A 56,771-nucleotide genomic window follows, 5' to 3' on the forward strand; every position below is an offset into this window, starting at 1 on the left:
TCCCGGCATCGCCATACCAATGCGAATGTTCGTGCTGCTTCCCGGTGTTGCCAGTACAGGAGGCCATTCCGAGCCCTTATTGCCATTCCGGCGCTTGCTTTCGCCGGCGGCATCCCTATTTCGCTCGGTCTGGTATGTCTTACGCCATGGCCGTATGAACACGGACGTGCCGATTGCGAGAAGCGGTGATGGTGGTGCCGGTGCCTTGCGGGTGTGCGGTCTCTAGGTTTGGATGCCCATGCTGCCCTTCATCGTCGAGCCCCTTTTTCGCCCTGAATTCAGCGCTGCACTACTGTCGGAAGGGCGAGCGAGCTCGTCGACGTTGGGTCCCGGAGGCTAAGGAAGGGCAGGCTGTCGCTTTCCGCTGCGCCGACTATTCAGACGGTCACCAACCTCAAAGAATCGCGCGTAAGGTCCGCCTGCGAAGTGACGCCGCAACTCTCCGAAATTCTCTATCGTTTGGTCCAGGGGGCGCGCTTCCTGCCGCTTAAGAATAGTGGCACCAGAGAGCCGAACCGCTGGAATCCCCAGGAACTCCCAAATTTTTGCCAAGCACGCAGAGGGTTCGCCAAGAAGGCTCTCGTACTCGACCACATGCAAGTCGGTGGACGCGAAGGAGCGCGCGACGAGATTGTGGAATTCATCGGCGGTCTTGAAATAAGCCTCGCAGCAGGCGACTGTCAGTTTGACGCATGGATTCGCGTCGTTGCCCGAAATGTACTTAAGCCATTGGCGGGTTTGCCTCGCCTGTGTCAGCGATCGCAGCGATTCCAATGTGTTTCTGCGAACTAGAAGGATGACCTTCAGGCATGGCCAACGAGCGAGCTCAGCAAAAAAGCCCGGACGCTCGCGAAACTGAGGTTCGTTGATCTTGCAACCAACGCGCGTCACCTTCTTGTCGGTTGCGTTGGGATAACGCAAGTAGGCAAGCTCGAGGAGCTCGCGATCGCTGCCTAGCAAGCGGTCCTTATCGAGCCAGTTAGTATCATAGCGGTTGAGCAACTCACCATTGCTCAGTACGCTCGCATGGTCGTTCAGCAGTTCTTCCAAGTAATGCGTACCCGCCCTCGGCATCGCAAGGATCACAAATGGGCTAGGTGAAGGCATTGGATGGGTCATGCAAGTGTTTCCGTTCTAAGGTTTGTTCGGCTGGGGTTGACCTACGATGTCAGCCCTGGATGAAACGGCGCAGCAACTCTATGTAAGCCGCCTTCCTAAAAATGGCTTTTTGAAAGAATTCGGCGAATTCGACGTTGTCTGCAAGTCCCAGCTCATTTCCCGCATAGTCTCCCGGCGTACTTTGGAAGCGCATGGAATAGCTTCCTCTTGCCGTTTCCTGGGTTACGCGTCACGCGATCCGATCTCGACCAGTCTGGAAAGCGTACGGAGCTTTTGCCGGTGGTATGCCTCCAAGCGGCCTTGGGGCTTGGTTGCGTCAGCCGGATCGATGGAGCTTGCGCAACGTCCGAAGAACATATTCGAGCGAGCATGGCCTCGTTTGATGCTAGACGTCTACTTCAGAAATGCAGCACTCCATAAACGTCGCAAAATCGATTGTTCGGATACTTCACATCCATGCCGTGGATGAATCGACCGTGCGCTTCAAGGGCCTTGATGTGAATGCTCCACCCGCTAAAGCCGGTGCGCGACTTTTCCGCGACGAGCTATTTATCATCAGAGGCCGTGAACTTGTCCCAACACGCCGTGCGGAAGGGCTCGCCCCCGCGGTCCGCGAGGCTCTGCTGCACATCCAGCTCTCTATCATTCCCTGGGATAATTCAACCCAACCCAATCGGCGCACCGCTTCAGGATCGGCACTTCCGATTTCATGACGGTCTTCAAGCGGTCGTGGAGCGTGTCGCCCGGGAAGCACCCGCCACCGGCTTTGAATTGCTGCCTCTCGAGGACGACCTGCGTGAGGGGCGTTTGCGTTCCCAGCTTCATGTAGTGCCCGCAATCAGTCGGGGCGAGACGATTATCAGGTGCCGATTTCATCCCGGTACAGGGAAATGGGTTGTTGTTGCCGGGCGATCGCCGTGGTGACGAGGTCGACCTCCCATCCGACAGCCTGTCGGCACACTGGCCCAGTAGCGATCTGGATGATGGAGGGTCGGGCGGCGGCGATGAGGGTGAAGGAGACACCGCACCTCCTGTGCGAACTCCACCTTCAGCTATCTGAGCTTGCGGCGTGATCACCTACATCGCGAAGGAGACGTACAAGACGGCGCGCATCGTCGTTCCGGAGAAACGAAATACCTTCGCTACCGTGTGGATGTGCGATCGTTGTTGCAAGCCGTCATGTCCTCGCTCAGGCGGCGCAGCGGGCTCAACTCGGCCATTTCAAACTCTGTTCCAGAATGCGCTTCAACGTCCAATCCTATGCCAACTCACAAAGGTGTCATCGCCCAATGTCTTGGCCCCCGACATTGACGAAGCGAACTCGCTCGCGAGAGGTGCCGCATGTCTAGGGTCACAACGGCCGGGGGCGACTTCGCGACCTGACATCATCCAGGCGTTTAGAACTTCTTCACCTCAATTCCGTGCCGGCGCAGAGCATAGCCGACTTGCAGCGGCGTGGGGCCGAGGATACGAGCCGCCCTAGCCTGGACCAGTTGGCCTTCTCCATCGCGTCGATCAGCCGCGTTCCGTCAGCCGCGAGGCCCACATTGGGAGCAATTGGGCTCCTTCGGATCGGCGCCCCTGACGGTCCGTTCGGTCGCCCACCTCGTGTGCCGGCTGTGCCGGATGCGGCTGACCATGGAACGGCAAGCGTGCAACCACGGAACCGGCTGGGCGCTGCGCGGGTCGAAAATCGCGGCGGTCCTCTCTCGTTCCAAGACAGAGCAATCCTGACCGATCGCTCAGTAGAGGGGCGGCCCTGCCATAATCAGCACCGAAAGCCGATTGACCGGCCCAGATACCTCGTCGTCCGCACTAGGAACACAGACGCCTGAAAGAGCAGAGCACGCCTTCGCCTATACAAGGGGAGGAAGGCGTCATGCTCTTGCGGCGATCGACGATTCCGCGCAGCCGCGACCGCTCACATCGAACCACACTCGCCAGCCTGCTAGGCCGGCACGCGGACGATGCCACTGTGACTGGGGTTCACCGCCTCAGCATGGCCGCAATGCCATAACGGACAAAGGGAAGATGTTGTCCGAGGCGCAGCCCCACATGCCTTGCAAGCCGTGCTGCCGGATGCTCGCTTGAGTAGAGACCGACGAGAATATTCGTAGCATGGTAGAGCGGCGCGGCCGACAGGCGCAGTCGGCTTTCATATCTGTGGAGCATGTCGGGATCGGCAATGTCGCGACGGTCGCGCCATGCTGTCTGAATACCACGGGCGAGCTGCTTCTGGCCGCCGAGGCCGATGTTGAAGCCATGCGCGGTCACCGGGTGCATGCCGATGGCAGCGTCGCCGATCAATGCGGCGCTCGGCGCCCGGAACCTGTGCGCCCAGGTCGTGACCAACGGATAGATATGGCGTTGGCTTGCCAGGCTCATGTTGCCGAGGCGGCCTCGACAGCGTTTCGTCAACTCCATCAGGAACAACTCGTCATCAAGGGCAAGCAGTTCTTCGGCCTCGTTTGAGGGCAAAGTCAAAAGCAGCGACGACACGCCCTTGGCGAGGGGCAACATCGCTATCGTCTGATGATGATCGAACCATTCGATCGCGATCTGATGGTGGGGGCGCTCGTGCCTCACCCGGCAAATCAGCATCGAGTTGCCAAGCCGGTTGATATCGGCGCCGATGCCGAGCAGATTGCGGGTGGCGGACAAACGCGAATCGGCGGCAACGAGAAGCCGAGCGGTCAGCTGCCTGCCATTGGAGAGCGTTATAACTGCTCGCTGACGGCTGTTTGTTGCACGCACGACCGAGTGGCCGCACAGCAGCCGAACATGGCCCTGGGAGCGGATGATCTTGAAAAGGGCATCGCGGATCCGGCAATTCGGGACCAGAACGCCCAGTGGTTCTGCGGATCGGCCCGGTGAATCGAAACACAGCGCAAAGGGACTCGATCCGTTGAGGACGCGTGCGCCTTGAAGCGGTGACTTGTCCGAAGCACGGATAACATCCCAGGCGCCGAGCTCGCGAAGGATGCCAATCGAGGCGTGGGTGAGCGCGATCTCGCGACCGTCGAAAGCCGGACTTGCCAGTCTATCCAGGGACTGTCCTTCGACAACCGCCAGTTTGAGCTCGCTGTGGGCAAGCGATGCGGCGAAGGAAAGACCGACCGGCCCGGCGCCAACGACAATGATGTCGAAGCTGTGGTCAAGGCCGGGCATCAGCGTGCCGCCTGCGCGTCGGCTCTCTTCGCGAAACGCTGCTGGATTCGAGCCGTATGTCGCACATCGGTCGCGCTGCGATCCATGGCCCGCCGCATCGCCTCAGGCGCGTTTCTCGCGTCGGTTCCTGGCTGGTGAAGCGTCATTTGCGCGCCGTATGGTCCGGATTGTAAAGATGATGGGAGCGACGATCAGGCTGTCGGTCAGCACATGCGTTTCCCCTGAAGAACTGGCCGATCAGACCACGCCGACTAGAACATGGCCTTGATCTGGGTCAGTCGAGGCCCAACCGGGGTCGGATGACCTCGATCCAGTGTGCCAGCTGATCCCATGACGACGCCATGGCACCAGCTAGCCCAAGGGAGAACCAGGCGTGTGATCTGGGGAAAGCTGTTTTCAGCACTTTGCGAGATCAGCGAATGACCGGCTCGCCATGGAAGCGCCGGCGCGAGGGCGGCGACACGCCGAAGCCGACTTCCATCATCAATCGTGGCGTGCGCGAAGGCACGGTGCCCATATGGAAGCCAAACGGATCCTCGACAAAGCCGAAGCCGGCTTCGCCGGTCAGCGTGACGGGGCTGTCATCGCCATAGACGTTGAGAACCTCATGCGCGGGATGGCCGACGAGCAGCGTCAGTTGATGCTTGAGGATGCGCCGCTTGTGGCTGCCCCGGACATAGACATGCGGGCCGGTGCCCTCGTCGACCGGCGCCAGATAGAAGAAGAATTTCAGCATCCGCCAGTCATCGAGATCGAAATGATACTTCCCCAGCGAGGCACGGTTCTTGTCGGCGTCGGAAGCCTGGCCGGTGGGAAAGCTCCACCACACGCGTGTGGTGATCAGTTTCGCCTGAGCGCCCAGATAATGCGCGGCGATGTCGAGCAGCAGCGGATCGTTCTGGAGGGCGACCGCTGCCTCGCAGCCGAGGATGCGTTCGAAATAGTGGCCGCTGAGCAAGGAGCGGCCGAAACGCTTTTCGGCCTCGGCATGGTCCTCAGGCATGAATTCGAGACGGCGATCGAAATTGCCGAAACAAGGCGTGCACCGGGCGAAGGCGGCGATCTCCTCATGGATGAAAGTCGGAAGGACGAGCCCGCAAAACAGCCCGTCCGACCGCAGCGCCTCGACAACGTCCTGGCGATTGACGCCGGCAAACATCGTGTCGTGGGCCTTTTGGGACACGCAAACCGGCTTTGCCCCACGCCAGTGCATCCTGCGGGCCGGCATGGTGCGGGCCAGCACGAACATCGGCAGCCATGCCGGGTTCTCCCGAATGTCCGAAAGATAGGTGGGAATGCGCAAGGCGATGCGGCGCAGCACGCCGCCGTTTCGCGCGATGGCCTCGAGACTGGGGGCGCCGGATTGGTCAGGGCTAGAAAGGGTCATGAAGGTCCTCAGCTATGAATGCGATATCGACGAAGCCTCGGTTCTCGCTGCCCCGCCGCTGGGTTCCAACCCCGATTCCCGCAGCGGAAGGACGTCTAGCCGCGGGTCGGATTTTGTGCAATGCACAATAGCCCTTGCGGCGGGGCAAATGCTGTTAGGATCAATGTCCGAAGTTCGTCTGACAGAAGACCCGGCCGAGCCTTCGATCGAGAACAGCCGTATTTTGAGATCGGGCCCCTATAAACGCCCCCCTGAATGGCAACTCTGTTTCTGGGGAAGCTGGGGTGGCGCCCGCCGAGTGCACCAACTCGCCAAATCGCGGTGGCATCGCGTTGAACGCCAATATGTGCGGTGACTTTTTTGTCCTCGCCGTAAACTTGGGACTCCAAAATCTCCGATTCGGATTTCGCAGATATACTGCGCATCGACCGGCCCACGACCGACTCCAATGCATTGTCTGGTCGATCGGACGTCGGCTATCTTCGCGAGGCACACGCATGAAGGGCATAGAGGTGCCATGCGCCGAAGGAACTGAGTTCCAAATTGTCCTTATTGAACGGGGACGTGCGACGGCTTAGGTAATGGACCGAATAGCTCTTTTAACCAGCATTTCGGCCAGATGGGAGCATCTTCACCGTTGATGCCAGTAATCAACGCAATCTTCTCGCTTAAGCTCGGCACGCCATTAGCTTAACGAGGAAAGGGAAACCTCAACGAAGTTACCTTCTGATCACGACCTGTAGACGTCGGACCGTCAGGTGCGACCGTATACGTCCTCAAACCGCACAATGTCATCTTCGCCCAGATATTCGCCGCTTTGGACCTCAATCATAACCAGGACGATATTGCCGGGGTTCTCGAGCCGGTGTTTGTGGCCGCACGGGATATAGGTGGACTGATTGGTGGTCAGGAGTAGCTCCTGGTCGCCGTTGACTATTTTCGCAGTGCCGCTGACCACGACCCAGTGCTCGGAGCGGTGATGGTGCATCTGCAGGCTCAAGCGCCCGCCCGGGTTAACCTCGATACGCTTGATCTTGAAGCGCTCGCTTTCCTCCAGAACCGTGTAGGTGCCCCAGGGCCGGTGCACGGTACCGTGAAGCAAGTGCGCTTCGTGTCCCGCAGCCTTGAGCCCCTCGAACAGTTTCTTGACGTCCTGGACGCGATCGCGGGATGCAACGAGCAGCGCATCGGGGGAATCGACAATCACCAGGTCGCTGACGCCCACCGTCCCTATGACTCGTTTGTCCGAGCTTATGTAGGTGTCGACGGTGTCCACTAGATGGACATCGCCGCGGATCCTGTTGCCGCTCTCGTCGGGAGGGATCAGTTCGGCCATTGCGTTCCAGGAACCGATGTCGTTCCACCCCATCTCGCAAGGGACAACGGCGAGATTGTGCGCCTTTTCCATCACCGCCCGGTCGAGCGGGATGCGCGGAGCCACGGCGAGATGCTTGGCCGAGAGCTCGATGCTGGCGAAGCGCCCGCCGTCAATGATTGCGGCGTTCTCGTAGCTGCCCAGAACGGCATCGACCACCTCCTTGCAATGCAGGGCCATCTCATCGAGCATGACTTGCGCTTTGAAGCAGAAGATGCCGGCGTTCCAGAAGAAACGTTTGGAGGCGACATAGGATTTGGCGGTCTCGACGTCCGGCTTCTCGACGAAACGGACGACTTTTTCGCCATCGGCCTCGATGTAGCCGAATGCCGTGTCCGGCCTGTCTGGATTGATGCCCAAGGTTGCAATGCGCCCCTGCCCCGCATGCTCGATCGCCCGACTGATGGCGCTTCCAAAGGCCGCCAGGTCGCCGATCATCTGGTCCGCGGGAAAAATGCACAGGATTGCATCCGGCCCCTGTGTCGCCTTGGCGTGGATGGTCGCCGCGGCGATAGCGGCGGCCGTGTCCCGGCCCTCCGGCTCGAGCAGGAAGGTGCGCGGGAGCACGACGGAATCCAGCTCGTCAAAATGGTCTTTCGTGAGGAAGAGATGGTCCTTGGAGGTCACGGTGACGAGCTCGGCCGCCCCCACTATGGAAGCGGCGCGCAAGACGCTGTGCTGAATGAGCGAATACCCGTCCGCCATCTTGAGGAAAGGCTTGGGGTGCGATTGCCTGGAGGCGGGCCATAACCGCGAGCCGGCTCCGCCGCTGATGATGACAGGAACCACTTTCATCAAATGCCCTCTAACGTCTGCGACGCGAATGCCTGCGCTCTTTTCAGCACCGAGGCGACGATCGTCGTGGCTCTGCTCTCGCTCGAAGCTTCCGAATAGCAGCGCAGTTCCGGTGCATTGCCGGAGGGCCGCAGGTGTATGATCTCGCCTGTGCGCATACGCACCCTGAAGCCGTCGGTTTTGTCGACTTCGGCTACGGTCCCGAACGGGGCGAGAAATTGATGGAGTGCGTCTAGGTTTGCGAGGCGATCCATCAATCTGCTTGAACTTTCGGCGGAGAAATCCTGCAGCCGGTCGCTCGCGCATACCGGAAGCTTCCAGAGCTCGCGCAGTTGCGACAGCTTCTTCTTTGTCGATGCCATGGTACCGAGAACAGCCAGGATGGGGAGAACCGAGTCCCGCGTCGGCAGGGCGGTCAAAGTCTTCCCGTTCGCCGTGTAATCCGACCCCAGGAGAACGCCACCATTGGCCTCGAAGCCGACAACGATGCTGCCGGCACGATGTGACGCCTCCATGGCTTCGATGACAAAGGGGGACCCGACCTTTGTCCTCAGGACGTCGAAGCCGAAAGCTTTCGAAATGCCGGAATTGGAGGTCACAGGCGTCACGACGGTATCCGCCTTCAGGAAGAGAGCCGTGGCGAGCCCAACCAGATCGCCGCGAAACAGATCGCCATTTTCATCGGCAATGAGTGGCCGATCAGCGTCTGCATCGGTCGACACGATGGCATCGAGATTGAATTCGCGGACCCATTCTTTCAATTTTGCAATCGTGGCTGCATCCACGGCTTCGGTATCGACAGGCACGAAAGTTTCGGTTTTCCCGACGGCGACCACGCCGGCGCCGAGCGATTGAAGAATTTCCACCAAAAGCATTGCTGCTACCGAACTGTGCCGGTAGACTCCAAGTCTCAGGCCGGAAAGGGAGCCCGGCTCCAGCGTGTCATTGGCGCGCTCTCGATAAGAGGCCATCGCTTGTTCGTGGCGGATAGGCCACGTCGTTCCCAGAGGAGCGGGTGGCAAGCAATATGCATTTGATCTTTCGGCCACAAAGCGCGTAATCGCGGCCTCATCCGCCTTGCTGATCTCACCATTCGGGCCGTAGAATTTGATGCCGTTGCGATCGGCTGGAATGTGCGACCCAGTGACCATAAGAGCAGCCGCGCCGTGTCTGCGTGCATACAGTGCCAGGGCAGGCGTCGGTATGGCGCCGCAATCGATCGGCTGGAAACCATTTGCGGCCAACGCCGCCATGCAATTGTTGACTATCGCTTGGCTGCTGTCACGCAGGTCGCGGCCTACGAAGACCGAACTATTCGGCTGAACCTGGCTCGAACTCAAACGCCAGGCGAAAGCTTCGGTATAAAGCCCGCTGGCCTTGCCGAGCAATTCCGAATCCAAACCTCGAACGCCGCTTGACCCGAACTTCATGACTTCGCTTTGCTGGTGGACAGGTAAGGTGGTATATTGCAGTGGGCTAGTGCTTCTATTGAAAGCGCCATCGGTCTATCCAGATGTAATTCTCTTCAGCATGGTAACGGCCGATCAAATTTGCAGAACGACCCAGACAGGAGCTCAGAACGGAAGTTAGGGCCTCCACTGGAAGTCAGGGGCAACCATAGCTCTCCTTCTATTGAAATCTCTTGGCGCGCTCATCTAACGATCAAGGCAGGGAGTGATCGGTCGGTGCCCGCCGGTACTTCGCTATGCAGCATCATGACGTATCGGTAAACTTGGTTGTTTGGATGGCATGCATCCATGGCATGGATAGGGAAGCCTTCTGGATCAGCGCCGTAGAACCCTGCGGTTTTAGCCAATGTATTAAGGTCGGCTCGATGTGGAGCTTCAACAGGTTGTGGCTTGAGGCTGCCATGCGGTCGATGAGTTTTATCGGTGAGGCCAGGCTGGAAACTCGGCTGCGTGGAAGTCTGAGGTCCGATAGGCGACGGCATAGGCCCGCGGTTTGTATCAAGTGGTCGGCCTATAAGGCTTTATGCGGATGTGCTTGAGCCCGAGCTTGCGGAAAGCCTTGGCAAAGGCAAAGACCTTGCACCTCGCTCGACGGCATCCCGAGACCGGAATAGAAGGCGAAAGCAAACCTTGAGGAAGGCAATGGCGCGCTTTCCTCCTTCTCGTCGGGCGAGATTTGCGAGGAGGCCACACGCGAAGCGTCATCGGTGCAGAATGGACAAACTCCCATCCGATGCCGCGGCTGTTGGATTGTCCCTTTCGATCGCCGGTAATGCGGTGGCCGAGACGATCGAAGCGACCGAGCTTCTTGATGTCGATGTGGATCATCTCGACTGGCATGTCGCGCTCATCGCGGCGAACAGGCTCGGCCGGTTCCATATCCCTAAGCCGTGACAGGCCGGCGACGCTTGGGCGCCCTGCTCACAGTCGTTGGCGAAACACCTGTACGCTTGGCGATGTCCTTGCCCGCCAGCCGTTGACGGCGCAGGGCCAAATCTGGTCGACCGCTTTCGGCGTCGATGAGCGGTCGCACATGCTGGCGCAGCCCTCAGCCGCGTATCGCTCGACCTAGCGCGCGACCACCTTCGGCGTCACACCGTAGGTTCTTGCCGCTTGAGCTTTAGAGAAGCTGCGTTCAACGACGGCGCGGGCCATCTCCTCTCGACGCCGCGGTGTCACCCTCAAACCTGCCGAACAGCCGCTTGTTGCGGCGATTGTATATTTGACAGATCCACGCTTTCAAATTGACTCGTTTCTGACTTTTTCTGGGTGTATCTTCTTCCCGTCGTCCGTCTGGAGAGACGAGTATGTCGGCATACGGTGTGGCGGATTCCCAACTCGCAATTCTTACGAAAGGCCAGAACGACTATTGTACCAAGCACCTGGCTGCAGGGAAGGATGAGCGCGAGCGCATAGCGCTTAAAGTCCTGGCGCTTTTCGGGCGAGGTTTGATTGATCCTGACCAGCTATCGACAGAGCTTGAACGGGTTGCCCGGTGATCCAAGAGATGCATCCATGGGGAACAGAACAGCGGCTTGTCGATAGCGCGCGCCGCTTGATTGGCCGCTCCCGCGCCGGAGTGGAAGATGCTAGATTGAAGGTCGAGCAATCACGACTTGCCCTTGAACAGTCCCTCAAGCGCCTCCAACATTCACACCTTCTTGAGACACAGAAAAGCCCCAGCGCGGAGGGTGATCGGCGCTAGGGCTTCAGGCATGTACGCGGTACCAGCATGACCTTACGTTAGCTTGCGCTCATATAGTGAACGAAAAGTGAATCGCTCAGCCATGCGGATGCTTCTTGGACGGCTTCGTACGGCCACCCTTCAAGGGAGTAGTGCTTTGCCATAGAGCCGCAGTGGTGGCAAACCGGACCCTGCGGCCACAACATGCCTTCGACATGCTCAATGCGGCGGCTTCGTCGTGGAAGTAGGGGTGGGATAGAATGGACATAGCGATAACTCCTTAGATTCCTAATCGCGGTATCCGTTTGGGTCTGTCAAATATATAACGCCCTTGTTGCAAGGCGTCGCCAACCTGATCTGTGGCCGCACACGCTATGCCCTCGGCCTCACGCTGGTTAGCCGATCAACTTGATCCACAGGCGCTTGAACCATGCGAAGATGGCCCTGAGCCCCTTTGGCTCGGCGCCGCGTTTGAGAAGGCGGTCATAGGCGCGGCCGGCTTCGATCTGCTCGCGAGACATCTTGCCGGCCCAATGGATTCGGCCACGTTTGATGATGTAGTGCGAGCCACAAGGGAAGTCGTGATTGCCGATCGACGGCCAGATCGAGGCGCCCTCGTCCTCCATGACAAGGTCATATTCAGTTGGAACGAGCGGTGTCGAAACCTCCTCGCCACAGCCACAGGCGCAATTGTGGAGGGCAACGTGGCATTGGCGCGACACGTAAAGAACCCCGTCTTCCAGCTGTTCGGGAATATCTTCGACAAAGACCGTTGTAAGACAATCCACCCGAGCCATCATGCCCCCCGGTTCGTGATGTTGTTGCCCTCAATCATGTATGTCGCGTTTCTTTCGTTGCGCTCATCACGATAGAAGGTCAGCCAGCGCTTCCAGCGCATGATCGCCATGATGGCGTTCAACGAATTGAGCTCGGCGGTCTGGATCTCGGTTCCGTACACATCGGCCTCGTCATCGTCGTCACCGAACGACAGATGGGTCGCCACCTCCGCCCACGGCGTGCCGGGGGCAATGAAAGTCGCCCGTGCGCAACCGTCGAGCGTGTTGTCATCGAGCCCAAGACCAATGCCGGTGTCGACGAATGGAATGCCCAGGCGAACCAGCCCTTCGGCAATCACGCGCCGCGACGATCCCTTGTCAACACAGACGAAGACGAAGTCATAACCTGCAAATTCGTCAATGTTGTCAGCCTTGACCCTGGTGGCGTGCGGCCTCACGCCCTTGTGCATACGCGCGTAAAGCGCTGCGTAATAATCTACCTTGCGGGGAAAATTCTTCGCCAGCGCCTGTTCGGGAGCACCAGGCGAGCGGAAAAGATTGTGGTTGAGAAGTTGGTCGTCATCGTAGATGTGGATTTCGGCAACGCGGGTCTTGGCGGCGAGATCGAGCAGATAGGCACCTGTGCCGCCGAGGCCGATGATCGCGATGCGGCCTCTGAGCTTGCGATTGGCGAGGACGATTCCGTAGCGGGCTGACGCAGAATCGGGGATTGCGAACGGGCTATCGTCCTCCGCACTGGCTAACGTGACGCCTGTGCGCGGGTTCGCGGTCCTGTCGTGCGACCGCGCAGCGGCGGCGAGGTGAGATTCGTAGGTGACAACCTTGTCGTAAATGTTGGCATACCGGCCAGTACCTTCTGGCTTCGATGAGAAATAGTGATGGACCTTGATGTCGGATCCGACAGTCGCCTCGTTGCTGTTGTGGATGATATTGGTCATCGGCGTGCCATCGCGATGGCAGGGCGTCTCTCCGGTGAACCACATGGTGTGGTCTGTCTGTGGAGTCGAGGTCAGGCCTTGGGTATCCAGCGAGAGCGTGCAGACAAGCGTGCCGCGGCCAAGCGACCTGTCGCGCTTCACGTAGGGGACGCTGTGAACGAGAAGGACGAGCTCGCGCATCTCGAGCTCAAACCCCTCGTCCAGCAGCCGCTTGAGATGCGGATCACGACTTATCAGATCGGCGGACATTGAAGACCATCCCGTTCTTGACTTCGATTTTCTCGCCCTCCACCAGATCACCTTCCGCGCCGTGGATACCTTTCAGGTACGTGATCGTGTACTTGAACTTCTCAAAGTTGGCGTCGGGGTAGGCCAGCAGTGCAATCTCGCGATAGCTGTGCTTTCTCCTTGGTACCGTGCGCGATCGACCGTTGACCTTGATAACCACCGTTTTCGCCTCGTGGCTGCGGATGCGCTCGACGCCCTGTCCACCAAGAGTCACCGCGCCGTCAGCGGGAATGACCGTATCGCCGGCGCTGTCCAGAATCAGTTCGAGATCCTCATCGATGCTGGCGTAGCGGTAGATGTCAGCCGCGGAGATTGTCGCCGATCCCCACTCCCAGCCACGCTCGTTGACGGTGAAAGAAAAGGTCCTGTCGCCTTCGAATGAAAGGAACTCAGAGTGGGGCATCTCCCGCAGGTCGATCGCTTCCTCAAGGCCGATCGAACGCGTTGTCCTGTCCACTATCTGGATGAGAACATAGTCGCTGGCCGGATCAAGCCCACCGAGGGCGCGGACCTCGCGACCAGAAATGATGGCGTCATTGGAAGCCACCACACGGCCGTCCAGCTTGTATGTAAAGTTCGTCACGCCAGGCATCGAAGCCTCCTTGTCTCTCATTCTGCACAAAACATATATGCAATTTTTAGCCAATGTCTAGCTACTTGGTAGCTATTTTGTCATCATTTTTTGGTTGACAATTATGGACTTTATAGCTACATAAACAATGCCGGTTAGGGAGGCGCCCATGAAGCGCACGATGACGCTTAACTTGTCGGACGCGGAAATGAGCGTCCTTGAAACCATGTGTGAAGAAAAAGGGCTGTCCAAAACCGCGCTCGTTCGCCAAGCGCTGCGGCTCTACAAATCAGTCGACGATCGACTGGCGCGTGGCGAAAAGGTGTTTGTCGAAAGCGCAGATAAGTCAGAAAAAGTAGAGCTGATGGTTCTATGAAAGAGCTGATCGATCGCGTCTTTCTCTTAAATCGCGCAACAGGCCGGTTCGAAGATGCAGATCTGTATCATGGCCTGGACAGCACCAATCTCGCGCATATCGAGGGACGCTGGCGGCCGCTTTTTGAGTTGCGTCGGAGGGAAGCCAAGGCCTCTCTTCAGACTTTAGCGGAGGTCAATGCAGAAGATGCCCATTGGGAATGGGGCAAGAAGGCGCTGGTTGCGCTGGACGATCCATTCCTGTTCGATTTCTTCGTGCTCGAATGTGGTGGCAGCACACAGGCCATCATGATGACGCGCAAAGGGGGCCAAGACTGCTTCAGTCGCCACCCCGAGCATCAGCGAGTGCCGCTGATCTACGTGGAGTTTCTGGCGACGGCTCCATGGAATCGACCAAAGCTGGTTGCTGAGCCGATTTACAAGGGTGCGGGGCGTGTGCTCGTTGGTACGGCCGTCAGCTTGAGCCTGGAAGAAGAGTTTGGTGGCCGTATCGGTCTGCATTCACTTCCTGGCGCAGAAGTTTTCTACCGAGATGCGATCGGAATGACGGATCTTGGAGCGGATAGCGAAGGAGTGCATAAAGGTCTGAGATACTTCGAGCTTTCCAGCAGGGATGCTGCGACTTTCCTATCCGTGCAACACTAGCAAGAGGAGTCGACCATGAAATTACATTTCACTGCCGATTGGCTGCGCAGCCATATCGAACATGATCCAGATGTCGATTGCGACGCGGGACTCCCGCTGCGCGATGCAGCTCCGCTTGGACGTCTTATGCAGGAGAAGTCTCGTCATCAAGCAACTGCGGGGCAGCCTTCGGCTGCCTCCGAACAGAAATCTGTTGTGCTTTTTAAGTTGGTGCATCAGCTTCGACGCAAGGACGGATTGAGCATTGCGCAGTTGGCTGCCAAAATTCGTGTTGATGCGGCGGAATTGGAGAAGGTGGAGAAGGATCCCTGCTATGTTCCAGGCCCGCGTACCGTTCATCAGCTAGCCGAGTTCATTGGGGTTTCAGCACGTGCTGTAGAACAGCTGACCGCGGCATCGTCTGCGCAGAACGACAATCTCACCGAAGCGGCGCATCGTTTTGCCGCGAGTTCGGACGACCTATCGAAGCTAAGCCAGGCTGAAAGGCGCGACCTCAACGATTTCGTCAAGGTACTGGCCTCAATCGATAAGAAGAATGGATGATCATGTCCGCGATTGAGCCGATAATTGGGGACTTTGAGCGCCGAGATATCCATGAGCACATATCACGTCTGCTCCGTGATCTCGGCAATCCAGAGCCCCCATTACGGCTCGAGCAGGTGCGCGCGCTGCAAAAGCTTGACCTTACCTATTATAGCAAAGCGAACCTGAGCTTACTGGATGAGATCGCCCACCGGGCGCGACTCGCTGGCAACGAGATCACCAGCACGGCCAAGCGCATGGTCGATGTGGTCCAGCAATATGGCCTTCGTGGTATCCTGATGCTGAAGGAAGGCGACAAGCGAATCTTCATCGATGATGACGTAGCCGAGCTGAAGCGACGCTTCCTCATCGCACATGAGATTACCCATGACCTTCTTCCTTGGCATCGCTCCCTGCTTCTGGGGGACAATGAGTCCACTCTGAACCCGACATTCCATCAGGCAATGGAGGCGGAAGCCAATTACGGTGGGCGCCATCTCTTGTTCCTCGGAGGAAGATTTCGTCCCGAAGCGCTGGACTGCTCGTTTGAATGGAAGAGCATTGAGCAGCTTCGCAAGCGCTACGGGAACACCCTTACTACAACGCTTTGGCAAATGGTTTGCGAACGCAATCCTGAATTTCCTGCCTTCGGCGTTGTCAGCCGGCATCCCTATCACAGGGATATCTGCGAGAAGGCGGGGAACGACAATGTGGCCTATTTCCCGAGATCGAAAGCGCTAGCTGAGCACTTTCCGGGCATCACGACCGAAGTCGCCTATTCCGCGATCTGCGATCACGCAACGAACCGCAAGCGGGGTCCGGTAGGCGAAGGCGAAAGCATCTTTTATGATGCGAACGGCGAACCTCACATATTCTGGTTGCACAGCTTCTCAAATACTTATGATTTGCTCACTTACTGCATTTACAAGAAGAAGCACCAACGCATTTCCCCCGTCGGCTACAGGGTAGCCTGATTTCCCCTCATTCCAGGCGCTCAGTCGATCGTCGGGCTCTTTTTGAGGCGGACGAACTGTAGAGAGGTATTCTCCGTCTCGGCGAGGCGGTTCTGCGACGTTCCGTCAGTCCGCCAGCTTCTCCTCGGATGGATGACTTCGCGCGTGGGAATGCGCTGCTTCGGAAAATTGCGCCGATGCAGCTGCAGCGCACGAGCCTGGTTTCACGATGCACAGACCTCCACAAGACGCAGCGAAGATCTTGGCGCAAAGTGTGCACTCTCGCCGGCGATGGATGCCGCCGGCTGAAGAACATAGGCGTTCAAATCCCGCCTTCCGTTGGCTCAGTGATCGCCTTTGGCCTCTTGCTCGCCCCGCTCAGCTGGCGCGCCCTGTGGGATTGAGGTGCTTCAAAGCTCTGACAGGCCGGTGGCGATGTCGGTAGCAGATATTTTGCTTGTCGGAAGGCCTGAACGCGCTGCAGCTAGCGGCCCATCAGCGGCCAAACGGTCGGGTCGATCAGGACAAACCGCAAGGACCTACCCTGCCGTGCCCTATGAAAACGGCGGATCCGGCAAATGTCCGCAAAACATCGCTGCCTTCCATGCACAGCGGGTGTTCCTCGCTTGGGGAGAAGCGCCTCGCCGCCGGAGCAGACCAGGTGCGCGATGTGGTCCGACGGATCAAAACAGCTGTCAGGCAACCACACGAAACCCTGGCATACGAAGATCGGCTTAAAAAACGAGCGGCCGATGGAAATATCTGGGTCTGTCCGTCCCACCGATGAGTCTTTCGACTCCGGACATGGGTGCTGCCAGCTCTTGTCCGCGATCGCTTCTTCAGTGCCACGGCGGTCTCGTCAGCGACGCTGCAATCGAAACAGCGCATCTACACCAAGGTGGGGCAGGTTCTCCGCCCGAAGTGCAGAGCCGCCGTCATGCGGCGAATTGCCAGTCAGGGCAGGTACGCGGGCAAGCCACTCCCCGCGGTGGCCACGGTGCCCGGTCTGCGACCGCATCGTGAATATAGGCTGATGCCGCGTGAAATCTTCGAGGGTTTGAAACGTACAGCCCGTTCCCGTCTCAGAACCGGGCCGAATCTGGATTGCATTTGCCTACCCGGGTGGCTTCGTCTGCATTCGTTGTTTGATCTTCGACGAAGTCGGACATGAGACACAGCGCTCTCAGAGCGATCGCATTTGTTTCGCAATCATTTTCTCATTTGGCACGACATATGCGGGGGCTGTCCCGCATGACCGCTCCGTCAATCTGATTGATGCGGTCAGGATTCAATCAGGGCGCAGTGCGTCGCTTCTGAATATCAAGGAGAGAAGAGTATGGCGAGAGCCCGAATTGGCGTGGCGCGGGCAGTAACAGCGGCTGTCGTCCTCATCGTTGCGGGACAGGCCGGCGCGGCAGATATTCATCAAGTCGCGAGCCTTGCGAAGGTAGGATCCCCGGTCGCGGAAGCGCCAAGCCCCTGGCAGATCCGCATGCGCGCGTTGGGGGTGATCACCGAGGATTCGGGCTACGTCAACGCGGTGCCCGGCTCCGGTCTTTCCTATTCGAACAGCGTGACGCGGGAACTCGATATATCGTATTTCTTCGCCGACAACATCGCCGCCGAACTCATACTCGGCACCACCTATGCCAACATCTATGGCCAAGGTTCGATCGGCGGGTTGGGCAAGATCGGCAAGGTTTGGCTGCTGCCGCCAACGCTCACATTGCAGTATCATTTTACCGATTTCGGCGCCTTCAAGCCCTATGTCGGCACCGGCGTGAACTATACGATCTTCCATCATCAGCAAGCCGGCAGCGCCGATGATCTCAAGGTCAAGAACACATTCGGCGCCGCGCTGCAGGTCGGATTCGACTACATGGTGGACCAGCACTGGGGCGTGAACTTCGACGTGAAGAAGCTTTTCCTTAAGCCCGACTTCGACGTCACTGTCGCCGGCGCTAAGCTCACAGGCAAGGCTAGGCTCGATCCATGGCTGGTAGGCGCAGGTCTCACCTACCGCTTCTAAGGACGAAGCACCTGAAGAGGCATTTTCCAAGTCCGCGCCCGGATCATCCGCGCCGAGAAGTGGCACCGCGATGGGTCTTAAGGGAGTTGTTGGCATGCGCGTAGAAAACGATCATCGGCACGTGATCGGTGTGCCGGCCGCTCCCACGCAACTTGATGGTCTGTCTTCTGCAATTCTGCGGCAGAGGGGGGTGGCGCGGGTGTCGCTGCCTGGCGATGTGGTGACGTGGGCGGCAGGCCGTCATCAGACGCTCAGGCGGATGCTTTCCGACCAGCGTTTCAACAAGGACTGGCGACAGTGGCGGGCGCTGCAGGACGGCGAGATTCCCGAGGATCATCCGCTGATCGGGATGTGCAAAGTGGACAACATGGCCACCGCGCACGGCGCCGATCACCGGCGCTTGCGCGGCCTGCTGTCCAGCAGCTTCACGCCCAGTCGTATTGCCTTGCTCGCGCCACGGATCGAACAACGCGTCGATCAACTCCTGGCCGAGATGGCGCAGCGCGGCGGCAGTGCCGATCTGATGTGCGAGTTCGCCGCTCCGTTGCCCACCAACGTGATCGCCGAACTGTTCGGTTTGCCGGACGAACAGCGTGAAGAGATCGTCGCGCTCACCTACAGCCTGGCCAACACCTCCGCCACAGCCGAAGAGGTGCGACAGACGCGGCAGCGCATCCCGGAGTTCTTCCGTTGTCTGATCTCGCTCAAGCGGCGCCAGCTCGGCGACGATTTGGCTTCGGCGCTGATCGTCGCACGCGACAATGGCGAGCTCGTTTCCGACACCGAGCTCATCGACATGCTGTTCATGGTGCTCTCTGCAGGCTTCGTGACTGTCACCGGCGTCATCGGCAATGGCATGCTGGCATTGCTGACGCATCCGCAGCAACTACACCTGGTGCGCAGCGGCCAAGTTCCGTGGTCACAGGCGATCGAGGAGATTCTGCGCTGGGGCAGCTCAGCGGCCAATCTGCCGTTCCGCTATGCCACCCAGGACGTGGAGATCGACGGATGCATGGTGCGGCGCGGCGACGCCGTGCTGATGGCGTTACATGCGGCGAACCGGGACGAAAGGGCCTTCGGTCCGGGCGCCGACAGGTTCGATGTCACCCGGCGGCACAACCCGCACCTGTCGTTCGGCCAGGGGCCGCATTCGTGCCTGGGCGCTGCGCTGGCGCGCCTGGAATTGGGCTGCGCCTTCCCCGCGCTGTTTGGGCGGCTGAAGGATCTGGCGCTGACCATCGCCGCGGAGGACGTTGTCTACATGCCGTCTTACGTCATTCGCTGCCCGCAGAGGCTGCCGGTCACCTTCCGCCCGTCCATGGCCTAGAGAGTGCGGCCTTCACCCCGGCTTCACTGATTCTGCGTGGAAGGCTCGACCAGTTGTTCCGCGATTAGCCGTACTCGGGGCCCTCCTGCCTCTCCGCTGGCCACAACAGCCGCGGCAGGTGGTTGCCCGGGTCAAGCGCATCCGGCCAGGGCCGATCTGCCGTTGGCTGGCAGCTAATGCTGGCGGGGCGGCTGCCTCAACTCCGGCGTGCCCAGCCGGCCGCGGCCAAAGCGTCGGCCACGAGGCTGTTGTGCTCACCCGGTCCAGCGCCGCCGATAGAGAGCACGATCTGAGCCGGCGAGATTGGCAAGCAGACACCGGCCTCCTCGACCCATTTTGCATGCTGCCAACCGGTGTTGGCCACGAGTGCTTTGTCATATCCTGATTGCATGTCTTCAAGCCCTGAGGTGCCAGGCTGACCTCGAAGATACAATGAAACAATCCTGAGGTTTCCAGACTGGTGGTGGCGAGAGAAAGACCTAATCTCCGGGCCCCGGCCGCCACTCGCGAAGGAGGTTGTCCGCGGTCCTGATTTGATCGCAGCAACGGCTGAGCGCTAGCCGCGCGGCCGGCGGTCTTTCTGTCGTCAATTTTTGCTCGTGCGGCCGGCGAGCAGCGCCATGCCCCAGCGACGGGCAAGATAGAAACTTAAGTGGCACGCACTTCCTGGCGCTGTCCGATTCCCGACAATGTGGGATCCGCAACATAGCAGAGTCCGATTACTCATTGCCGAAACGAGCTTTCTCGTTTGGCACGGAATGTGCGCGGTCCCGGACACGCCTCACAGAACAAGGAGAACCCATCCATGATCACCCACCAAAGTATCCCCCTCACGCTGATTCATTCAAAGATGACGCTGGAGTCAGGCCTCGCAACATGCTGATGACTCATCTGGCTCTGGGCTGCCCCCCGCCCCACTCTCTCCAAGTAAGTGCAACGAGCATGCATCACCCTCAACATAAGGGACAACCCACCTTAAAGCGGGCAATGCGCGTCCAAAACTTGACAAAGGGCTTGTCAGTTTCATTACAACCGCTATCCGGGCACTTCAGAGGCTTTTCAAAGATATCATGGGGTTAGCGCGCTGAGCCCGCTGGCATAGCGTTTGCACACAAGCAACGGTGCAAGACAAGGATGCTTCCCTGAACCCGTCCGCCTCCGAGAGGAAACCAATGCAGAAAGCTTTGAAAAAAGCATTAGACCGCAACGTGGTATTGCAGATCGGGTCCCCGGCCCCTTCGATTCAAGTCGAGAGCTGGCTGCGTGGCGAGCCCCTCACCAGCTTTGAGCCGGGCAAAGTGTACATCGTCGAATTTTGGGCAACTTGGTGCGCCCCTTGTGTGGATGGAATGCCCCGTCTGATGCAGCTGCAGGAGAAATACAAGGACAGCGGAGTTGAGATCATCGGGGTCGCGGCTTCTGAAGACGCTCCTACGGCCGATGAGGCCCGAAGCACGCTGGACACTTGGTTGACCGAAAAGTTTATGAATCTGAACTATCGGATCGCGTTCGACTTCACCGGCGAAATGAACACGCTTTGGATGGAGCCCAGCTTTTCTTTCGCGCTTCCGACCTCGTTCGTGGTCGACCGAGACGGCCAAATCGCGTTTATCGGTTACCCGATGCAACTCGATGAGGTTTTGCCGAAAGTGCTTACTGGCAGCTGGCGCGCCAGCAATAAAGCAAAATCCGCCGATAGGGAGCGGATCGCGGTAGGCGAAACGATAGCGCGCGAACAGGCGCTGAAGAAGAAGATCAATGACATATATAGCGCGGCGGTGGAGAAGAAGGATTGGAAGGCGGCGCTCTCGGCGATCGAGGAAGGCATCGCCTTGATGCCGGACAACCTCGGTTTGCGCCGTTCTCACGTGAATCTGTTGCTTCGCACAATGAAGGACATGCAGGTCGGCTTGCCGGTCATGAGCCAATTCGTTCGCGACGCGATCCACAGAAAATCCGAGAAATGGATGACTGCGGCGCTAGAGGAACTCTTCTCCCCGAACTTTGACTATTCGCAGTTTCCGTCTGCTGAGCGCTTGGCAATGGGTAAACAGCTGTCCGAACACATCCTGGAACTGAATCCCCCCGAAAGCGACCAATGCAAGCTCTTGCCTTATCCGTTGGCAGCCCTGTACTATCACGAGAGCGGCAACAAAGATCGGGCGATCGAGTTGATCCACCTTGCACTGAAGTCGCAGGGTGCTCCGGAGCGGATCCGCGACGAAGATGAACAGGACGAAGTATTGCATTTGCTACAGTTCCTGGCCTACTTCAAGGATGAGAATGTCTGCTACGGTGGTCTTTGCGTGGCTCCAAACAATGGCCGATTCGACAGCTGGTATACCGTTTGCGGCTAACCGTCAGCTTTATGCGAGGGACAACTTGGCCGGGCAGCTCTTGATGCGAACGGCGCGAACCCGCGTCCGGCTTGCGAAATCGCCTGGGCCGCTTGGACGTCGGTCAGAAGGACTGCGGTCTACTACGATGGCCGCCTTTGGTTAGGCGGGCCATCAGCTGAGCTACTGGCTTTGCGCGCTTCGAAGCGGCTTCGCGAACCAGCGCCAGACGGTCGTCGGGAATAAAAATTTGATGTCCGGCGAACAACACCTTCACGCCAGCCGGATCACGCCCGCCCGGATATTCCTGACATCCTGGCCGAGGTCGGCGCCGTTTGGGCAGAGCTCCGAATCGGGGTCAACGGCGAAGTTCTCCGAGGATTGCAGCGAGATAGTCGGTCCAACCGGCCTTTTTGCGCCTGAGCTTGATGGGGGCTTGTCGTGACGGCACGCTTGGATGGCGAAATGCCTGACGATAGCCATGTAATGCGCCCCGTGCCCCTTTCGGAGGCGGGATTGATCCTCGCTGCGGCGACGTCGAGGGTCCAGTGCAGCGCGTTCTCGATCAGGATTTCGCGCAGATGTATTGTGCGTCCTTACTCCAAATCGTCACTCCACGCATCGTCTACGGCTCAGCGTCAGACATGGCTGCGTTCAAAACGTCAGCCTGAAGCCGGCCCGCAGCGTGAAGGCATAGAAGTCTACGCCAGCGCTATCCTTGTAGGTTTTTTGTTTGCGGTCGCTATGTTGTAGGCCTTTGCGTAGCCTTTCTTCCGAAAATGTTTGTCGCCATTGGCGGCCAGGAAGACGCTGGCGCGTTCGGTCATCTGATAATCGATCTTGGCGCCGGCCGAGATGAACGGCACCGTGAAGAAGTCGTCCTCAAATCGCAGCTCGCGCCTCCAGTGATCGTCAACAGAGCTTGCATCAACGGTGAAGCCGCTGCGCAGCAGACCCGAGAGCGCTCAAGTTCACGAGCGTCGTGGTCGCTTCCGCGCCAAGGAACAGGCCGAAATAGCGCTGTTCGTAATCGATGCCCGGTTTCGGTCCGGGGACCCCGCGATAATCGCGGAACCCTTCCCCACTATATTGGTACGAACCGCCATAGGCCTTCCACTTCATGTCAGTGTATTTGACGCCGCCATGCAGGTTGATAACCGTGGCATCGTTGATCACGAAGTCTGGGCCTGCTGCCAAAGGTCAATGTAGCGGTCAAGGCGAGTTTCGGGGTGGATGGACTGATGCGACCAATCCTGTGCCGCGAAGCTCGGCGCATCCTTGAGCCAATCACAGTCTTCCATATGGCTGTTGCCAGAGAAACCGAAGACGGCGTTGGCTGAAATGATCCAGTTGTTCCACACCTCGGCCCTTAGCCCGGTGGTCAGAACCAGGCGCGCCGGTTTCCCAGATCAAATTGCTGATATGATTGCCCCACTTTGTCGTAGACAAGCTCGTTGCCCTTTAGCCAGGTGTAGCCAACACCACAATGGCGACGCTCTTGTCGGGCGCTGAACAGATGGTCGAATGCGCCGCCATGGCGATGGTCGACGATGTGCAGAACGTGCCGAAAGCAAGAATTGCAAATGATGATTTGCAGCGATTCATGGGGCGTCCTCGGGATAGCCGTTGGTGATCTTTCGTTAAACGACGGCGGCTCTCAGCGCCCGTTCGCAGGAGTTGTTGTCGCGGCGACCATTCCTGGGCATTGGTGCCCTTGAACTCCGATGCGATGTCCATGACGGCTTGGCATTGCTCTTGGCCTGATGCGCTGCATAGAACCGCGTGGTCGGCCACTACCGTGTTGCCGGACCGTATAAGAGATTTGGCCGGGCCGAGAGGCGACGCTCGTGGCGAGAGAAGGGACTGCACCGGCCGCCGGCGTTGTCAAAATGCCGAAGTTGGTGATGCGGCACGACGGTTAATTTCCCGCTCTTTGGCGATTAAGCGTTCCAGCTTGTGAATGTTGGGCACGCCTGGGATCACTTCGAGGCCGAGAACAACCCCAGGCGTGCCGTCGATGTACAGCTCCTTGGCGACCGCGCGATTGCGCTCGAGGAGGTTTTCGAGGGCGGGGTCTTTCATGTCCCGCTTGAGCTGTTCAACATCAAGGCCGACCTGTCTTGCGATAGTCAAAATGTCGAATTCGCTGAGCTGCCCGCTAGTAGCCATCAGGGCGTGATGGAACGCGTCATATTTTCCCTGTTTGATGGAGGCGAGCGCCGCCAGTGCGGCAAATTTGGAACCCGGTTTCTCGCCCGGATAATGTTTGTAGACAACCTTCAGCTTGGGATCATCCTTGAGGGCTTGCTGGATTATACGGTCTTCCGCCCGGCACTGCGGGCAGTTGTAGTCCAAAAACACAATGAGAGGGACGTCGCCATTCGGGTTGCCAGCAGTTGGCGCAGCGGTGTCGTTCAAGAGTGCGTCGCGCCGCTCTGGAATGAGCTTCCGCCAATCCTCGGCGAGCCGGCGATGGTTTTCGAGCTGGCGGACGTAGTGTATGGCAACTGGACCATATCGTGTCGTTAGCCCGGAAAAAAGCAGGGCTAGGGCGGAAAGGGTGATAGCGCCAGCTTTTGGATTAAGCATGGGATGGCTCCAAGTAAACGGTGAACGGCAGGGTAGCAACAGCCGGCTTCTGACACCCTTGGGTGACAGCAGCCTGAAAGCCTCAGGACATTTGCGTCACTCCGGTTCAGCGTAGCGCCACGTTCAGAAAGGATCCTGCCCTCGAACTGGGAGCTCGGGAGCCCCTGATGATTCTCGGATTGGGTCCATTTTGATTTTCTACGCCGTCTGTGGCACTCCGGATGGGCGCGGCAGATCGAGAGAAATTTAGAATGTCATGTGAACTCCTGGGCTAAAGACTGCGCGACGGGCCATGTCGCAACACGTGTCATGGTATGCAATTGCCATGCCACCAAGTGAGTTGTGAGCAGCAACCACATATCCAAGGAGTCGTCCGCCTGGCAGGCTCGAACTTAAGCCCCAGGATGTCTGTATCTGAACACAGATTGTCATGAATCGAACTCGGACAAATGCTGTGACCAGCTTTGCACGGTTGACGCCAGACTCCTCGGTTGAGCATTGCGCATCTAAGAGCGGATTGAGGCAACAGGCGATCGCCGGCCGGTCGAGTTGCGCAGCCGTGTGTTGCAGTTAGCGTTGCGGCATAGGGGCCGCAGGTGTGATCCGGGCGCTGAATGCTAGGGTGCCGTTGGCGGCATCCAGCGACCCATCTAGCGATCACTGATCGCGTGATCGAGGTCCTACTAAGTTCAATCGCTCGTCCCGCTGCGGCCGTTCAAGGCTTCGCAGATTCGGTTCTGCATCGGCTTGCCTGGAGCGACACGGTGCTGGCCTTCTGCCGTCCAGGCGAGCTTGGCGTTCGAGTGAACCCGGTGCCGTGCTCCGACGGAAATCAGATCGCGTCTGCCCCGACTTGGCAAATGTCCAGACGGGTGAACGAAGAAGCCTCGATCCTTCTCTTGAAGCTGCTGCTTTGTCCCTAGGCCGCACAGGCGCATTGCCACTCTTTCGAGACGCGCACGCTTCGACCATCTCCTGGAGCGAGATGTGATGTTGCAAGACGTCGAACCGCTGCTCCTGCAAGTAGCGCAGGATGGTCCAGCTCTTCGTGCGCGGATATGGGCGTTCAATTGATCTGGCGGCTTAAATGACAGGCGGCCGGTTCCAGCCGCGGCGGACAAAATGTGAGGTTCACTACAAGCCGATGTCTGGTCACTGTCGAGTTTTGCAAAGCAAACGGACCTTACTGGACGCTGAGATGCTGGCACGGCCTTTGCAAGTTGGGAGGCGGCAACTTGGAGCGATGGTGTCGCGTCTGTTGCCGGACAACAGAGGCAAAGCTTCCGAGCTAGAAGTAACTCAAAGCACAAATGCGTTTATCTTTGCCGGAACGCGTGAAGAAAATGAGCGCGTAAGCAGATACGTCATTGGTGAAGTTGGCATAATTTTTGAACAATCGTGCTGCCTGTTTGGATACAGACAACATAAGAAAGCGAAGAGAACGATGAGTGCCGAAGGTAAAAAGAAACGCGGTGTAGCAGGTGTGTCAAATGCGCGGAATATTGCGTTCCGCTATGGTGGCAACCCTTCAAATTACAGCGTGGCGATAGGGCACACGACTCATCCGCGTCTTGGCGGTTCGCTGTTCCTTAACGCTATGATCCTTGGGCAAATGCTGCCAGGATTTAACCCAAGTGAACGTATGTTGAAGGCTGCGGACGCTTGTATTGAGGAATGTCCCGTTCTTGGTGCGCCTTTCCAGTGAAAGAAGCGGAGAAATCGCAGTGACGTGGCAGATAGTGAACCGATTGTAGGCGGCTGTGCCGACCTTCTTATTCGGCATCTTCTCGTACTCCCAGGAATGGAAATACTGATTGGCGTCGATAACAACAAGAACGATCCGGCATCGAGATAAGCTGCCTTGCGCCGGAATTTGGCCCGCTGATTACCGGTACGCTCATTGTCGCGTTCGCGACGATGTCTGACATCGGACACAGCGCCGCCAGGGCGAGCCCATTGTTTAAACAAGGATTTCCCAGTTGGCACGACGGTTGCGGTCCTATGCGCAAAAGCACTGCGACGCCGCACCAACTGGGAAGAACTCATTCATGGTCACACTTTTCGAACATACGGGCGTCGCCGCAAAAATTGAGCCTTCTCGAGCAGACGAGAGCCATTGCGCTTTCATTCCTCAGGTCTTTCGGACATGACTGAATTCGATTTCCGCCCGACACTGAATGCGCCCGACGATGACCCCCATCTTTGGCTTGAAGATGTGGATGGTGAACGGGCACTTTCGTGGACCGCCAACCAGTCGGCGAAAACCTTGAAGGACTTCGCGGGAACGCAGTTCGAGCGCGACCGGGCGGCGCTTACGGCGATTTTCGATCGTCCCGGCCGGATTCCCCTGGTCACGCGCTGCGGTCCGTACCTCTACAATTTTTGGCAAGATGCTGGCAATCCGCGAGGACTGTGGCGCCGAACCACCCTTGCCCTCTACGTGAACGCGGACGCCCAATGGGAGCTACTGCTCGATCTGGATGCGCTCGCGGCTAGCGACGGAGAGGACTGGGTCTGGAGTGGTGCGTTGATCGAGCCGGAGAGACGGGAAAGAGCCGTTCTGCGCCTGTCGCGCGGCGGCAGCGATGCGGTCGTGCATCGCGAATTCGACCTGAGCTCTCTCAGCTTTGTCGCCGACGGTTTCAATCTGCCAGAGGCCAAGGGCGACATTGATTGGCTCGACCCCAACACTCTTGTGCTATGCAGTGCGCTTGGCGATGGCATGGCAACGCGCTGCGGCTACCCACGCACCGTGCGACTGTGGAAGCGTGGCGCGGATCCGCTCACCGCGCCGGTAATCTTCGAGACCGGTTCCGAAACCCTCGGTGTGAATGGCCATCTGGACCGTACCGCCGAGGGCGAGCGCTTGTGGTTCATTGAGCAATTGGGCTGGCTCGCGAAGAAAGTCCACATTGGTGATAGAAGCGGGCCGAAGACAGAGATCGATCTTCCGAAGGACGCCAGGTGGGCTAACTTCGGCGATTGGCTGGCGGTAAAGCCGCGCAAACCATGGACGGTCGCCGGGACGACCTATAGCGCCGACGCACTAATCGGCATTTCGCTTTCCTCTTTCCTTGCTGGAGAGCGTCATTTTAGTACCCTGTTTGAACCAGCCGAGAGGCGCTGTCTGCAGTCATTCTTCTGGAATGACGGGAAGCTCATTATCCACTACCTGGCGAACCTCGCTCCGAGATTCGAGGTGTTCACCCCAGGCCCGCAGGAATGGACACGCCGAGCCCTGGACGCCTTGCCGTCGCAAGGGACTGTTCACCTCTGGTCACTCGATGCGGCAGATCACGAGACCAATGGGGAGGTCCTGGTTTGCGTTCAGGATCCGATCACGCCGCCGCAGCTTTTGCTGTTCGATCTCAAGGCCGCGCCGCCTCTCAGCGCTTCAGCAATTCTGAAGCGCAGCCCGGAGAATTTCGACGCATCCGCACTGGTGATCACACGCCACGAGGCAGTCTCGATCGATGGTGAGATGATCCCCTATACGCAGGTCGGTCCACCAAACGGGAACGGAGATGCCCCAGTTCACCTTACCGCCTATGGCGGGTTCGGCATATCGCTCCTGCCCTCCTACAACTCCACCCTCGGCAAGCTGTGGCTCGAGCGCGGCGGCACGTGTGTGGTGGCCAACATCCGCGGCGGCGGCGAGTTCGGCACCTGCTGGCACGAAGCCGGGCGCAGGGAGGGCAAGCGTCTCGCCCATGACGATTTCGCCGCCGTTGCCGCCGATCTCGTGCGAAGGGGCATCACGCTGCCGAGGCGGATTGCCGCCCAGGGCGGCTCAAATGGCGGCCTGCTGATCGCCAACATGCTTACCCGCTATCCTGAGCGTTTCGGCGCGCTGTTCTGCACGGTTCCGCTTGTCGACATGCGCCGCTACACCAAGCTTCTGGCAGGCGCGAGTTGGATCGACGAATATGGCGATCCCGACAAGGCTGACGATTGGGCTTTCCTGAGTGAAATCTCGGCCTATCACGCCGCGTCGTCGGGACAGCCCTATCCGCCTATCCTGCTCGCCACCATGAGACGCGACGACCGCGTCCACCCGGGCCATGCGCGCAAGATGGCGGCAAAGCTGCAGGCCCTTGGCTATCCCGCTTACTTCTACGAGCCCAGCGCGGGCGGGCACGGCTACGGCAAGGACAATCGGGAGCGAGCCGCATTCATCAGCCTCGGTATCGGTTTTCTTCGCAGCGCGATCGGGTGGCATGCCGATGGCTTTCATAAAGGACCCGGAGCTCGACAAGGGCGAACTTCCGATGAGTGAGTACAGGTCGAGGACTGGGACAAGGTACAAACCGTGCGAGTACAGTTTGCACAATGCGCGCTAGCGCCTTGTCGATCTCAATCAATCGACGGAGCACTTCACACCACAGACTACAATTCTGAAGAGCAAGGAAAAATATCATGGCAACAAAGCGAATGAACGTGTCGCGGGGAGTAGCAGCGGCCGTCGTCCTGGTGCTGCTGGCACAGCAGGCTGTCGCGTTTCCAAAATCCCCCTGCGCGTCTTCCCCCTCCACCTCCCCCTTATTGCTCGCGCCCGTCTACGACACCGATCTGCGAGCCAAGCTTTGGGCAGTTCCGCCTGCCCGGCTCGGGGGCATATTCGGACGAAAGACCGACCAGCGCAAGGCGCTTTTCGCATAATCACATAAACATCTCGTTATATGGTATTGACAAGCAGCGAAGCTGCTGTGATTGTGCGCATGTCATGGTTCTCCGCGCGGCACTGCCGTAGCGGAGCTAAGAGGGAAGCCGTGCGATGCCGGCGCTGCCCCCGCAACTGTTAGCGGCGAGCCAAGCCCATTGATGTCACTGAGGCGAACGGCCTCGGGAAGACGGGCACAGGCTTTGACCCGCGAGCCAGGAGACCTGCCACGACGAACAACGTCCACGGGCGGGGTGTCCGGTGGTCGCGGTAGCTCGGCTTCGTGCCGCCTAACCCGCGTTCCTTGTCCCCCGCCCCAACCATCGGGGTATGGCATGACTGTCTCTCAACGAATTGCTGTAGCAACGCTCGGCGTGCCGCGTATCGGTCGACGGCGGGAACTGAAATTCGCGCTTGAAAACTACTGGTCCGGAAATTCTCCCGCTGCCGACCTGCTCGCGACGGCGAAGACGCTGCGTGCCGCTAGCTGGAGGGAGCAGCACGATCGCGGCGTGTCGAAAATCCCGTCAACCGATTTCTCACTTTATGACCATGTGCTCGACACAGTCGCCATGGTCGGCGCCGTGCCGGCACGATACGCCTGGACTGGCGGCGAGGTCCCACTCGATATCTATTTCGCCATGGCGCGCGGCAACCAAGGTCAGGCCGCGGATCGTGGACATGCCGGTGACGAGCATGCGGCCAGTCGGCATGGCCTTGCCGCGATGGAAATGACCAAATGGTTCGACACCAACTATCATTACATAGTGCCGGAACTCACGGACGATCAGAGCTTTTCCCTCTCGTCGGCGAAACCGGTCGATCATTTCCTCGAGGCCAAGGCGCTCGGCATCCACACTCGCCCGGTCCTGCTTGGACCGGTTACCTTTCTCAAGTTGGCGAAGTCATCTGAGAAAGGTTTCAACCCTATCGCGCTCCTGCCACGGCTGCTGCCTGTCTACGAGGTGCTCCTGCAGAGGCTAAAGCTCGCGGGAGCCGATTGGGTGCAGATCGATGAGCCGGCGCTCGTGCTCGATCTGATTCCCAACGAACGGGATGCGCTCCAATTCGCCTACTCCCGGCTGTCGAAAGCAGCACCCGAGTTGAAGATCATGGTCGCTACCTATTTCGGATCGCTGGGAGACAATCTCGAGACCGCAATTTCTCTGCCCGTGGCGGGACTGCACGTGGATCTCGTGCGCGCTCCAGAGCAGTTGGACGCCATCGGCCGGCTCGCGCGGAAGGAACTTGTGCTCTCGCTCGGGCTGATCGACGGCCGCAACGTCTGGCGCGCGAACCTGCCTGCCGTACTTGACCGTATCAAGTCGATCGTCGCCGATTGGCCGCTGGAGCGGGTGGAGATTGCCCCGTCCTGCTCGATGCTGCATGTGCCGATCGACCTGGACATGGAGACGGCACTCGATGCGGATGTAAGGTCGTGGCTCGCCTTCGCAACGCAAAAGACCGACGAGCTGGTCGTGCTCGCCCGTGCCCTGGCCGAAGGCCGGGACGCAGTTGCCGCCGAACTGGAGGCGTCGGCTGAGGCTGCCGCCGTTCGCGCGACATCCGCGAAGGTGCATGATCCGCTGGTCGAAGGCCGGATCGCCAGCATCAAGGTCGGCATGACGCGTCGGAAGAGCGCATTTCCCGTCCGCTCCAAGCTTCAGGCCGACGCATTTGGTTTGCCCTCCTCCCCACCACGACGATCGGCTCCTTCCCGCAAACAGCCGAGATTCGCAAGGCGCGGGCAGCTCATGCCAAAGGCCAGCTGAGTTACATCGACTATGAAGCGTTCCTGAAGAAAGAGATAAGAGCCGCCGTTCGCTGGCAAGAAGAGATTGGACTCGACGTGCTGGTCCACGGCGAATTCGAGCGCAACGATATGGTGCAATATTTCGCCGAGCAGCTCTGCGGCTTCGCCTTCACGCAACACGGGTGGGTGCAGAGCTATGGCTCGCGCTTTGTGCGACCCCCGATCATCATTGGAGATGTGTCGCGACAAAATCCGATGACACTGAATTGGTGGCGATATGCCCAGTCGCTAACGCTGAAGCCGGTGAAGGGCATGCTTACCGGCCCGGTGACGATCCTCAACTGGTCCTTCGTCCGAGACGACCTTTCGCGCTCAGCCGTCTGCCGCCAGGTCGCGCTCGCCATTCGCGATGAAGTGAGCGACCTTGAAAAGGCCGGCGCCAAGATGATCCAGATCGACGAGGCCGCACTGCGCGAGGGCTTGCCGCTGCGCGCGGCCGACTGGGAGGCCTATCTCGACTGGGCTGTCGAATGCTTCCGGCTGGCTTCGACGGCCGTCGGCGATGCGACCCAGATCCACACCCATATGTGCTACTCCGAGTTCGGCGACATCGTGGACGCGATTGCCGCAATGGATGCCGATGTGATCTCCATTGAAACCTCGCGCTCGCAGATGGAACTGCTTGATACGCTTCGAACCTTCAAGTATCCGAACGACATCGGACCTGGCGTCTATGACATTCACTCGCCGCGGGTCCCGGAAGTGGGCGAGATTTCCAATCTCATCATGCTTGCGCGCGAACGATTCCTGGATGACCAAGTGTGGGTGAATCCCGACTGCGGTCTCAAAACGCGCAGATGGGAGGAGGTCCGGCCTGCCCTGGCGAACATGGTGGCTGCTGCACGCGCAATTCGGGAAAAAGCGCAGACGGCGTAGGGCTCGGTGACACTCGCCGGCGGTGAGCGGCGACGCTGCACCCCGGGCGAAGTAGGTTGAGTCTATCCGGCTCACCCAAAGAAATCGAGCTGCCGCTGACGAAACCTCGGCAAGCTTGGTCTGTCGCGGGCCTTGTTATAACGCGTCCAAGCCAGCTGTTCCAAAGGCCGGGGCTGGTGAGCGATCGAAGGCCGGCCCTCAAATGAGACGGCCAGAAACGAGACGGCTGACCTCCAGCCGGTTTCGGACTGCTCCGGATTGGGATAGTCCAATATCACTATCCTCTTTCCGGTGTCGCTCGCCGAGACCTCCACTCCGACGATCGGCGATCATCGGGAGACGCATCGGCGATCACGTGGCGCCGGTCCAAGGGTGTTCCGGGAAACCGGATGCAGCGCTAAGCAGGGGAACATTCAAACGGCACTTCTGTAGACTATCGAGGCGGCATCGCGCTTTGTCATCTGCAGCGGGCCAACTCTCGCTCAATGGCCCGTCTGCCTCTGTCTCCGATTACGATCGCCGCGAAGGCGAAGCCGAGCGACCGCAGCTTGGCTGGCGGACCGTTGCGTTTTGATGGTGGAAGATCCCACTCGCGACCAGGAAAGCCATCGCGGAAAGTGCGGGGTTGGCTTGCTCCTGGCGGATGCCGGCAGCGGTGTTTGGACCGCGCAAGCGGCGTCATCAATCTCAATCGTTGCGTAGAATGCGTGCTTCGAGCGCGGCTGCGACGAAAGCTCGTCGAGCGGCTGGCGCATGGGTCTTACCGCGTAACACCTGCAGACAGGCCTCCATCGCTATTCTGCGTTTATCGGTCTCATGATGCAGATCCCGCAGCAAGATAGCGGCCGCGTCGTTGACGTCGAACACGATACGCTCTGAGCTGCGGCGGCTGACCTGAACAACGACTGGCCTCTCAAATCTGATCAACCCGGTCATCCCCCCTCCTCCACAGCTACTATGCGGCAAACCGCCCGGGTCGTATTTGTTTACTCAGTCGAACGCGACCGATGCACCTGGACCACTTAAGCGGACCATTGGCGACCAAGCGATCGCCATGAGCTGCGTCTGGCCATAGTCAGGTTGCGTGCGATCTGCGCTCTTGGAGTCGGTGGTGAGGAACTGCTTCTCATTCGCGTAGTCTAGCTGTGGAACCTGAACATACTGCACTCTTTGACGCGCCTTGCCAGCCTCAAACATGTCGTCGAAGGCTACACCTGCACTTTTCCACTGCCCGATCTGCAGGCGGCAATCCACTTCATCGCCGAGGTTGGATCTTCCAATATGGCGACCCGTTTCGCAAAGCCGAAAAAGGCGTTGCGAGCCGTGCTTACCGGCTTGCGCCCATCGTATGCATCGTAGCATGCCCTCAGGGCGACCTCGTGGATCATGTCTCTGCGATCTTCCGGCCACTCGTTGAGAAAATCGATGGCATCCGCAAGGCCGGCAATCTCTTGGATGATGTGCGTTGAGCGCTTCACGAAAAGGGGGTTGCTGAAAGCCTTAGCGTTCATTCGTTTCTCCAAACTATCCGTAACCAATTTGCGTGAAGAGGCGCCCCGCATCGGACGCGGCACAACCATGGCACAGCGGTGTTGTCAGGACGATGACGGTTGAAGAGGAATATCCTGCGACTGCGGCCGGGTGTGTAGCGATCCGCCAACAGATCGTGCAATGGCTTGGTTGCCATCAAACGCGGTCGTCACTATTTAGCTATGAATTGATTCTCCACCGCCCAGTCTAAGCCCGCAGGAGCGTTTTCATGACCGAAGAAACCGAGACGAAAGCTGACAACCTCATCGAACTCACCGCCCATGTCGTCTCAGCCTATGTTTCGAATAATCCGGTTCCGGTCGGTGAACTGCCTGGGCTTATCGGCCAGATCCACATCGCATTGAAAACCAGTGCCGGTGGTGCCGCACCAGAAAAGTCGGAACCACTCAACCCTGCCGTACCGATCAGAAAATCGGTTACACCCGATTACATTGTCAGCCTTGAGGACGGTAAGAAGTTCAAGTCGCTTAAGCGTCACCTCGCTACCCACCATGGCCTTACGCCAGACGAATATCGCGCGAAATGGGGGCTGCCGGCGGACTATCCCATGGTGGCGCCGAACTACGCAGCCGCGCGCTCGGCATTGGCCAAGACCATGGGTCTGGGCCGCAAGCCGAAACCGGAAACGTCGGCACCTGCCAAGCGTGCCCGCAAGAATGGCGTAGCCTGACCACAATTTTTCAGATCGACCAAGCCGATGCGGCATGATTTCGCACCTGCGAGATACGATTTGTGCGTTGCAATATCCGCGGCTATCGATATGCTCATGTTGTCGGCCATCTACTCCTCCCAGATATGTGCCGACGCTGAATGGGGCGCACCTCCTCCCGTGTCTCATTCGAAATAGAGCCCGCTGCCACCTCCTCCCGGCAGCGGGCTTTTTCTTTGTCTAAGGTGCGATTTCGGTCTGGACCAACGCATTGGCTTTAAGCGAGGCGAATGCTCCGAACCCCCGGGCCTTTCTGGCCCTGCCCGCATTGGACAAACACCTTCTGACCCTCGATCGGCGTGCCCAGTCCTGAGCGGGTCAGCGCGGTGGCATGAACGAAGATGTCCTCACGGTTTTGAGGAGCAAGGAAGCCGAAGCCCTTTTGCGCATTGTACCACTTGACCGTGCCCTCGCTCTCCAACTGGGCGCTCGTCCGGCGGCGGGCTCTCTAGCGGTACGCGTGTGTAGCTGCGTTTTCGCGGTCGACCTCCAGCACCTGAGAGACCTGGTGACCTTTTGGACTTTCTTCCGTCGTGACCTCGAGACGCCTTGCCTCGGAAACACCGCGGCTCCCGCGCTGCCTCCAGCACCCGGATGTGTCTCGATGCCCTCCGGCAATTTGACAAAGCCAAAACCCTTGCTGGTGTTGAACAAGATCGCGTCGGCGTCGACAGCGGGTGTTACGGTCGACGAACGCAGAAAGTAGCTTGGCTCGGAAGCCGTTCCGCAAAAGAAACCGTGTCATCGTCATGGCGATGCTGGCGTGGCTCACGATGGTCCTTATGACTGCCCATCATCGTCCGACTGCGGTGAACAGCGCTGCGCTCCCAGCAGGATAATTTCAATCGGGTGATGCGTTCATGTCAATTCACGAGTCGGCCGCTTACCTCTGTATCGCACGGCTGACCTGTGGGCCACACGAGGTCGACCACGGCGGGTGAGCAAGATATGCGATAGGTCGAGCTACTGATAGAACGCTTCCCCATATTCGCACGGCAGAAGGTTCGCACTGGAGGGCGACACCGTCACCCTTTTCGATCGTGGCATGCCGGGGCTGCTTCTCACGCGGATGCGCATGCGACATTTCGATTAAAGCGCACCGCTCCGCACGGTCCGCAGGAGGGGAGACGGGCAGCCCGTCGTTGAATCGCCCGGCTAGACCGACCCGGCTTGCTCGGCTTCCTGGCGCAAACTCTGGCGCGGGCGAGGACCGATCTGCTGGATCACCAAACCGGCCGCCAGCGAGCCGAGGTCGCCGCACTCCTTGAGGCTGAGTCCGGTCGTGTAGCCGTAAAGGAAGCCGGCGGCATAGAGATCGCCGGCGCCGGTCGTGTCGACCAGCTCCTTGATCGTCGTCGCCTCGATGATGACGGTCTCGTCGCCGCGCACGATGACCGAGCCTTTCTCGGAACGGGTGACGGCGGCCATTCTGCAATCCTTGCGGATGGCGGCGAGCGCCTCCTCGAAGGAAGCGGTCTGGTAGAGCGACTTGATCTCATGGCTGTTGGCAAAGACGATGTCGACGGTGCCCGAACGCATCAGCTCGAGGAACTCATCGCGGTAGCGGTCGACGCAAAAGGAATCCGACAGCGTCATCGACACCTCGCGGCCGGCCGCATGCGCCAGCTTGGCCGTCTGGCGGATGGCCTCCTTGGCGCGCGGCGGATCCCATAGATAACCCTCGAAATAGGTCACCCTGGCGCCGGCCGCCTTGTCGGCCTCGACATCCTCCGGGCCAAGCTCGACGCAGGCGCCGAGATAGGTGTTCATCGAACGCTCGCCGTCAGGCGTCACGAAGATCATCGAGCGCGCCGTGGGCGGCTGGCCTGTAAGCGGCCTGGTATCGAAGGCCACGCCCTGGGCCTGGATGTCGTGCGTATAGATCTCGCCCAGCGCGTCATTCGACACCTTGCCGAAGAAGGCGGCCCGTCCGCCGAGGCTGGCGACGCCGGCGGCGGTGTTGCCGGCGCTGCCGCCGGAAGCCTCGATCGCCGGCCCCATGCGGCTGTAGAGCAGTTCGGCGCGCCTGGCGTCGATAAGGTTCATCGCGCCCTTGATGATGCCGTTGGTCTCGAGAAAAGCCTCGTCGCATTGCGCGATGATGTCGACAATGGCATTGCCGATGCAAAGCACGTCATATTCCGGCATCAAAATCTCCGCCAAGAACCCACCCCGGCTATCTGGCATGCCGGGCCGGCGCGGGCATAGCGAGTTGAAATGGATTGCCGCATTGCTTGATCCAACGGCCCTCACGCAGCTGCCGGTCCTGCTTCACGCAGCAAGTCGTCGGCTCTGTCCGTCTTTTCCCAGGTGAACTCAGGCTCTTCGCGGCCGAAGTGCCCGTATGTCGCGGTCTTGCGGTATATCGGGCGTAAGAGATCAAGCATCTTGATGATGCCTTTCGGTCGGAGATCGAAAAGCTCAAGAATAAGGCGCTCGATCTTTTTTTCCTCAATCCTTGCAGTTCCGAATGTGTTGACCATGACAGAAACCGGACTGGCCACGCCGATCGCGTAAGCAAGCTGAACCTCGCAGACCTCTGCAAGTCCGCTGGCAACGATGTTCTTCGCGACATACCGGGCGGCATAGGCGGCCGAGCGGTCAACCTTGGATGGGTCCTTGCCCGAAAAGGCGCCGCCGCCGTGACGCCCGGTTCCACCGTAGGAATCGACGATAATCTTGCGTCCAGTCAGGCCGCAGTCACCGGCGGGCCCACCGACCACGAACCGCCCTGTTGGGTTGACCAGAAATCTGATCCCAGAAGTATCAATGTGGGTCGGCAGGACCGGTTTTATGATCTCCTCAATGACGCCATCGCGGACTGTATCTTGGGAGACCGCCTCGTCATGCTGCGTCGACAGGACTATGGTATCCAGCGCCACCGGCCGAAGACCCTCGTAGCGTACCGACACTTGAGATTTCACATCCGGACGCAGCCAGCCAAGTTGTCCTGCTTTTCGGACCTCTGCCTGTCTTTTGGTCAAACGGTGAGCGAGTTGGATCGGCAAGGGCATCAATGTATAGGTCTCATTGCATGCGAATCCAAACATGAGGCCCTGATCTCCCGCCCCCTGCTCCAGATCCTGCCCTCGTCCTTCGTCAACGCCCTGGCTTATGTCGGGTGACTGCTCGGTGAGAGCCAGAACGACGGCACAACGTCGGCCATCAAAGCCGATGGCATCGTCGTCGTAGCCAATATCGAGGATCGTATCGCGGGCGACTTGGCTGTAATCGATCTGCGCATGGGTGGTGATCTCGCCAGCCAGAACTACCATCCCTGTCTTCACCAACGTTTCACAGGCGACGCGCGCCTTCGGGTCGCTCCGGAGAATGGCATCGAGGATGGCATCTGAGATGTTATCTGCCATCTTGTCGGGGTGTCCCGCGCCGACGGATTCGGAAGAGAACACGAACTGCCTGGTCATGTATGCCTCGCTTCAAGTGTGGGGGTTAGGTGAGGAGTTTATGGACTGGGGTGGCTTATCGGTCGGTGATGCCGGGGACCTCGAACGCAGTGCAGAAGTTTGCAACCTCTCTTCGTACGCTCGCATGAACCTCCTGGTCATCGGGCTGGGCAGACCGAGTCGATGAAATCGGCGATTTGCGCCATCTCCGTCTCGCGCATGCCCATGGACGTCACCGCTGGTGTCCCTAAGCGAATGCCGCTTGTGAGCGTCGGATGCCGCCGGTCGCCCCGGCACCATATTGCAGTTCGTAATGATGCCTGCCCTTGCCAGGCGATCGGAATACGCTTTGCCTGACAGCGGCCGGTTCCGAAGATCAAGGATCAGCATGTGATTGTCAGTGCCCCCCGGTGACGAGTTCATAACCTCGCTCCAGAAGCGCCTGGGCCAGAGCCTTGGCGTTGTTGACGATCTGCTGACCGTAGATACGAAAGGACGGGTTCGCTGCCTCCTGCAAAGCGATGGCAAGCGCGGCGATAGTATTCATATGCCGTCCGCCTTGCAGGAGAGGGAACACGGCGCGGTCTATACGTTTGGCCAGATTGTGTTGGCTGTTCGGATGATAAAGCGCCTGATAGCGATCTTCCTTCTTCGACAGAATAAAGCCTCCACGGGGCCCACGGATCGACTTATGAGACGTGCTGGTGACGACGTCGCAATGGGCCACGGGATTCGGATGCGCTCCGGCGACAATAAGGCCGCTGATGTGCGCAATGTCGGCCACAAGATAGGCGTTCGCCTGCGCAGCGATTTCGGCCATTGCCGCGTGGTCAAAAATACGTGGATAAGCAGTTCCGCCGACCCAAATTAGCTTCGGGCGTTCCCGCTTGGCTGTCTCGCGCAATTGGTCATAGTCAATTTGCTGCGTCTTTTCGTGCAGCCTGTACGGGACTCGCTGATAATCGGTGCCGGAGAAGTTGATCGCCCAACCGTGCGTCAGATGGCCGCCTTCGGGTAAAGGCAAGCCCATGACTTTGTCACGGGGGCTCAAAAGCGCGCGATAGACAGCCTGATTGGCCGGGGAGCCGGAATATGGCTGCACGTTCGCGTGTTCACAGCCGAATAGCGCCTTCAAGCGCTCGATAGCGACGTTTTCAAGCTCATCGACAATCTCGTTTCCCGCGTAGTAGCGCGCACCCGGGTAGCCCTCGGCATGCTTGTTCGCGAAGATCGAGCCGGTCGCATCCAGAGCGGCCGAGGAGGCAAAGTTCTCGGATGCAATGAGTTTGAGCGTCGTCCGCTCCTGCCGCCTCTGTCGTAGAAGCAGTTCGTGAACGCGGTAATCGACGTGGACCAAGGAAGACCGTCCGAAAGTGTCGGGCTGCGCGATAGCACCCTCGGCGCAGTTGCTCATGGCAATTCGCGCTCCAATTGGATGGATCTATTCTCCATCAAGCAGCCGGTCCCATTCGACCGCGCGTCTTGTACCGCCTCGAGCCGCTCCAGGTCCCGCTTATGATACCCATCGTCGTGGGGCAGGAGATCGACTAGGAATTGAACGAACCCTCCGTCCTTGCCCCCTGCATTCAGATGATATGAGGACAAAGGACGTTGTCCGTTGCCGCAAAGAAAGTTGGCTTTGGCGAGCATCCGGACGTGTCGCGCAACACGCTCCCGCCGAAGATCGAGAATTTCCGCTAGCTCGCAGACAGTCAGGTCGGCATGCGCGCAAAGGCCTAGGATCCGAAGGCGATCAAGGTGTGCTGCTGTCATTAGGCGATCGACTAGCATCAACATTGGTCAGCACAACGCCTAAAACAATCGAACTCTGGTCCTGCTGGCTTTGTCATTTCACGCTCTTCGCAAATGCTGTTCGGCGGTGGAACATAAAACGACACCAGATTTCTGCCGCCGCTGAAGTCGAAATTTGTGTTGAGACTACCATTGACAGCGAATTGCATTTGCGAAGATTCCATGAATTTCCTCGAAGTATCTGTTGCAATGCCTGTACAAGAACGCAACGAACTTGGGAGGTGCTGGTAAGACGGCAAGGCTGTCGAATTACCTTTTCCCAGGCGGCAGAGCTACACTGCATGGTGCACCTCATCCGCCATTTAAGATTTCGTGTCACGGAAGGATCGCAAAACCGTCGTGCCGACTCTCAGCGTCATTTGGCGAGGCGCGGACGCCAACCCGGCATGAAGGCTCTGGAGGATTCGAAGCAGGCGACTCGGCCGGCATATCCGGCGATCACTCAGAGCTGGCGGCGCGACTGGCAGCACGTCGTGCCTCTTCGCCCATCCAAGTGCGCGCAGCATCATTTACACGACGGATGCGATTGAAATGTGCCGCGACGCGTCGGCGTCATTCCAAATAGCGCTTAATCGTGGTCAGTCCGGATCGATGTGGCGGACACGGAGGGCTTGTGCCAGTTCATAATGCGTGACGATGGTTGGGTTCCTTTTGCCCTTCTCCGACCGTGCATTTTACTGCAGGCTGAAGCCGGAATCTCGGCAAGCTGCTCCTGCCTCAAGCCGGTCTTCTCCCTTATCCTTGAGCATTTCGGCCGAACAGCGCATATCCATGCGCGGAGGTCAGCAGATGACGGGCCTTGAGCTTCCACATTGTCATCGCCCGAAGCATCTGCCTGGGGCAGCAAATCCAGGGATGCGATTCAACGTTGGTCGCTCAAGCCAAGCACAGCGGTCACGCAAGCGACGCACACCTGCAAGAACCTCGCAAGGGGTATTTCGAGCGCTCCCCTAGGTCGAGGAACTCAAATGACGTCCATGCGACGTTTACCGCCCCGATACTTGGCCACGGAAGACTGCGGGCGGCGAAGCGCTTCGGCAATTTTGGCCCGGGTTAATGCCTTTCCTGCCCGCCGCTATCAATTGTTCTAGCAGCCGTTGTTGGCGGGGGCGATCGAAGCATTCGGCAGCAGAGGGTTGCTTAAGTCTATTCAGATCGTGGATCGAGCAGCGTTGCCGGCTCAACCTCCAGCACCGTAGCGAGCTTCTCGACCATGTCGATGCTAGCAGCATATACACTGCGCTCAAGAGCGCTGATGTAGGTGCGATCAACACCAGCTTCATGCGCCAGCGCCTCCTGCGACAGCTTCTTTTTCTCGCGAAGCCTACGCAGATTGCGGGCAAAGACCTCTCGGGTTCCCATACGCGAGAGGCCACCCTCTTGTTGAGGATTTCACCACGGAGTATACTCTACAAACTTAAGGAGCAACTCGAGCGAGCATCGACTTTGCCAGAACTACCTGCTGTTAGGAGGCGACCTCCCGGATGCGATCTGACGATGATTATCGCTCAAGATCAGCGTTGTAGGTCACGCAAGCTGCGCCAGGGGAGAGCGAAGCCGAACGATATAGAACCCATCTTGAAGAAAGCGGTCTCAGTTCACTGGCGGCCGCTTGCACGCCATCAAATCGATTGCGGAAATCCGAGATGGGCCGGATCGTCTTCGTTACTGCGGCCTAATCAACTCACAAGGATCAACGTTAAGCGCTTTTGCGAGCCGGCCAAGCACACTGACACTTGCGGAAACCCGAGCACGCTCGATCGAGCCCACATAGCGCATGCTCAGCTCTGCGCGGGCAGCCAACTCTTCCTGCGTCAGGTCCTGATCATGGCGCAAACGACGCATGTTGATCGCCATGACCTCCTTGAGGTCCATGGCGAGATAGGGACCAGAACCGGAACTATCGTTCTAGGAACGATCATTCCTATTCGATATGATTAGCCTAACGAGGAGATGTCTTGCCCCGTCCGATGACGGCAAACCCGAACCGCAGGAGGTCGCGATGAAACCCAAAGTTCAAGACGAAGTCCCGTGGTCGGACCGTCTGACCGCTTACGACAACGAGCACTTCACGATCTATATGAGGCTCCTGGACGCGTCCGCCGACGATGCCAGCGAAGACGAGATGGCGCAGCTCGTCCTCGGCATCGATCCGATGCGAGAACCTGAGCGCGCCCGGATGTCGGTTCGCAGCCATCTCGATCGGGCAAACTGGATGGTTACGACTGGATACAAAGAACTGTTCGCGCGCTGACCGCCTCCAGGTGAGCTATTCAAGTCACTTTCAGGCGAGGAAGTCCTGATAGCCACGATTCATGAGCATGTGACCGCGCCGGACGGCACGGCGAATGCGGTCGCGAAGGTGGTTGTGCGGATCCGTCCAGTCGGCCTGGACGCGTTGCCGGCCCAACAGGGCCCTTGCGATTTCACGGTGCGATGCCCCGCCTAGCGAGCCGTCGAGCGCCTGAAGGACAAAGCGCAGACGGCTGGCGCGGGCTTCGGGAGGAAACAGCCTGTCGGGAAATTGGCCAGTCGCGTGAAGAGCATTAAGGCATTCGAGCGCATTCAGGTGCTGCCTGATCCGATCGGTAGGCCAGATCGCGTCGACTGAAAGCCGAACGGGGCGCAAAATCTCCGCGCCATCGACGACAAGCTGAAGGTGCCGGTGAGCATTTCGCAGCATTACGTGCTGGCGGCCGTCCTCCGTGATCACGATTGCCGTACGACATGGCAATGCAGCGAGATCAAACGAAAGCGTTTCGGGCGCCAAGGCCTTTGCTGCAACGACCGGCAGAACATGGGGGCATTGGCGGGAGCACCAGAACACAGCCGCAGCGCGCCTCAACGAGCTTGCGAAACAGGAGCCCCCACCGCGTGAGATCGAAGGACGATCTCACCACTTCTACCTCGAAGCGCATCTCTGCAAATTCTGCCTGCCCAAGCGCGTGCCTCAAGTCACACTGGAAGGCTGGATTGCGCCGCAGAAACTCCCAGGCCCAGCCACGTCGCGTCAGTTGCCTCGTATAACGATAGGATTTTTCATCCTGCCAGTCCGGCCAGTCGACGTCATTACCAATCATAACCATATCAGGCGCCTGTGCAGATCACCGGCGCCCACAGCACAGGACCGCCAAACCGCCAAGTGGCGGACCGCAGCAAGGCTCTCCTCTGAGACATCCAAAAAGGGGCAATGGCACGCGTGGTGCCGATGTCTGGGGCGGACCGATCCGGGCGAGCCGCCATCCGGCGCTTAGCTCCATGGGCAAATCCGTAACCGGGTGTCGTTCTCCCTTCCAACAGCGTCGAAAAGACGTCTGGGAGCATCGTCGGCCCCGTCGAGGGCAGAGGGCGTACGCCGCCCCCGACGCGACCGGCGGAACCGCGCAACACGAGATAGTGCGGTTTCAGGGCCTCGAATGAACCGATCTCGAAGCCGCCGGTCGTGCGCACTTTCCAGCCGAGCCGCTCCTTCAAGACGTGATAGCGCAGGCGGCGGTGCATTTCGTGAAGTTCGTCGAAGGCGCCGTACCAGCCGGGTGCAATAAGCTCAATCATGATGGTCTCCTCGCAGGTATGACCCTGCCATTGGAGGCGAACCTTCATGCCGCGACTGCCTGTGCATTTGCACAGGTAGATCAAGGAGGGATTCTGTTCCTCAGAGGATTGATGATCTTGAGGAGGCCAGCAGCGTCACCGCCTGATTTTTGGTTCGCACGCCGAGCTTCTTCTTGGCATTGTCCAGATGGAAAGCGGCCGTGCGCTCCTTGATGCCCAAGATGCAGCCGATCTCCCAGGCGGTCTTGCCCTTTGCCGTCCATTGCAGGCATTCGTACTCACGGGGCGTCAGCGAAACACCATTCACCGCCAGACCACCCGAAAGCTTGCGGCGAACGCCAATGTGAAAGCACGTCGCCATAATCTCGAGCGCCTGTTCATATTGCTCGGCTATGCGCAGGAAGGTCGGATCGATCCTGTCTGCCGCGAAGGTCATCGCAGCGACACCGCCGCGGCGATCAACGAGTGGGATCGTCAGTCCGCAGCGGATGCCGAATTCGGCAGCCTCCTGGAAAAGCTGTTGCTGTCGCGTTGAAATGCCGGCATGGCCGAAATCCGGTCCCACTGAAAGGCACATTCGCTGCACCTTGCCCATTCTATGACCGGGTCAATCCTTTGATATTGGTGGCCCAAGTAGTGAGACTTCCACCCTGGATGATAGTTCGATATCAGCCTTGGTTTTGTGACGCGATCAGGCACCAGAGACAGATAAGCGAACGCGGGAATGTCGAAGGCGCCGGCAGCGTTGGCCAGTGCGTTATGAAAATCGACTTCGTCGGCGCTCAAAGACAACTGTTCCAGCAAAGTCTCGAAGACGAGTTGCATTTTCTCCTGCGCCTCTTTTCAATTAAACGTTGGAGTTCTGACTTCTGCGGCGAGGAGACTCGCCTCCGGGATATTTGACGCCGGAGAAATTCACTCGCCGGAGGTTCGATCATGTGAAGGGAGACGCGTGCGACAACGCCGGCTGCGGTCAGCCGCGCGTCGGAAGCTGCGATTGTGGGCGGCTGCCATGGCATGTCAGAAATATCGAAGCTCGATGTGCCATCGATATATTCAGATGACCTCCTTCTCGAACTCTTGATTGAGCGCGCTACAATTACCCTGACCCAGCGGTCAAACAAGGCGCCCTGCCGGCGGGGAGGTACACCGGCAGGGCGAGCCGCACAAACGCCTGGTCGTTGGGGAACAGGACAGCGGCGGCAGAACTGATTTGGTTACCCCTTGCGATCAAAGTCCTCCGAAGCATGCTTAGAATCTAACGGCTTGAAATTGGCAGTTTCGGTCGGCTCGGCGCGAAATGCGCTGTCAACCCTGATCAATTGGGCGACCAGTCCTAAATTAGCCAGACGTCAAAGCGTCTGGTCCAAGGGAAAGTTCATCCCAGGAAACACCACTTTGGTTACCGTGGTGTCGTCGAACCCGGGGAATCGCTTCCGTGGGCGCTCGCATGTTCATATCGCATTCTCGGCCCTCAGCGCGCGATAGGTCGTCTCGACCGACTTCGCGGTTGCGTCGACGATTATGTCGATCTCCTTCCGGGTGATGATCAAAGGCGGCGCAAAGCCGAGGATATCGCCGTGCGGCATGGCGCGGCCGATGACACCGTTCTCGAACAGAGCAGCGGCGGCGCGAGCGCCGACCTGAAGATCGGGCTCAAACGGGATCCTTTGTTTTGGATCCCGCATCAACTCTACGGCGGACAGGATTCCGACACCACGGACTTCGCCGACGATGGGGTGTCCCGCCAGTTCTGCATTCATGCGGGCATGCCAATACGGTCCGACATCACGGACATGCTCCAAGATATTTTTTTCCTTTAGGAGTCGAATATTGGCGAGCGCGGCCGCAGCGCAAAGGGTGTGACCTGAATATGTCCAGCCATGGCCCAGCGCGCCGTGCTCCTCTGTTCCTTGTTCCAAGACCGACCAGACGCGATCCCCAATGATCGACCCGGAGATGGGCAGGTAGGCGGAACTCAAACCCTTGGCGATGGTCACGAAATCCGGACGCATGCCATAGAGGTGGGAACCGAATTTCTCACCGGTTCGTCCAAACCCGCAGACCACTTCGTCGGCGATGAGGAGAATATCGTACTTGTCGAGCACGCCTTGGATAGCGGTCCAATATCCTTTAGGGGGCGGAACGATGCCGCCTGTCCCAAGCACCGGCTCTCCGATAAAAGCTGCAACAGTCTCCGGGCCTTCAGCGAGGATAAGGGCTTCAAGGTCATCCGCGCAGCGTTTCGAGAACGCTTGCTCACTTTCGCCGTCATGCGCTTGGCGATAGTGGTGCGGCGTCGTGGTATGGCGTACCAAGTCCAGGGGTAGGTCGAAGAAATTATGAAAGAAGGCAAGGCCTGTCAGGCTTCCAGTGACCAACCCAGACCCGTGATAGCCGCGATGTCGCGAGATGATTTTCTTCTTTTCGGGCCGGCCCAGAATGTTGTTGTAGTACCAGACCAGCTTGATGTTGGTTTCGTTGGCGTCGGAGCCGGAAAGGCCGAAAAAGACCCTTCGCATGTTCTGACCAAAATACTCGACCACGGCCTCTGCCAAGAGGGCGACTGGCTCTGTTCCTTGACTTGCATAGACATGAGCAAACGGCAATTCGTGCGCCTGCCTCGCAATCGCCTCGGCAATCTCCGTGCAGCCATATCCCATATTGACGCAGTAAAGCCCGCCGAAACCGTCGAGGCTCTTTCGGCCCTCGGTATCCCAGATATAGACGCCTTCCCCACCGGCCATAATCCGGTTTGGCGTCTCGCTTCGGCTGTGCTTGGCGAGATGCGTTGACGGATGAAAGACGAAGCTTCGATCCTTCTCTCTGAGTTGCTCGGTTCCCAGATTGCTCAAGTGCATGGTCCCTCTCCTCGCCATAGTTGGCGGAGCCACTTGGCCAGCCGCCTGTTAGCAAATAGCATACTTGAAACGTCTCTCGAGTTTCTCGGGAATGCCGGTTATCCGCCGCGGAATTCGCGGGATCGACCTCCGATTGCCGTGAAAACTTAGGCGCTACCTTCGCCTTCGCCGATAGGGCTGAATTGGATCTCACTGATTTTGCTACGACAGGGCGAGTCCTGCAAACACGAACAGCTTACACTCGCATGCGCGTATGCGCCCAGCACAGTGTCTATTTTGCGGTTGCGCCCCCCATCGAGGAACGGATGCTAAATGCAACGGCTTGCAGGATGCCGATAAAGGGTGAAATAGCGCTCAGGGACGGCTCTTCCCGCGGGTCGCGCGAGGCACGATAGAGCGCCGCCGGCGATGTTCCGCCGAACGGCCGTTCATCGCTGACAGGGTTCTGATGGTCCGGATCGGTCTTGTTGTTCGTCAGGGTGGTAACGCAGGCGGTCAGCAGCGAGCACATTCGCCTCGATCAGCGCATGCACCTGGTTCAGTGCCGCGGCAAAGGCTCCAACTTGGTCGGCCAGCGCCAAGAGGCTGAGGTCATGCCCCCGCGCGCGCATAGCGACGGCTTTAGTGAGTGCAGCGGCTTGTGCTCGGCAGACTTCCCAAAGGAAGTAGTCAGCAGGTTCGGGCCCACAAAGACGCGGGGTGAGAGCGCCTCGCTATCGACATCATAATTCGCAGCCGACCAGCCCCGCCAAGTTCTGTCGTCATTATGCTGTTCTTCTTGCGATCGCATATTCGTGGTTGCTGCGCAGGGCGGCTGCGGAGCTGAGCTGTTGCTCGCGCGAGGCGGGCGAACCAACAGAACTCTCTGCACCGCCGGGAAAAAGCTGCCTCCATCGATGCCGGCCGATCGCGCAGTCTTGAAACGCTGGCTCCAGCCTCAAACGTCACTGCGACCAGCCCGCCTTTTCCTATCGAACCAGCCGCCGATATGATAACTTGATGGATGCTTTGAGCAGGGCTCTTCCTACTGCTTGCACTCATGAGCGGCAGCCTCAGCCAAACTCAGCAAATCGGATGTCTCTGTGGGTTATTATCAGCGGCGGCGAAGCTGAACACGCTGGCAGATGCTGCGAAAGTTAGTCGGCCGCCAGCGGATTGCGAGACGTTCAGGCGGGTAAGTACCTTAGGCAGGCGATCATAATCCAAGACCCCGGTAAGTGCTTTCGCCATAGCTCCTGGCGCCATCGGCACGCTGAGCGTTTGAAAGCCGATGAAATTCGTTAGGCCAATGGGCAAACGCGTGCTTGATAGCCTTCATCTTGAACGGCACGTGCACAACGCATTTGTTCCTGATGATGGGCGGACAGCTCGCATCTTGTTGTCGCGAACCGTTGAGGTTTGCTGCGATTATCGGCAGACCTAGATCAAGTGCCAATTCCATCTCCCAGCGCACGAAGCGATAAAGGTTTTTGGTTTTCTCACCGATCAGGACAAGAACCTGGCTCGATCCATTCATTCTGTTGCGAAGATTGCGTTTAACATAGTCTTCGTCCTGGGCCCGGCTCGTCATATTGTCCAGATCGTGAGCGTTCGCGAATTCAAAACTCACATTCTCGCTGGCATTCCACCCTTTCATAAAGCGGTATGCCCAAGCGTCTTCATCGCCATCAAATATTACGTAGGTCGGATCGCTGTATGCCATTGTTGTCTCTTAGTTGTTTTGACGAGCAACCCACTGGGTGTGCTCCCTTGAGAAAGCCAGTTCGGCCTCGTTCACCGCCGCGGAGAATGCCTCATCAGAGTTGGCGTCCGTAATAAGGTCGGCAGTCAATCCGATCTCGTGAGCTGTCAACGTGTAAGCCGATGCCAATTCGTTAAATTTCTTGATCTGGGTCCACCCCATAAGCGAGGCGGCGATAACGATTAACGGCTCCGTCGGCCAGCCTGGCATCGCTGGGTCAGCGATGCGTACTACGATGAACGAGAACCCCAGAGCGTAAGCAATGACACCCAGGCCCATCCAAATTTTCGCGGATCTCTTGTTCGAGCGCGCTTTCTTCTCGTACCACTTACGTTGATCGCAAATTCGTTTCTGCAGATATAGCTCTTTTCGTGCTTTTAGCGGCGAGTCCCTTATCGACATCATCTCGTCTGTTGTCTGTGGGGATGCTGAGTCGGTGCTGCTCAACGCGTTGCCAAGATGACGATTGCTGTCAAGAATACCTTCCATGAGCTTGCGAAAATCAGCTCTGGCGTCGGCCGCACGCGCGTCATCGAACGGCTGTGCTCGCATAGCAAAGCGCCAGGTCAATGTCTTTACTGACTCGGCCAAAGCTCTAGCTTGATACCAAACCTGCTCGGGCTTTGTGACCGACCGGAAAATGAGGATTCCCATTGAGCAAAGAAACACCGCAGCATACACACCGAAATAGGCTTTTGATGGCGAGAAATCTAAAGAGAGAACAGACGCGAAAAAAAGAAGAATGTACTCTGCCCGGACCAGGTGAAGAAATGCCGCCTGCTGCTCGTTAGATGCCACGTCAGCGCTATTATAAAGTCCAGGATACTTCATTTTTTAGAGCACACCATTCTATTTTATGGCAACAAATTCCTTAAGCCAGGATTTGGCAAACGTAACGTTTGCAATCGAGCTTATAGAGCCAAGTCTTGAGCTAGACGCGGTCCCTCTGTTTATAAACAGGACTGCAGGTCCGGTCCCATCGATGTAGGGATACAAGCCCAAAAATTCTTGTCCAGAGAAGGTTTCCGAAGGATTTTTTGCCACGGGGAGAACTGCTACCGCGGTCCGAAAGCCATCGAAAAAGCCAAGCTCCCAAGGCATCCATCTGGATCCTGGAGAAGCATTTGAATGCACATAGATTAGCGTCTTTGACTGCCTCATACGGGTCCGCAGCAACTCGGCAGTGGCCGAGGAGACCTTTGTGCGGTCCAGTTGTGAATCTTCGATCCAATCTACGTAAACAGTGAACCCAAGCTCCTCAAAAATTCGCTTCACACCGAGAATGATCTCTGCGTCCTTGAACGAATGTGACAGAAAAACGTCGAATGACGATCTGGCTGTAGCTGCGGCCATCTCTTCCTTTAGAACGATCGATGCGGCTCTATGTCCTCGAGTGGCATTCGCAACTTTTTTTAGCTCTGCCTCGGTCAGTAGCACTATTCAAATCCCCCAATGATCTGTTCGCAACCTATGAACTAGACGCCCATTAGATTATGCGACCCGTTGTCTTGTGAAACTGGCACTTCGGGAAATCGTCATGCTCTCCAGCCGGTAGCGCAACCTCCACCTTCTCGAAGACCACCTCGGCTGGCAGGCGTGACCGGCCCTGTCACCAACCTACGCGTCCGCGGCTCAGCGATGCTCCTCGCTTAGAAGGCTGCCGAAACCAGCAATGTCAAACAGACGATCTCCTCAACTTGATCAGCAACGAACTTATGACGTAAAAAGCCGATGGAGCGATCCCCAAATATCCGCAGGCGTCGAGGGCCGGTTTTGCTCGCCAAGGCCGAGCGGGCCAGCTCCCACTCCCGCTACCCGTCGGCTTGCCAACGCCTCCCTGTAGATTTCGCCCCTACACGGATGCGCTGACCGCGACCAAGCTCAATAGCTGCAGAGCCACTTTTCGCATCCGCATCTCGGATATGGACGCCTCCTCCAGGCACGCTCCGGTTTGGCTTCTCCGCCGCAGCGTCCTTGGCCAAGTGCGCCCGCTGGCTGCTTCGATCCGTCTCCTGGAATTAATCGGTTCCAGATTGCTCAAGCGCATCGTCCTTCCTCGCTATCAACCCGCGGATAGCGCTCGGCCACTTTTCCAGCAATTAGTATACCGCAAATGTCGCTTGAGTTTCGTCGGAATGGACGCTTTTTGCCGACGAATCTACGGGAGCCGTGCCAAACGCCGTGGAAACAATGCTTTTCGGTTTTACCGTTGCCTCAGGGCGGACAAGGGTATTGGTGAATTGGCCTTCACCGGTTTCGTAACGACAAGGCTATAGTATTGATCGATCCCGAAGCCTGCCTGCAGCAGTCCCTCCATGAAATCCTGATAGGCGGCCATAGAACGAGACGCGACGCGCATCAGATAATCGATCCGCCCGCCGATAGCCCAGCAGTCCAGGATTTCCGGATATTCTTGGACCGCAGTCTCGAAGTGTCTTTGGTCCTCGAGACGATGACGTTCCAGCACGACCTCCACCATGACAAAGACCATGCCGCCGATGAGGGCCGGACTCAGTCGCGCGTAATATCCCTCAATAATCCCTGCGACCTCGAGTGCACGGAGCCGCTCCGAGCAGGCGGACGCCGAAAGATGAACGCGTTTTGCAAGCTCGCTCTTTGAAATCCGGCCGTCTAACTGAATTTCTGAGAGGATGCGGAAGTCCCAAGCGTCCAGGCGCGCAGGATTGGGTTTCGACTTCATGACCTTCTGATCTTAGCCGTTATCGAAATGGAATTGACGCCAACCAACCGAGCTTGGTCGGAACGCTCAAACGCCGATGTTGCGTGCGATGCTGTCCGCCGCCATGCGCTTGCGCCACTCAAGAGGCCCGGAATTGTGAATGGAGTTTCCCTCAACGTCGACAGCCATGATGACAGGCATATCCTGCACCTCGAATTCATAGACTGCTTCCATGCCGAGATCCTGAAAGGCAATGAGCCGCGCTGACTTGATCGATTTTGATATCAGGTAGGCAGCCCCCCCAACTGCAATGAGATACGGCGTTTTGTATCTTACAATTGACTCGATGCCTGCCCGCCCTCTCTCCGCTTTGCCCACCATCGCGAAAAGCCCGGTTTCGGCGAGCACCTTATCCGTAAAGTCGTCCAAGCGGCTGGAGGTTGTTGGGCCCGCTGGTCCGACTATTTCATCTCTCACGGCGCGGACGGGTCCAACGTAGTAGATCACGCGTCCCTGCAGATCGAACGGAAGCGGCTTGCCGGCGTCGATCAACTCGACCATTCGCTTGTGGGCGGCGTCACGGCCTGTCAGCATCTTTCCGGACAAAAGGAGCGTTTCACCACAGCGCCACGATGCCGTCTCTTCCTTTGTCAGAGCATCGAGATCAACACGGCGAACGCCGCCTGGACGCAATTCGTCGGTTCCAATGTCGGGCCATTCGCGCAAGTCGGGGGGCTCCAGCCTGACTGGTCCAGAGCCATCCAGGGTAAACTTCAGGTGCCGGTTGGCGGCGCATTGCGGGATGAGTGCAACGGGCTTGGACGCTGCATGGGTAGGATAGGTCGCAACCTTGACATCGACGACCGTCGTCAGACCACCAAGGCCCTGGGCTCCGATGCCAAGTGCATTAATCCGCTCATATAGCTCGATCCGCAGTGCCTCCACCGCGCTAGACGCCCCCTTGGCGATCAATTCCGCCATATCGATGGGCTGGTTCATGGCCTCCTTGGCAAGCAGCATCGCCTTTTCAGCGCTACCACCGATGCCAACGGAGATCAGGCCGGGCGGACACCACCCACTGCCCAGTGTCGCGACCGTGTCAACCACCCAATCGGCAACAGACCCGCTGGGGTTCAAGGTAGTAAAGCGTGCCTTATTCTCCGATCCGCCGCCTTTTGCGGCGACGGTGATCTCAATCTGGTTCCCTTGTACAAGATCGACGTGGATGACCGCTGGTGTGTTGTCACGGGTGTTGACCCGTCGGGCCAGCGGATCGGCAACGATCGATGCCCGAAGCGGATTGTCCGAGTCGAGATAGGCCTGTCGGACGCCCTCATTCACGAGGTCTGCGAAACCGACTGTTGACTTGATGCGGGCGTCCATGCCGACTTTCGCGAAGACCACCACAAGTCCGGTGTCCTGGCACATCGGCCGCCGGCCGAAGGCAGCCATGCGGGAATTAACCAGAATTTGCCCAATGGCATTCTTCGCCGCCGGACTCTGTTCGCGCGCATATGCTTGCGAAAGAGAGCGGATATAGTCTGGAGGATGGTAGTACGAGATGTACTGAAGGGCGTCGGCCACGCTCCTTGTGACGTCCTTGCCGGCTATGGTCCGTGTTCTTCTATCCACGAAAACTTATCCAAATGATCCGAGGCCATTTACCATCTTGAGGATTTGAAAGCTTCGCACCCCTTGCTCACCGCCCTCGTATCCATAGCCGCTTTGCTTGACGCCTCCATAAGGCGCGTCCGCGGAAACCCCTTTCAGGTAATTCACACTGACAGCTCCTGCAGAAAGACTGCTGGTCAGCTTTCGTTGCGTATCGGCAACGTCCGTGAAGAAGTAGGCGGCCAAACCATACTCGGTGGCGTTCGCTTCCTCGATCGCCTCCTCGAGCGCGTCGAACGGCGCCACCGTGAGGATCGGTCCGAACGGCTCTTCATGAAGCACTCTCGCTTCCTTTGGCACGCCCGTCAGGATGGTTGGCGGCCAGTAAAAGCCCGGCCGGTCGAGGCGGGCGCCACCAGTCTCGATGCGGGCGCCGCGTTCGACCGCATCCTTGGTCAGGCGCTGCATGGCCTCGATTCGCCTCGCGTTCGCCATCGGACCCATGTCCGTTGCAGCGTCGTCTGGTAGGCCGATCCTGATTTTGCGGACCGCCTCCGTCATCCGGGACAGAAATTCCTCGTAGAGTGTCCGCGCGACCAGGATCCTACTGGGCGCGTTGCAGCTCTGGCCCGCGCACTCGAACTTGTATTCAGAAATTGCCGGGATGGCCTTTCCCAAGTCGGCATCCTCACACACAATAACCGGCGAATGTCCACCGAGTTCAAAGATGCAACGCTGCAAGTTATTCGCCGCGAGTGCGGCCAGCTGTTTTCCAACCGCGGTTGAACCCGTGAAAGTCAAGACCTTCACGATTGGCGAGCTGAGCAGATGCCGCGATATGTGCACCGGCACACCGAAGACAAGATTGACCACGCCATCGGGGATACCAGCTTGGCGCAGCGATTCCACGATGTGGACAGCCACGCTCGGTGTCTCTTCAGCCCCCTTGAGGATCACCGGGCAGCCTGCCGCCAGAGCGGGGGCGAGCTTGCGGGCGATGAGAACGGCTGGATAGTTCCACGGCGTAAAGGCAGCAACGACACCGAGCGGCTCCGGGACGATCATCCGGTTCGGCCCCATCGGAATAGGGACCGACAGCTCTTCGGCATGCCTGCCGTTCCATTCCAGCGTTTCGACGGCACGCGTGTACTCACCTGTCGCTTCGGCAATCGTCTTTCCTTGTTCGGCCGTCAGGTCCCTGGCTGCTGATTGAATCTTCGTTGCCAAGATTCTTGCGGCTGCTACCAGGATCTCGCCCCGTTCTTTTGCAGGCCGTGACGACCAAGCCTTGCGGGCGCATTCTGCCGAAGCCAGGGCCTCATCCAGATCCGACCCCGTCGCCGAGGCCACCGAGGCAAATACCTTCTCCGTTGCCGGATTAATCACCGGCAATGTGGCTCTGCTACCACCGGCCCGCCATTTGCCGTGGATGAAGAGCTGCTGGCTCCTGGCGTCTGACATCGCATGCTCCACTGGCGTGAATTTTATGAGCGCCGTTCGTGCTGAACTCGCTTCAGCCAGTTTCATCCCGAGTGTCACAGCAGGTCAAATATCGAATATTGCCGAAATCCATCTGGAATCCAGATCGATCTGATCCTGATGGCCACATGGCATTGCCTTAAGGTCGAAGGGTCATCAGGCCGCGTCAGGAGCCGCGGCCGCCCAGCCCCGGCTCTCAATTAATTCCCTGGCGACCTTGGGGATGAGCTTGCGGACCGCGGAGACGGCCGCGGAACGCTCATCTTTCGGATTTACACCAAGTACGACTGAGCGGGTAATCACCGGATCGACGATTTTTACCGTCCTGATTAGCCCCAGAGAGGCTTCTTTCTGGACGGCCGAAGGGGCGAGAATAGAATGGGCTTTTCCCTCAAGGACCATGTTGATGATCGTTGAGAGCGAGTCCACTTCAAACTTGACATCCAGCGCGCAACCGTGTTGTGCGACAACGTCAGCCACCGAACGCCTGACGTTGTTATTGCGCATGGGAACGGCCAGCGGAAACGCATGCAGATCCGCCAGAGATATCGTGTCTTCAAAAGGCGGTTCACGCGACGGCACCACAAGGCAAAGGTCTTCGCGCGCCAGCACGGTCATTCGCCCCACACTGTCGGCGGTACGGTAGAGAACCGCCAGATTGAAGCGTCCAGCAGCCATCCACTCCTCCAGCGGCCCCGTCATACCCTCAATCATCTTGAGGGAGACCCTCGGCAGTTCGGATCTTACCGATTCAAGCAGGGGGCCGCTCAGGACTCGAGCGGCTCCAGACGGAATGCCAATGGTGACCTCCCCAGCAGGGGAAGCAGCTGTGTTGGTCAATTCCGCCTCGGTGAGTCGAATTTCCTTGAGAATAGCCCGCGCGCGCTCGAGCAGTTTGGCTCCTGACGCCGTCACGCTCACGCCGGTCCTGTCGCGTATCAGCAGCTGAGTGCCGAAGCCTTCCTCCAGCTGACGCACGTGAAGGCTCAGCGCGCTCTGAGCGATATTAAGGAAAGCAGCGGCCTTCGTGAAGCTGCCTGCTTCGACTACGCCGACGAAGTATTTTAACTGCCTAATTTCCATGACTTGAAGAGCCTGACTGGGGCACTTCCCAGCTTCCTCCCTATCTATCTCGAAAAGCGATGGCGCGAAAGCAAAAATTCTGCCGCGCTCAGCAATCGCCGTGGCTTTCCACGGCCGAGGCAAGTGGAGCATCTTGGTGTCGTGTCATCCTAGTCTGGTCTAAATCAGCCGCTCAACGTGAACCGTGGCCTGCGCGCTGGCTGCCGACCTAAGCAGGGATCGCCGCAGGCATCAGTGCGCCTGTCCTTCCCAAGGTAGAACCGGCTGAGTGGGTGATGGAGTCGCTGATGCGTGACGGAACTTGAGCACGAAGGTAACTTGACGCTGGAAGCGCTCGGCTCGTTCCCAAATCGAAACTCGGGGGCATTGAGACTCGCAACAATAGCTTCGGCCCATCCACGGATGGCAGCAATGGCACTTGGCCTGGCAGCGATGGTACTTGGCCCGGAAGATTTCAGGGCGACCTAGACGGAAAGATGGTCGATGCCCCTGTTGTCAGTAGAGCCCGTGAAATCATCGCCATGGTCCGAAAAGCCGAGTTGACGCCGACGCGGCTCTTTCACGCAAAATCCGCAGAACCTCTTCTCGGACCGTCTCCGTGTGGGCGCAAGAGCGGGAACTGGACGCGGCGAGGGGCGCCCAGAGTTAAAAAGCGCCGCCGGCGCTATCGTCTCTTCGGATTCCGTCGGGTGTTCCAACCTGCACCCTGCGAATCGTGTGGATGCGTTGAAACATCCGCAACTTCGTTCCGTCGCCCATATGCCAAACCGGCCGCCTCAAGCTCCTCCATTGCATTGCCCAGGCCAGGGAAATTTCGGTGGTGATGAAGGTGGCGCCGGAAGCTTCGGCAAAGACAACAAACCGTTGCAGCAACCGTCCAGACAGACGCAGTTGTGGCCGCAAGCGACACATTGCTGTCGATACGATGCATGGCTATTGGTGGTCAACCTCACCACCGCCGATATCTCCGAGAGTGCCGGTGCTCAGGCGATCCTGGACCGCATACGCTAGGTTGGCCCTGAGTGAAGCTCTGTTCGCCGACAGCCGTATTGCTGGATCGGACTTGGGCGAATTCCTTGCGCCTTTTTGCCAGGTTTTTGAAAATGTATCGTAGGGCATAAGACCATTGAGGGTCTTCACTCTGGGACCGGGTTTTAAGGCCGTACGAAGTCGGCCAGATGGGCTTGGAGTTGCTGGTGGCTATTGTAATGCTAGAGCCTGACGGGGGCCTCCTTGATGGTAAGGTTCATCCTTTCGACCAAGCCAAGCCCGTAGCTCCGGGCTTGACCTTGCTCGTGCGGTGCTCGATGCATTTCTCCGCCCGAAGATTTGCTCCATGGCGAGCGATCCTGCTCGCGATTTTTGACCTGGATGCCGTTATCGGTGAAGATGGTGTGGATTTTGTGGGGAAGCATCGCGATGAGAGCGCAGGAACTTGTCGGCGATGATTTTTGGGACCCGCTTGCGCAGTTCGACATGGGCGAACTTGCTGGTCCGGTCGATGGGCACGAAGAGAAAGAGCTTGCCTTCAAGGTGGATATCATCAGGTTTGATCAGCCGAGCATCCTCGTCGGCATTCGTTCGGTAGGACGTGTCGATGAGGCCGCGTTGTTCGCTTCCGAAGTTGCTGCGCTGGGACGCGCTGTTCCCAAAGTGCGTCGCCAAAGCGGTGCAGCAAGAATTATCGCCCGAACACTCCTAGGGACACTAGGGTTTCCACCGGTGCCTATTTTAACTGCGCGATCTGGTGTTCCGACTTGGCCAGCCGGCATTGTTGGCTCTTTGGCCCATCACGATAGGGTAGCAGCCGCCGCCATAGCAGAGAAGGATACCATCGGGGCTGTGGGTATCGACATCGAACCCGACGAACCTCTTCCAGACGGTTTAATTGAGTTGGTCACAACTTCCAGAGAGCGAAGCATATACGATTTACGTCTGCTCCAGCGGAGAGATCTGTTCGTCCTTAAGGAGGCCGTCTATAAGGCGTGTTTCCCACTATGCAACCAAATTCTCGATTTTCAGGACGTCGAAATTGACCTCAAGTCCGGTGCAGCATACGTATCTAGGGTCGACCGTACTTTTTCCATTGAACTGTATAATTCAGAAAACATTATCGGCTTGGCGTATCTAAGTATCCATTCAGTACTATCATCCCGGTGAATCCTTCTGCTGCGCAATATTGGGAGGCCTGCGTTTCTTCATCTGGCCCCTTTGTCGCTCTTGTGGTTTTCTGATCAACCGCAGCTGATTCCAACCTTTCATAGGTGAACCTGCCTTGCTGGTCACGGGCGCAACCGGCCTAGGCAAGAGTTGGTCGGCTTGCGGTGGAACGGGCGGTGTTCGTTGGCATGCTGCATCTGCTGTTCGTCTCGGGTTTGGAGGCGACTGCCTTGACTGAATGGCGGCTTACGAGATCACTCGCCGGCGCGCGCCTGCCGTTGCCGCAGGTGCAGGCCATCTGGCCTCCCCGGAGGCGAATTAAAGGTGAGATCGCCCATTCGCCGGCATGATCAATTCAGAATAGCCTCAGCTGGGCAAATATTCGCGGCTCCAGCTTTCGCTGGCTTGG

46 protein-coding genes, 9 pseudogenes and 1 riboswitch are annotated in these 56,771 nt (G+C 58.3%); of the genes and pseudogenes, 16 read left to right on the forward strand and 39 right to left on the reverse strand.

Annotation, left to right across the window (positions count from 1 at the left end):
- Positions 1-336: 336 nt before the first annotated feature.
- Complete coding sequence (locus CK221_RS02855) at positions 337-1,119, reverse strand: sulfotransferase (RefSeq protein WP_095776606.1); 783 nt, start codon at positions 1,117-1,119, stop codon at positions 337-339.
- Between the two features lie 49 nt (positions 1,120-1,168).
- Positions 1,169-1,312, reverse strand: coding sequence for a hypothetical protein (locus CK221_RS30120; RefSeq protein WP_179294520.1), 144 nt, complete (start codon positions 1,310-1,312; stop codon positions 1,169-1,171).
- A gap of 250 nt (positions 1,313-1,562) precedes the next feature.
- Here CK221_RS30120 and CK221_RS02860 point away from each other — a divergent pair.
- Positions 1,563-1,911 (forward strand): annotated as a pseudogene (locus CK221_RS02860) (LysR family transcriptional regulator); the annotation flags it as partial.
- A gap of 605 nt (positions 1,912-2,516) precedes the next feature.
- On the opposite strand, the pseudogene CK221_RS31025 reads toward CK221_RS02860, so the two are convergent.
- The 9 genes and pseudogenes from CK221_RS31025 to CK221_RS02910 form a co-directional block, all read right to left on the reverse strand.
- A pseudogene (locus tag CK221_RS31025) lies at positions 2,517-2,641 on the reverse strand (helix-turn-helix domain-containing protein); the annotation flags it as partial.
- A 464-nt stretch (positions 2,642-3,105) separates the two neighbouring features.
- Complete coding sequence (gene ubiM, locus CK221_RS02865; RefSeq protein ID WP_095776607.1) at positions 3,106-4,287, reverse strand: 5-demethoxyubiquinol-8 5-hydroxylase UbiM; 1,182 nt, start codon at positions 4,285-4,287, stop codon at positions 3,106-3,108.
- A 412-nt stretch (positions 4,288-4,699) separates the two neighbouring features.
- Positions 4,700-5,674, reverse strand: coding sequence for a hypothetical protein (locus CK221_RS02870; protein ID WP_095776608.1), 975 nt, complete (start codon positions 5,672-5,674; stop codon positions 4,700-4,702).
- A gap of 754 nt (positions 5,675-6,428) precedes the next feature.
- Positions 6,429-7,844, reverse strand: coding sequence for a mannose-1-phosphate guanylyltransferase/mannose-6-phosphate isomerase (locus tag CK221_RS02875; RefSeq protein WP_095776609.1), 1,416 nt, complete (start codon positions 7,842-7,844; stop codon positions 6,429-6,431).
- Positions 7,844-9,274: a phosphomannomutase gene (locus tag CK221_RS02880; RefSeq protein WP_095776610.1), complete on the reverse strand. Its 1,431-nt coding sequence runs from the start codon at positions 9,272-9,274 to the stop codon at positions 7,844-7,846. Before CK221_RS02880 ends, CK221_RS02875 begins: the two co-directional genes overlap by 1 nt.
- Positions 9,275-9,733: 459 nt before the next feature.
- Positions 9,734-10,468, reverse strand: a pseudogene (locus CK221_RS30680) (leucine zipper domain-containing protein); the annotation flags it as partial.
- A 924-nt stretch (positions 10,469-11,392) separates the two neighbouring features.
- Positions 11,393-11,797, reverse strand: coding sequence for a DUF6527 family protein (locus CK221_RS02900; RefSeq protein WP_095776613.1), 405 nt, complete (start codon positions 11,795-11,797; stop codon positions 11,393-11,395).
- Positions 11,794-12,981: a ThiF family adenylyltransferase gene (locus CK221_RS02905; RefSeq protein WP_095776614.1), complete on the reverse strand. Its 1,188-nt coding sequence runs from the start codon at positions 12,979-12,981 to the stop codon at positions 11,794-11,796. Before CK221_RS02905 ends, CK221_RS02900 begins: the two co-directional genes overlap by 4 nt.
- Positions 12,956-13,612, reverse strand: a complete 657-nt coding sequence (locus tag CK221_RS02910) for a multiubiquitin domain-containing protein (RefSeq protein WP_245430566.1) — start codon at positions 13,610-13,612, stop codon at positions 12,956-12,958. Before CK221_RS02910 ends, CK221_RS02905 begins: the two co-directional genes overlap by 26 nt.
- A 148-nt stretch (positions 13,613-13,760) precedes the next feature.
- On the opposite strand from CK221_RS02910, the gene CK221_RS02915 reads away from it, so the two are divergent.
- From CK221_RS02915 to CK221_RS02950, 7 genes are all read left to right on the forward strand, one after another.
- Positions 13,761-13,967: a ribbon-helix-helix protein, CopG family gene (locus CK221_RS02915; RefSeq protein WP_010913797.1), complete on the forward strand. Its 207-nt coding sequence runs from the start codon at positions 13,761-13,763 to the stop codon at positions 13,965-13,967.
- Positions 13,964-14,611, forward strand: a complete 648-nt coding sequence (locus CK221_RS02920; RefSeq protein WP_095776616.1) for a hypothetical protein — start codon at positions 13,964-13,966, stop codon at positions 14,609-14,611. Before CK221_RS02915 ends, CK221_RS02920 begins: the two co-directional genes overlap by 4 nt.
- A gap of 15 nt (positions 14,612-14,626) precedes the next feature.
- Positions 14,627-15,154, forward strand: a complete 528-nt coding sequence (locus CK221_RS02925; RefSeq protein ID WP_095776617.1) for a helix-turn-helix transcriptional regulator — start codon at positions 14,627-14,629, stop codon at positions 15,152-15,154.
- Complete coding sequence (locus tag CK221_RS02930; protein ID WP_095776618.1) at positions 15,151-16,107, forward strand: ImmA/IrrE family metallo-endopeptidase; 957 nt, start codon at positions 15,151-15,153, stop codon at positions 16,105-16,107. Before CK221_RS02925 ends, CK221_RS02930 begins: the two co-directional genes overlap by 4 nt.
- Before the next feature lie 1,315 nt (positions 16,108-17,422).
- Positions 17,423-18,115 (forward strand): OmpW family protein, encoded by a 693-nt coding sequence (locus CK221_RS02935; RefSeq protein ID WP_095776619.1) that lies wholly within the window; start codon positions 17,423-17,425, stop codon positions 18,113-18,115.
- A gap of 94 nt (positions 18,116-18,209) precedes the next feature.
- Positions 18,210-19,442, forward strand: a complete 1,233-nt coding sequence (locus CK221_RS02940; protein WP_095776620.1) for a cytochrome P450 — start codon at positions 18,210-18,212, stop codon at positions 19,440-19,442.
- Between the two features lie 1,172 nt (positions 19,443-20,614).
- A complete protein-coding gene (locus CK221_RS02950) occupies positions 20,615-21,799 on the forward strand; it encodes a TlpA disulfide reductase family protein (RefSeq protein ID WP_179294519.1) in 1,185 nt (394 codons plus the stop codon).
- A 337-nt stretch (positions 21,800-22,136) separates the two neighbouring features.
- On the opposite strand, the pseudogene CK221_RS29605 reads toward CK221_RS02950, so the two are convergent.
- The 5 genes and pseudogenes from CK221_RS29605 to CK221_RS02975 all read right to left on the reverse strand — a co-directional run.
- Positions 22,137-22,344 (reverse strand): annotated as a pseudogene (locus tag CK221_RS29605) (ISAs1 family transposase); the annotation flags it as partial.
- 135 nt (positions 22,345-22,479) lie between these two features.
- Complete coding sequence (locus CK221_RS31030) at positions 22,480-22,731, reverse strand: omptin family outer membrane protease (protein ID WP_095776623.1); 252 nt, start codon at positions 22,729-22,731, stop codon at positions 22,480-22,482.
- Positions 22,706-22,954, reverse strand: a complete 249-nt coding sequence (locus CK221_RS31035) for an omptin family outer membrane protease (RefSeq protein WP_179294518.1) — start codon at positions 22,952-22,954, stop codon at positions 22,706-22,708. The genes CK221_RS31030 and CK221_RS31035 overlap by 26 nt, the downstream gene beginning before the upstream one ends.
- 285 nt (positions 22,955-23,239) lie before the next feature.
- Complete coding sequence (locus CK221_RS29610) at positions 23,240-23,515, reverse strand: hypothetical protein (protein WP_143749017.1); 276 nt, start codon at positions 23,513-23,515, stop codon at positions 23,240-23,242.
- A 147-nt stretch (positions 23,516-23,662) separates the two neighbouring features.
- Positions 23,663-24,367 (reverse strand): DsbA family protein, encoded by a 705-nt coding sequence (locus CK221_RS02975; protein ID WP_095776626.1) that lies wholly within the window; start codon positions 24,365-24,367, stop codon positions 23,663-23,665.
- 1,198 nt (positions 24,368-25,565) lie between these two features.
- On the opposite strand from CK221_RS02975, the gene CK221_RS29615 reads away from it, so the two are divergent.
- The 3 genes and pseudogenes from CK221_RS29615 to metE all read left to right on the forward strand — a co-directional run bounded on the left by CK221_RS29615 (position 25,566) and on the right by metE (position 31,716).
- A complete protein-coding gene (locus CK221_RS29615; RefSeq protein ID WP_143749018.1) occupies positions 25,566-26,072 on the forward strand; it encodes a hypothetical protein in 507 nt (168 codons plus the stop codon).
- Positions 26,073-26,513: 441 nt separating this feature from the next.
- A complete protein-coding gene (locus tag CK221_RS02980) occupies positions 26,514-28,643 on the forward strand; it encodes a prolyl oligopeptidase family serine peptidase (RefSeq protein ID WP_095776627.1) in 2,130 nt (709 codons plus the stop codon).
- Between the two features lie 431 nt (positions 28,644-29,074).
- Positions 29,075-29,274, forward strand: a riboswitch (cobalamin riboswitch).
- An 88-nt stretch (positions 29,275-29,362) separates the two neighbouring features.
- Positions 29,363-31,716, forward strand: a pseudogene (gene metE / locus CK221_RS02990) (5-methyltetrahydropteroyltriglutamate--homocysteine S-methyltransferase).
- Between the two features lie 687 nt (positions 31,717-32,403).
- Here the strand turns inward: metE and CK221_RS03000 are convergent.
- Together CK221_RS03000 and CK221_RS03010 are read right to left on the reverse strand one after the other, a co-directional pair.
- Positions 32,404-32,652, reverse strand: a complete 249-nt coding sequence (locus CK221_RS03000; protein ID WP_095776630.1) for a DUF982 domain-containing protein — start codon at positions 32,650-32,652, stop codon at positions 32,404-32,406.
- Positions 32,653-32,924: 272 nt separating this feature from the next.
- On the reverse strand, positions 32,925-33,227 hold the full coding sequence (locus CK221_RS03010; RefSeq protein WP_095776632.1) for a DUF982 domain-containing protein: 303 nt from the start codon (positions 33,225-33,227) through the stop codon (positions 32,925-32,927).
- Positions 33,228-33,475: 248 nt separating this feature from the next.
- Between CK221_RS03010 and CK221_RS03015 the strand changes: the two genes are divergently transcribed.
- Positions 33,476-33,937 carry a MucR family transcriptional regulator gene (locus CK221_RS03015; protein ID WP_095776633.1) on the forward strand — a complete coding sequence of 154 codons (462 nt, stop codon included), beginning with the start codon at positions 33,476-33,478 and terminating at the stop codon, positions 33,935-33,937.
- Between the two features lie 256 nt (positions 33,938-34,193).
- On the opposite strand, the gene CK221_RS03020 is transcribed toward CK221_RS03015, so the two are convergent.
- The 5 genes and pseudogenes from CK221_RS03020 to CK221_RS31040 form a co-directional block, all read right to left on the reverse strand.
- Positions 34,194-34,397 carry a cold-shock protein gene (locus CK221_RS03020; RefSeq protein WP_095776634.1) on the reverse strand — a complete coding sequence of 68 codons (204 nt, stop codon included), beginning with the start codon at positions 34,395-34,397 and terminating at the stop codon, positions 34,194-34,196.
- A 734-nt stretch (positions 34,398-35,131) separates the two neighbouring features.
- A complete protein-coding gene (locus CK221_RS03025; RefSeq protein ID WP_095776635.1) occupies positions 35,132-36,124 on the reverse strand; it encodes an adenosine kinase in 993 nt (330 codons plus the stop codon).
- Between the two features lie 101 nt (positions 36,125-36,225).
- Complete coding sequence (metK, locus tag CK221_RS03030; protein WP_095776636.1) at positions 36,226-37,401, reverse strand: methionine adenosyltransferase; 1,176 nt, start codon at positions 37,399-37,401, stop codon at positions 36,226-36,228.
- 55 nt (positions 37,402-37,456) lie between these two features.
- Positions 37,457-38,794 (reverse strand): annotated as a pseudogene (locus CK221_RS03035) (serine hydroxymethyltransferase).
- Positions 38,791-39,177 carry a winged helix-turn-helix domain-containing protein gene (locus tag CK221_RS31040; protein ID WP_095776637.1) on the reverse strand — a complete coding sequence of 129 codons (387 nt, stop codon included), beginning with the start codon at positions 39,175-39,177 and terminating at the stop codon, positions 38,791-38,793. The pseudogene CK221_RS03035 and the gene CK221_RS31040 overlap by 4 nt, the downstream one beginning before the upstream one ends.
- Positions 39,178-39,470: 293 nt before the next feature.
- Here CK221_RS31040 and CK221_RS30700 point away from each other — a divergent pair.
- Positions 39,471-39,723 (forward strand): annotated as a pseudogene (locus CK221_RS30700) (transposase); the annotation flags it as partial.
- 615 nt (positions 39,724-40,338) lie between these two features.
- Here the strand turns inward: CK221_RS30700 and CK221_RS03050 are convergent.
- Together CK221_RS03050 and CK221_RS03055 are read right to left on the reverse strand one after the other, a co-directional pair.
- Positions 40,339-40,554 (reverse strand): helix-turn-helix transcriptional regulator, encoded by a 216-nt coding sequence (locus CK221_RS03050; RefSeq protein ID WP_095776638.1) that lies wholly within the window; start codon positions 40,552-40,554, stop codon positions 40,339-40,341.
- Positions 40,555-40,857: 303 nt separating this feature from the next.
- Positions 40,858-41,067 carry a helix-turn-helix transcriptional regulator gene (locus CK221_RS03055; RefSeq protein ID WP_095776639.1) on the reverse strand — a complete coding sequence of 70 codons (210 nt, stop codon included), beginning with the start codon at positions 41,065-41,067 and terminating at the stop codon, positions 40,858-40,860.
- Positions 41,068-41,194: 127 nt separating this feature from the next.
- On the opposite strand from CK221_RS03055, the gene CK221_RS03060 reads away from it, so the two are divergent.
- Positions 41,195-41,446 carry a DUF2285 domain-containing protein gene (locus CK221_RS03060; protein ID WP_095776696.1) on the forward strand — a complete coding sequence of 84 codons (252 nt, stop codon included), beginning with the start codon at positions 41,195-41,197 and terminating at the stop codon, positions 41,444-41,446.
- A 30-nt stretch (positions 41,447-41,476) separates the two neighbouring features.
- Here the strand turns inward: CK221_RS03060 and CK221_RS03065 are convergent, their stop codons facing one another.
- The 14 genes and pseudogenes from CK221_RS03065 to CK221_RS31225 all read right to left on the reverse strand — a co-directional run.
- Positions 41,477-41,962 carry a DUF2285 domain-containing protein gene (locus CK221_RS03065; RefSeq protein ID WP_245430567.1) on the reverse strand — a complete coding sequence of 162 codons (486 nt, stop codon included), beginning with the start codon at positions 41,960-41,962 and terminating at the stop codon, positions 41,477-41,479.
- Between the two features lie 317 nt (positions 41,963-42,279).
- Positions 42,280-42,747, reverse strand: a complete 468-nt coding sequence (locus CK221_RS03075; RefSeq protein ID WP_095776697.1) for an acyl-homoserine-lactone synthase — start codon at positions 42,745-42,747, stop codon at positions 42,280-42,282.
- 100 nt (positions 42,748-42,847) lie between these two features.
- Positions 42,848-43,333 (reverse strand): LuxR C-terminal-related transcriptional regulator, encoded by a 486-nt coding sequence (locus CK221_RS03080; protein ID WP_348628424.1) that lies wholly within the window; start codon positions 43,331-43,333, stop codon positions 42,848-42,850.
- The gene (locus CK221_RS31220) at positions 43,222-43,572 is read right to left on the reverse strand and encodes an autoinducer binding domain-containing protein (RefSeq protein ID WP_348628421.1); all 351 of its coding nucleotides are present in this window, start codon (positions 43,570-43,572) and stop codon (positions 43,222-43,224) included. Before CK221_RS31220 ends, CK221_RS03080 begins: the two co-directional genes overlap by 112 nt.
- 629 nt (positions 43,573-44,201) lie before the next feature.
- On the reverse strand, positions 44,202-45,608 hold the full coding sequence (locus CK221_RS03085) for an aminotransferase (protein WP_095776698.1): 1,407 nt from the start codon (positions 45,606-45,608) through the stop codon (positions 44,202-44,204).
- A gap of 271 nt (positions 45,609-45,879) precedes the next feature.
- Positions 45,880-46,119, reverse strand: coding sequence for a hypothetical protein (locus tag CK221_RS29625; RefSeq protein WP_143749019.1), 240 nt, complete (start codon positions 46,117-46,119; stop codon positions 45,880-45,882).
- A 684-nt stretch (positions 46,120-46,803) separates the two neighbouring features.
- Positions 46,804-47,310, reverse strand: a complete 507-nt coding sequence (locus CK221_RS03095; protein WP_095776643.1) for a TIR domain-containing protein — start codon at positions 47,308-47,310, stop codon at positions 46,804-46,806.
- Positions 47,311-47,319: 9 nt separating this feature from the next.
- Complete coding sequence (locus CK221_RS03100; RefSeq protein WP_095776644.1) at positions 47,320-48,180, reverse strand: DUF4231 domain-containing protein; 861 nt, start codon at positions 48,178-48,180, stop codon at positions 47,320-47,322.
- A gap of 18 nt (positions 48,181-48,198) precedes the next feature.
- Positions 48,199-48,786 (reverse strand): toll/interleukin-1 receptor domain-containing protein, encoded by a 588-nt coding sequence (locus tag CK221_RS29630; protein WP_179295066.1) that lies wholly within the window; start codon positions 48,784-48,786, stop codon positions 48,199-48,201.
- Between the two features lie 766 nt (positions 48,787-49,552).
- Complete coding sequence (locus tag CK221_RS03105) at positions 49,553-50,050, reverse strand: Lrp/AsnC family transcriptional regulator (RefSeq protein WP_095776645.1); 498 nt, start codon at positions 50,048-50,050, stop codon at positions 49,553-49,555.
- Between the two features lie 66 nt (positions 50,051-50,116).
- On the reverse strand, positions 50,117-51,661 hold the full coding sequence (locus CK221_RS03110; RefSeq protein ID WP_095776646.1) for a fumarate hydratase: 1,545 nt from the start codon (positions 51,659-51,661) through the stop codon (positions 50,117-50,119).
- A gap of 6 nt (positions 51,662-51,667) precedes the next feature.
- Positions 51,668-53,101 (reverse strand): NAD-dependent succinate-semialdehyde dehydrogenase, encoded by a 1,434-nt coding sequence (locus tag CK221_RS03115; protein ID WP_095776699.1) that lies wholly within the window; start codon positions 53,099-53,101, stop codon positions 51,668-51,670.
- 174 nt (positions 53,102-53,275) lie between these two features.
- Positions 53,276-54,202 (reverse strand): LysR family transcriptional regulator, encoded by a 927-nt coding sequence (locus CK221_RS03120; RefSeq protein ID WP_095776700.1) that lies wholly within the window; start codon positions 54,200-54,202, stop codon positions 53,276-53,278.
- 513 nt (positions 54,203-54,715) lie between these two features.
- Positions 54,716-54,995: pseudogene (locus CK221_RS31225) on the reverse strand (CoA transferase); the annotation flags it as partial.
- 90 nt (positions 54,996-55,085) lie between these two features.
- On the opposite strand from CK221_RS31225, the pseudogene CK221_RS30705 reads away from it, so the two are divergent.
- Both CK221_RS30705 and CK221_RS03140 read left to right on the forward strand, forming a co-directional pair.
- Positions 55,086-55,244 (forward strand): annotated as a pseudogene (locus tag CK221_RS30705) (transposase); the annotation flags it as partial.
- A 377-nt stretch (positions 55,245-55,621) separates the two neighbouring features.
- Positions 55,622-56,362, forward strand: a complete 741-nt coding sequence (locus CK221_RS03140; protein WP_245430568.1) for a 4'-phosphopantetheinyl transferase superfamily protein — start codon at positions 55,622-55,624, stop codon at positions 56,360-56,362.
- Positions 56,363-56,771 lie beyond the last annotated feature (409 nt).

This window comes from Mesorhizobium sp. WSM3868 (assembly GCF_002294785.1).
Classification (GTDB): Bacteria; Pseudomonadota; Alphaproteobacteria; order Rhizobiales; family Rhizobiaceae; genus Mesorhizobium.

Bases quoted from the DNA above. Each gene is read 5' to 3' on its own strand.
- CK221_RS03015 (WP_095776633.1), top strand. From the start codon at position 33,476: ATGACCGAAGAAACCGAGACGAAAGCTGACAACCTCATCGAACTCACC.
- CK221_RS03120 (WP_095776700.1), bottom strand. From the start codon at position 54,202: ATGGAAATTAGGCAGTTAAAATACTTCGTCGGCGTAGTCGAAGCAGGC.
- CK221_RS29615 (WP_143749018.1), top strand. From the start codon at position 25,566: ATGCTGGCACGGCCTTTGCAAGTTGGGAGGCGGCAACTTGGAGCGATG.
- CK221_RS03105 (WP_095776645.1), bottom strand. From the start codon at position 50,050: ATGAAGTCGAAACCCAATCCTGCGCGCCTGGACGCTTGGGACTTCCGC.
- CK221_RS03095 (WP_095776643.1), bottom strand. From the start codon at position 47,310: ATGGCATACAGCGATCCGACCTACGTAATATTTGATGGCGATGAAGAC.
- CK221_RS30120 (WP_179294520.1), bottom strand. From the start codon at position 1,312: ATGCGCTTCCAAAGTACGCCGGGAGACTATGCGGGAAATGAGCTGGGA.
- CK221_RS02870 (WP_095776608.1), bottom strand. From the start codon at position 5,674: ATGACCCTTTCTAGCCCTGACCAATCCGGCGCCCCCAGTCTCGAGGCC.
- CK221_RS31040 (WP_095776637.1), bottom strand. From the start codon at position 39,177: ATGTTGATGCTAGTCGATCGCCTAATGACAGCAGCACACCTTGATCGC.
- CK221_RS03100 (WP_095776644.1), bottom strand. From the start codon at position 48,180: ATGAAGTATCCTGGACTTTATAATAGCGCTGACGTGGCATCTAACGAG.
- CK221_RS02935 (WP_095776619.1), top strand. From the start codon at position 17,423: ATGGCGAGAGCCCGAATTGGCGTGGCGCGGGCAGTAACAGCGGCTGTC.
- CK221_RS31220 (WP_348628421.1), bottom strand. From the start codon at position 43,572: ATGCAACTCGTCTTCGAGACTTTGCTGGAACAGTTGTCTTTGAGCGCC.
- CK221_RS03025 (WP_095776635.1), bottom strand. From the start codon at position 36,124: ATGCCGGAATATGACGTGCTTTGCATCGGCAATGCCATTGTCGACATC.
- CK221_RS03085 (WP_095776698.1), bottom strand. From the start codon at position 45,608: ATGCACTTGAGCAATCTGGGAACCGAGCAACTCAGAGAGAAGGATCGA.
- CK221_RS02915 (WP_010913797.1), top strand. From the start codon at position 13,761: ATGAAGCGCACGATGACGCTTAACTTGTCGGACGCGGAAATGAGCGTC.
- CK221_RS02855 (WP_095776606.1), bottom strand. From the start codon at position 1,119: ATGACCCATCCAATGCCTTCACCTAGCCCATTTGTGATCCTTGCGATG.
- CK221_RS02900 (WP_095776613.1), bottom strand. From the start codon at position 11,797: ATGATGGCTCGGGTGGATTGTCTTACAACGGTCTTTGTCGAAGATATT.
- CK221_RS03000 (WP_095776630.1), bottom strand. From the start codon at position 32,652: ATGACCGGGTTGATCAGATTTGAGAGGCCAGTCGTTGTTCAGGTCAGC.
- CK221_RS02875 (WP_095776609.1), bottom strand. From the start codon at position 7,844: ATGAAAGTGGTTCCTGTCATCATCAGCGGCGGAGCCGGCTCGCGGTTA.
- CK221_RS02930 (WP_095776618.1), top strand. From the start codon at position 15,151: ATGATCATGTCCGCGATTGAGCCGATAATTGGGGACTTTGAGCGCCGA.
- ubiM (WP_095776607.1), bottom strand. From the start codon at position 4,287: ATGCCCGGCCTTGACCACAGCTTCGACATCATTGTCGTTGGCGCCGGG.
- CK221_RS03060 (WP_095776696.1), top strand. From the start codon at position 41,195: ATGAAACCCAAAGTTCAAGACGAAGTCCCGTGGTCGGACCGTCTGACC.
- CK221_RS03010 (WP_095776632.1), bottom strand. From the start codon at position 33,227: ATGAACGCTAAGGCTTTCAGCAACCCCCTTTTCGTGAAGCGCTCAACG.
- CK221_RS02940 (WP_095776620.1), top strand. From the start codon at position 18,210: ATGCGCGTAGAAAACGATCATCGGCACGTGATCGGTGTGCCGGCCGCT.
- CK221_RS02880 (WP_095776610.1), bottom strand. From the start codon at position 9,274: ATGAAGTTCGGGTCAAGCGGCGTTCGAGGTTTGGATTCGGAATTGCTC.
- CK221_RS02925 (WP_095776617.1), top strand. From the start codon at position 14,627: ATGAAATTACATTTCACTGCCGATTGGCTGCGCAGCCATATCGAACAT.
- CK221_RS02950 (WP_179294519.1), top strand. From the start codon at position 20,615: ATGCAGAAAGCTTTGAAAAAAGCATTAGACCGCAACGTGGTATTGCAG.
- CK221_RS03075 (WP_095776697.1), bottom strand. From the start codon at position 42,747: ATGATTGAGCTTATTGCACCCGGCTGGTACGGCGCCTTCGACGAACTT.
- CK221_RS03055 (WP_095776639.1), bottom strand. From the start codon at position 41,067: ATGGACCTCAAGGAGGTCATGGCGATCAACATGCGTCGTTTGCGCCAT.
- CK221_RS03115 (WP_095776699.1), bottom strand. From the start codon at position 53,101: ATGTCAGACGCCAGGAGCCAGCAGCTCTTCATCCACGGCAAATGGCGG.
- metK (WP_095776636.1), bottom strand. From the start codon at position 37,401: ATGACCAGGCAGTTCGTGTTCTCTTCCGAATCCGTCGGCGCGGGACAC.
- CK221_RS02905 (WP_095776614.1), bottom strand. From the start codon at position 12,981: ATGTCCGCCGATCTGATAAGTCGTGATCCGCATCTCAAGCGGCTGCTG.
- CK221_RS02975 (WP_095776626.1), bottom strand. From the start codon at position 24,367: ATGCTTAATCCAAAAGCTGGCGCTATCACCCTTTCCGCCCTAGCCCTG.
- CK221_RS29610 (WP_143749017.1), bottom strand. From the start codon at position 23,515: ATGGACATCGCATCGGAGTTCAAGGGCACCAATGCCCAGGAATGGTCG.
- CK221_RS02910 (WP_245430566.1), bottom strand. From the start codon at position 13,612: ATGCCTGGCGTGACGAACTTTACATACAAGCTGGACGGCCGTGTGGTG.
- CK221_RS03050 (WP_095776638.1), bottom strand. From the start codon at position 40,554: ATGGGAACCCGAGAGGTCTTTGCCCGCAATCTGCGTAGGCTTCGCGAG.
- CK221_RS02920 (WP_095776616.1), top strand. From the start codon at position 13,964: ATGAAAGAGCTGATCGATCGCGTCTTTCTCTTAAATCGCGCAACAGGC.
- CK221_RS29625 (WP_143749019.1), bottom strand. From the start codon at position 46,119: ATGTGCTCGCTGCTGACCGCCTGCGTTACCACCCTGACGAACAACAAG.
- CK221_RS03140 (WP_245430568.1), top strand. From the start codon at position 55,622: ATGAGAGCGCAGGAACTTGTCGGCGATGATTTTTGGGACCCGCTTGCG.
- CK221_RS02980 (WP_095776627.1), top strand. From the start codon at position 26,514: ATGACTGAATTCGATTTCCGCCCGACACTGAATGCGCCCGACGATGAC.